Genomic DNA, 57,671 nt, shown 5'->3' on the forward strand with positions numbered 1-57,671 from the left:
AACGGCAATCAGGTTCCCGACGCGTGCGACCTCGCGGCCGGTGCACCGGACTGCAACGACAACCTCATACCGGATTCGTGCGAATCCTCAGAGGACTGTAACCGCAACGGCGTCCAGGACATCTGTGATCTCGCCTCCGGAGCGAGCCTTGACTGTAACGCGAACGGACGGCCCGACGAGTGCGACATCTTTGATTGCGGCAGCTCCTCCGGTGCCTGCCAGCCAACGGCCGGGGATTGCTGCGCCATTGAGGGGAATGGCTCTCCAGGATGCAACTGTGGGGCTTGCTGCCAGTCCATCTGCGCCGCCGATCCGTTCTGCTGCCAGGTCGAATGGGATTTCATTTGCGCCGACAGCGCAAGCCGCAGCCAATCCTGCCCCTGCGGTTCGGCTTTGCAGACAAGCTTCGACTGCAACCTCAACGGGATCCCCGACGAATGTGATTTGTCAGCCGGATCGAGCCTCGATTGCAACGATAACCAGATTCCGGATGAATGTGATCCGGTGTCTGATTGCAACGCCAATGGAGTGCAGGATATCTGCGATGTCGCTGCTGGAACCAGTGGAGACTGCAACGGTAACGAGGTCCCGGATGAATGCGAGGCCCAGGATGACTGCAACGGCAACGGAGTGCAGGACATCTGCGATCTCGCGGCCGGCAATGCAACCGACTGTAACCTGAACGAAGTGCTCGATGAATGCGATATCGCATCCGCCACCAGTGACGATTGCAACACCAATGGACTCCCTGACGAATGCGAATCTCAGGCGGACTGCAATAGCAACGGTATACAGGACATTTGCGACGTCGCCGCCGGAGCGAGCCCTGACTGCAACGGCAACAACGTACCCGACGAGTGTGATATCTACGATTGCGGCAGCTACGCGGGAGCGTGTCTACCCGACGCCGGGGATTGCTGCGCGGAGGAAGGCAATGGAACGCCGGGCTGCAATTGTCCGCTTTGCTGCCAGGCGGTCTGCGGAGTCTTTCCATCCTGCTGTACCGTGAGCTGGGATTCTTTTTGCGCGTTGATCGCCTCCGCCATTGGAGGAGAATGCGACTGCGGCGGTCTCGGCCAGAGTCACAGCAGAGATTGCAACGGGAATGTAATACCGGATGAGTGCGACATAGCCTCCGGGTTCAGTGTGGACTGCAACAACAACGGCGTACCTGACGACTGCGACCCCGACCTGGATTGCAATAGCAATGGCAGTCAGGATATCTGCGATGTCGCCCAAGGCACCAGTCTTGACTGTAATGGCGACGAGGTCCCGGACGAATGCCAGATTGACTGCAACGCAAACGGCGTGCCCGATGATTGCGACGTGCGCGACGAAACCAGCTTGGACTGCAATGGCAACGGCGTTCCCGACGAGTGTGATTCTCAGTTGGACTGCAATGACAACGGTATCCGGGACATCTGCGACGTTGCTACGGGAGCGAGCCTCGACTGCAACTCGAACGAGGTCCCCGACGAGTGCGACTCGGATTGCGACGATAATGGCATTCCGGATGAGTGCGAAATTGTCCTGGAAACCACGGTGGCCACGGACCTGTGCCGCGACGCACAGCTTGCGTGTCCCGGCTACCTTTATTCCGGCTCAACTTCCGTGGCCGGTCATGACGGGGAGGCCTCCTGCGGCTTTTCAGAATACGCGCCTGATGTCTGGTACCGTTATCAGCCAGCCGACTCCGGCTTCCTGAAAGCCTCCCTGTGCGGCTCCCGTTTCGATACGGTCGTTTCCGTCCACGATCGTTGCCCGGGAACGCTCTTGAGCGAAATAGGTTGCAACGACGACGCCTGTGGCTTGCAGTCCGAAGTGACGGTGCCCGTTACCGGCGGCAGGCCCTATTGGATCCGGATCTCCGGATATGGGTCCGAGCGAGGTCTCTTCGATATGCGATTGACCGGCCCCTCGTGCATTCTCTCGGCCCCCGACTGCAACGAGAACGGCTCCCCTGACGCCTGCGATCTTGATGCGGGCACGAGTTTTGACTGCAATGGGAACAACAGGCCCGATGAGTGCGATGGACTGACGTTCACCGTAAGCTCGGAGGCATTTGCGCCGTTTGGCGGCGGATACCCGGCCGAGTTCGTCGTTCCAGGCCCACCGCCCGCAAGCGATAATGTCATCGTCCAGATTGAGACTTCGGCCGACCTCGGTGAGACTCAGGAATACCTCGATGTCACCCTGAACGGAACAAATATTGGCCGCCTATTTCAAGCGACCGGCGCCAACTGCCCGCCAACACCCCGGACGGCGCAGATTCCTCTTGTTGCAACGCAGTTTAACAGCGTTCTCGCTGGTGAAAACTCTTTGGTGTTGCGCGCGGTGGCGAATTCACTCGTCAGTACCACAGAGTGCCCAAGCTCGTACCTTCGCTTCTATGTGACCATCCCGACGACCGGAGACTGTAACGGCAATGGTTATTACGATGATTGCGACGTAGCCGAAGGGAGAAGCAGCGACTGCAATGCCAATCGCATCCTTGACGAGTGTGAGATTGCCAGGGGAGCAGAACAAGACTGTTCGGCAAACGGGACGCCGGACAGTTGCGAGCCGGACTGCAACGCCAATGCCGTGGCGGATAGCTGTGACGTTCTGGCGGGGGTGAGCCAGGACTGCGACGGGAATATTGTCCCGGATGAATGCCAACCCGACGGGGACGGAGACGGCGTGATCGATGCCTGCGATCCCTGTCCGAACGACTACCTGGACGACCAGGACGATGATGGATTCTGCGATTCCGACGAAGAATGCCCGACGGATCCGACCAAGCACTCGGCCGGCGTCTGTGGATGTGGCGTACCGGATATCGATAGTGACGGAGATGACGTTGCAGACTGCATTGATCGTTGTCCGGGTGTCAACGATGCACGCTTGGGAGCTGATTGCTCCGGCGCCATCCCGGCCGTATCCATGTGGGGCATGGTCATCCTTCTGTTGACCATCATGGCCGGCAGCAAGATCGCCTTCAGGGGAGAGGAATCGCGCCCGGCGTGATGCCGCCTTAATTCAATTTGCGTCATCGGAGCCTCGTCGGTCAGACGATTCCGCTGTCGCATCTGAGCCTTGCGCCTGGGATGGATCGGGGGATTCATGAACTGCTCGTTCCAGAGCCAGGAGGCGCTCCCGCGCGCTGGTCACCCGCTGATGGTCTTCCCCCAAAGCGTCAACCAGAATGCGATATGAGTGGCGAAGCAGCGGTCTCGCTCTCTCGAATTGACCCATCTTTGCCAGGCAGGCGCCCCACCGACTCTCACAGTTGGCGGAGATCCAATGGTCTGATGAGTAGATGGATGTGAAGGCCTCGCAGGCCGAGCGAAATAGCGGCTCCGCGCTGGCAAGCTCGTCGATTTCCTCGAGGAGTACTGCGAGGTTCAACCGGTTGGCCGCAGTCTCCTGGTGCATCGTGCCGAACGACTCTTGGTTAATCGCCAGCGCCCGCTCGTAGTGGCTCCGGGCAATCTCGTAATCCCCAAGCTCGTGCAGCAAAGCGGCCAGGTTGTTGTGTGCCACCGCGGTGTCCGGATGGTCCTCCCCGTACCACTTGCGACGAAGTTCCAGGGCCTCTTCCAAAAGCGGCCTTGCCTCATCGAACCTCCCCTGCATGACGAGGACGGCACCAAGATCATTTATGGATTTGGCGGTCTCAGGATGGTCACGACCGTATCGCTGAGTCTGGAGCAACAGCCCCTCGCGCATGAGCGCTTCCGCTTCGGAGTGTCTCTCGAGATAGAACAGGAATCTCGCGTAATTTCCCACGGCCACGTTCAGACACGCGCCGTTCTCCGGTGGGCCGATCGTCCTGCACAACGCCAGGGCGCTGCGGAAGAGCCGCTCTGCAGCATCCAGCTCTCCTTGGTCCTGCCGGGCCATCGCCAGATAGACCTCGGCCAGCGACAACGATACTGGATCTTCGTTGGACGCCCTTTCCAGGAGCCCGACCGCCTCCTCCAGATCGCGAGCGGCTGCGTCGATGCTACCGGTTTCAAGGCGGTGCGTCCCGGAATATGTCAGCATCTCGGCCAGATCTCGTGGTCGCGGCTCGTCCAGTCCTCGAACCAACTCCACGGCTTTCTGCAAGTGAGCGATCCCTTTCTTGAATAACCCGAGCCCGTCGTACGTGTTGCCAATCGTCGCATGAATCGTGGCGGCAACGGCGGGCTCGTCACCGAGATCTCGATCAACCCTGTCGGCCGCTTCATCCAATAACTCGCGCATGGTCAGGTCCGGTCGCCGGGCTCGGATTGGATCGACTGATCCCAGCATGTCCCGGAGAAACTTCTGCACCTTCTCTGATCGCACGCGAGAAACACGCTCGGCGTCCCTTGCCTGTGACATTGCCAAGAGACGCCGTTCAGCAAGGTTGCGTTGTCGCATCGCGACGCTCGCTTGCCAGGATGTCGTCACGATGCCCACGATGAGGGCGAGAAAGGCACACACGACGCCCGTGACCAACGCCCGGTTTCGCACCGCAAACTTCTTCAGCAAGTAATACCGGCTTGGCCGCGCCGCCTGCACCGGTCGGTGCTCCAAGTAGCGCCGAATGTCCTTCCCCAACTCGCCGGCTGACGCGTACCGGAATTGACGTTCCTTGGCCAACGCTCTACCCACGATGTGTTCAATGTCACCACGGAGAGACCTACGTACGGATCCCAGCGGCGTGGGATCGTCCTCTCGAATGGCCCGGAGCGCATCCGGCACCATTCGTCCACGAACGGGCACCGGTAGCTCGTCTGTCAGCAATTCGTAGGCCAGGACGCCGAGCGAATAGACATCCGACCGCGAGTCAATCTCACCCGGTACTCCCATTGCCTGCTCGGGACTCATGTACGGAATTGTGCCAACGATCTGCCCGACGTCAGTTTGGAGGGTTGTAGCGTGAATATCCGAATCCGTTGATCGAGCGATACCGAAGTCCAGGATTTTGATCTGCCCTCGTTGATCCACGAGAATGTTCGCAGGCTTCAGATCGCGATGAACGATGCCGCTCGTGTGCGCGTGTTCCACGCCGTCACAGACCGTTGCAAGAAGTTCCAGACGTTTCCGATCACTCAGTGCTTCTTCATCGGCGTACACATCGATCGGACGTCCCAGAACATATTCCATGGCAAAGTAGGGCTGTCGCCCGAACCCAGCGTCAAACGTCCCGGCTTCGAAAACCTGCGCAATGGCCGGATGTTGCAGGCGCGCCAGCAAAGTGGCTTCCATATCGAATCGCCGCGCCCGGGCTGGGGAGAGAATTCCCGGTTGAAGCACCTTCACTGCTACGAGTCGTCTCGGCTCGTCCTGTTCGGCCTCAAAGATCAGACCCATTCCGCCTGAGCCCACGAGTCGACGAATCTTGTAGCGGCCGAGACGCTCCGGAACCCACGGCGGGCGCGCTGCGACGGAAGAATCACTCGGAGGAATTTCGTCGTGTGTCGCGAAGGGCCCCCCAGTGTCCGCGTCGTGCCGCAGTAGCGTCTCCACTTCGGTGCGCAGCAACTGGTTTCCGCCACAGACCTGGTCCAGATACAACGTGCGCTTGTCGGGCGGCAACTGGCAGGCGCCTTGGAAGATGCGGCAGACTTCGCGAAATTGACTCTGGCTCATGGCAAGGCCTACATACTTGCGGGCGGCACGGATTGCTTAAGCAGTGCAGAGGATCCAATCGATGCAACTACGCAGCGTCCATATCATCCAGTTGTCTCCGCAACCAAGCCCGGGCGAATCGCCAGTCGAGTTCGGCTGTTCGGCGGGACACGCCGAGCACTTCGGCCGCTTCCGCGCAAGACATTCCGCCGAAGAAGCGCAGCTCGACGAGCGCCCCTTGGCGGGCGTCCAGCGCAGTCAGGCGCTGAACGAGCTCATCCATGTCCAACAGATCGGCTTGCGACTCGATTGCAGGGTCCATCTGGGACGCGAGATGAACCCGCCGGGCATCGCCACCCCGTTTGGAGGCGCGGACCCGCCGGGCATGGTCAACGAGAATCTGGCGCATCACCTTGGCCGCCACCGCGCGGAAATGGGCTTCGTTCTTCCAATCTCCCGGTTTTGATTTCGCCAGGCGAACAAAGGCCTCATGAACCAGGGCAGTCGGCTGCAGCGTATGCCTCTTGTTAGTGCCTCGGAACAACTCTGCGGCCAGCGAGCGCAGCTCATCATAAACGATGGGCATCAGCGCGGTGACATGAGCAACGCAGTGCCGTTCGACACCAGGTGACGAAGTGCCCGCGCTGCGCGGTGATCCACCGTCGTGTTTTCCTGAAATTCCTGACATATTCGGCCCAATACCATCCTAACGAAATCTCGTCGCCACGGCAAAACGCGTATCACCCCGAGCAGAAACGGTTTAGGTCGCCCGGACAAGGCCCGGGTACCATCGGATTCCTGATAATCTCGACCGTTTTTTGCGCAATGGTCCCTCAAAATGCGTTTGGAAGGGTAGGCGCCGCCACGCCCCATGCGTCAGTGCTCGGGCTGATTGACTGCTTGTGGGCGAGAGAACCCCGGAAGGGCGGCGACCGGAACTGGACGACTCGGGCCAAATCAAGCGGAGGCTATCACCATGCGTCTGAAATCCGTACTCGGTCTGCACCCTTTATTCGTCATGATGGTCTCAATAGCTCCGCTGATGCTGCCCCATCCAGGACTCGCCGCGGCAGGCGCCGAGAAACCCCGGCCCACTGGGACGGAACGACCGGAGGCGACACCGGGTCCGTTGTCGGCCTCTCTAATCGACGAGAAGGCAAGGATGATCGTCGGCGCGGACACCGAACCACCTGATTCCAATGCGCTTGGACTGCCGAACGAATGCACGACCAGTCCCGACCGCACGACGTGCGTTGGGACATGCGAAGCGGCCGGCATCGACGAGTGTGCGCCGGTTGAGATTCTTGTCACGCCGGAGGGACAGTTCATCGAAATCACGTGCTGTGAGTGCGCGCCGCCTGCCTGCCGTCTCGAATACACGCAAGCGCTGGGTATGCGCTGCGTCGGGACCTGTCCGTCACCGCCCGGTGGCGAATGCAGTCTCGTTGGCGAGGGCAACCCCGACGGGACTATCAGCTACCATTGCGAATGCGCCGACCCCACGGCGCCCCATGCCTGCGAATTCGTGTCGCAGTGCAACCCGAGGTGTCCCGGACAATGCTACGAACGATGCACCGGCAACTGTCAGGCACCCGGAGAGGTGTGCCTGCCGCACATCGTGACTGAATCGGCCAACGGGATTGCAGATTTCCATGTGACCGAATGCGACTGCGCCCCAATTGGGGACGACCCCTGCCGGCCTATCATCGACGCGACGGGGCATGTGGCTTGCATCGGCTCAACTTGCGCCAAGCAAGGCGTCACCTGCGAGCTCATCCCCACCGTCAATCCGGACGGTACGGTCGACTACAGCTGCTGCCCGGGAGGCGACCCACGCGGTGCGTGCTGTGCCGACATCCCTGGTGTTGGGCTGACGTGCGTTGAGACGACGCAGTTCGACTGCCTGAACAATCTGGGCGGGACATATTTCGGTGACGGCTCGATGTGCGATGACGTTCAGTGCCCCGACCCCCCGCCAACAGGAGCCTGCTGCCACGAGGATGCCACGGGCAATCCCGTTTGCACTGTTACGACGGCCGACGATTGCGTGCATAATCTTGGAGGCACATACCAGGGCGATGGAACCCCCTGCACACCGGACCCCTGCGAACGCGGAGCGTGTTGCTATCGCGATCCGGTTGACCCGAGCACGACGCTTTGCCAGGTGATGACACTTGGCGATTGCGATGCCCTTGGCGGAATTTTCCACGGCGTTGGATCGAGCTGCACGCCGTGGCCCTGCCAGGTAGAAGGCGCCTGCTGTGTCCCTGATTGCCCCGCGCCAACCTGTGCGCTCACATCCGGGTTCACGGAATGCGTGCAGATTCTGGGCGGCATCTACCAGGGCGACAATACGTCGTGTACACCGAACCCCTGTAGCACACCCGAAGGCGCCTGTTGCCATGTTGACGCGCTGGGTGTACCCACATGCACCGTCACGAGCCAATTCTGTTGCACAACACAACTAATGGGAACATATCAGGGAGATGATTCTGCATGCGATGCCGACCTTTGCCCAAGCACAGGCGCATGCTGCACGCTCGTCGGCGGCGTCTATCAGTGCACAGAAATTCCATTCGAGGACTGCGTTCCTCCGTCGGTCTACCACGGACTCGGCACGACCTGCAATCCAGATGCATGCTGTGACAAGGACACGAAGATCTACGCCATCAAGAATGGTGGCGAACTCTATGAGATAGACCCGGATGCCGCTACGACTACAAATGTCGGCTCTGTTCCTGGCGGATACGCGATCGCTCCTGGCCCAACGCCCAATTCCCTTTATGTGACAACGGCTTCAGGTATCCTCACGATTTTCGACGTCGTATCAGGCCTCGGATCCTCCGTTGGCCCGGGCGCTCTGCCGCTGGGCATTTCCGAAGGACGCGACGGTTGGCTCTACAGCATCGACTTTGCCGACCTGTACCGCACCAACCCCGGAACCGGAGCCAGCACCTTCATTGGCAGCGGTGCAAACGTCTACGCGGGCGACATCGCGGCCAACGAATGCGGAGATTTGTTCGGCGTACCATGGGGAAACCTCGTTCGCGTCGACAAGATATCGGGAGCCCAGACGGTCGTTGGCTTCAACGGAATGGTCTTCTGGGGTCTCGCGTTTTCGCTGGACGGTAGGTTATGGGCGGCCGAACCATACGGACAGCTCTTTCAGCTCGATCCCGATACCGGCGCTGTCATTGACTCACCCATGAATCTGGGTTTCACGCCGCTGGACATGGCCTCGCAACCGTACAAACCGTGCCACGAATGCGCCCGGCCGCCGTTGAGTCTTCGGGAGTGGTGGGCTCTCGACGAAACAACCGTGCCTCCCTCGACAATTCCGGTTGCCGCCGGGAAAGATGGACTGAACGGCGTGCACGTAGGTGGACCCACACCCGTGGCGGGTGCCGTGAATGTCGCTCTCGAGTTCGACGGCGTGGACGACCATGTCCGAGTCCCGGACCACTTCAAGATTGACTTCGGCAAGGGGCCATTCTCGATCGATGCGTGGATCAAGACCGAGGCGGCCACGGGTATTCAACCTATTGTGGACAAGCGCGCTCTCGCCGGCGGCGTACCCCGTGGGTACTGGTTCTATTTGATCAATGGCGAGCTCGCATTCCAACTCGGCGACGGCGCCGGCGCAACGGACTATGTGCGTCCCGGACTGATCGCCGATGGCCAGTGGCACCACGTTGCCGTCACCGTGAAACGGACGAGTGCAACCGGACTCCGGTTGTACGTCGACGGTCTCGCGGTCGCCTTCGACCCGACACCGCACACGGGGAACATCTCCAATAACGCTGAACTCCTCATTGGTGCGAGTCATCCCATTCCGACAGCTTCCTTCTACGAAGGACGCATTGACGAAGTGCAGGTATTCCGCCGTGCGATTGACGCGGGCGAGGTCCAGGCCATCTACACCGCAGGCAGTGCGGGCAAGTGCCGGGAACACTGCATCGTCCCTTCCCCCGTGCTATTCTGCAAGAACCAGAATTCCCGCAACGCGAATATTCAAATTTGCAACTACTGCCCCACACCCAAAACCTTCAACTGGTCACTCAGCGGTCCGCTGAGCGGGTCAGGGTGCGATGCGCTTGGGACCATGACCTTTACGCCTTCGTCGGGATCGGTCACGGTCGCCGGTGGTTGCCAATCGATACCCATTACAGTTACGCGGCCGATCGGCATGGTGCCCGGCGATATCGGCTGCTACGAATTGAATGTTGTGAATGCCGCCAACGGCGCGACTTTCGGTTGTCAGGGTGAACTGAAGGCCACGAACAAGTGGTGTTTGGTCGTGCTGGAAGGTGTCCCGATCGACATCAAGAAGCTCCCCGTGGGCGTCAGCACACCGATTGGCTTCGAGTTCGCTAACGAAGAAGATGCGGATGGGCATCTTGACTACGAAATCCAGGCCGTCGTCGGAACCGTCAACCAACCACAGGTCGCTCAGGTCTCGCTGGATGGTCTGCCACCGGGGCAGCCGGTAACCGGAGCCGTGGACATACCACCTGGAAGTTCAATGGCAGATACTGTGGAAGTGACACTTCTGGAGCACGAGCCATTCAATTTCCATAGGCTACTTTTCCGATTCGACCTCGATAACGATGGGACGAATGACGATGCGCTCTCCATTCCGATGGAATCGGAAGAATCCGCACTCGCTCCGCCCCTTGCTGCTGCCGGTTACCCTCACGGCGCACCCAAGAATCGATATGTCTCGTTTGTTCCCAATCCCGCAAGTGGTGGCCTGCAGTATGCGTACGAAGTCAAACATGTTGACACGTCGCAATCGCATTACATCAGCACGCCGCGCTCTACCCCAACGACTGCGGCTGGGGAGGGACTCACGTTTCTCGTGGCCGACCAATCACCCGTGCTTTACGAGTGGACCCAGTTGGCGCAAATCCACGTCGGCGGCTGCCTGATCGCACCGGGAGAAAACTATGAGGTACGAGCCACACCAGATGGCATTTCGTACTCAACACCGTTAGCCGTCTCGACTACCGCAATTCCTTCGAACGGCCGCTGGTGGGCCGATGTCGTCGGCGTATTCTCCGCAGCAGGTGATGCGGGTACTTCACCGCCAACCCCACCCTCGGCGTGGACGCCACCGAACGGCGGCGTTACCGGATTCGACATCGCCGCTGCGTTGCAGGCTGCGGTCAGCGGCGCGACGGCACCGCATGTCACGTGGACGGACATCAATGGGCAGCAGCCCGATCGCGTCACAAATGGAAACGACGTACTGCGTGTCGTCAACGCGTTTTCCCTGGGATCGGGGCGCGAATTCTATCCTTTCGATGTTCCCAATGCGCCTGGTCCGCAGGGGCAAGACCCCTGCCCGGCACCGCCCCTCGAATCGGAATTGGCGCCATAGGCGGGGCCTCTTGTCCCAAGGACCCCGCCTTCAGCAAACGCAATTGATCACGAGCCAGGGACGGAGGCGTGATCCGGCGATTGAGCAGAGGCATCAATGAACCTGGCATGGAATCGGCCGTCGGGTGCAATTACTGTTGTTCGCCCGGCGGCCGCTCGGCCCTTCAGGCAGTCAGGTACCTGGTCGCTTTACGCACCCTTTGGCGGCGCAAGCCGTAGGGAAGGCCGAAATACGGACCAATCATAGCGGCGGCTGGACGAGGCCGATTTCGGCAGGGCCATCGTTCGGAAAGCTGGCAACTCAGACCTCTGAGCCCGTAGCGGAAGCGGGACACGGTCCCGCCTGCCATGGAACATCCGCACGTTAACGAGCGACGGCCCGCAAGGCACAGGACCGCCCGCGGGCCGCGCAGCGTTACCTGTTCGCCGTGCGTAACGCCAAGAGGCCGCTCACTCAGCGGTACGGGACGATGTCGGCAATCCAATCGGAATCGACCACGCGAGCGCAACTCCGTCTGAAGCAGGATGTTGCTGCGTCCGCTCTGCTGTGAAGCGAGACGGCCTCCAGGGCACGCTCACCTGCTCCTGGCACCCAACGCAGAGGGTCCCCGTCCGAGTTGGCATCGGCACGCCGGAGTCGTTACGATCCGCCTCATTGCTGCCCAGTTCGCCTGATCCCCGATACTGGCGGTTCGACCTGCGGAATGACGATCCCCGTGCCCACGAAACCGATTACACACGACGCTCTCACTCAACACCTGAGCCGACTTGCTCCTCAATTGCGAGCGTACGTTGAGCGCCGCATCCCTGCCGTTTTCCGGGCGCTGATTTCGCCGGATGACGTTCTTCAGGAAACTTGGACCGCCGCCTATCGCTCGGCCGGTAGATTTGAGCCGATTGCCGACGGCGCGATCGACCGCTGGATATATCGAATCGCCGAACAGCGGCTGCTTCTGGCACTGCGCCATCTTCGACGACAAAAGCGCGGGGGCAACGTCGGACATGTGAGCGGATACGTCCCGGACTCTTCATACCTGGATCTGTTCAGCCGGCTCAGTTCTCCCGGTCGGACTCCCAGCAGTGTGGCGGCGTCTCAAGAGGCTATTCGTACGATGCGCTCAGCCCTGGACTCCCTGGATGAGGACCAGCGCCGTGCGGTCAGCCTGCACCACCTGGAAGGGCTGACCCGCGCGGAGGTCGCCGAAGTCATGGACCGAACGAAGCCGGCGGTAAACGGCCTGATCTATCGCGCAATGGACGAATTGCGCAAGGTGCTGCGACGAACCCGGCCTCAAGACTGACAATTCCCCGAGATGTGAGACGGCAACATGGACCACCACCGGCCCACGACGACTGCCGACGAACGCTGCGAGCGGATCGAGCGGGTTCTGGCTGAGCTCACCGGCCAAGTAGGCCAGTGCGATGCGATCGACTTCCGGGGGGTGGAACGAGAGCATCCCGAACTAATGCCTGATTTGGGCGAGCGCCTTCGACTCCTGGAAGGTATTCACAAGGCGTCTCTCGCGGTTCGTCAACAAGAATTGGGATCTCCCGTGGACGATTCCACGGCCGACCTGGCGGATCTGGAAAAAGCGCTTCCCGGTTACGACATCCTGGAGCGCCTTCGGTACGGCGGACAGGGCGTTGTCTACCGCGCTTTTCAGCGCTCCACGGAGCGAATGGTGGCGATCAAGGTCCTGCTCGACGGGTTGCTGGTCTCGCCACGTCAACAGCGTCGATTTGTCCGCGAGGTCCGCTTGGCCTCGCGCCTGCACCACCCGAACATCGTCGGGATATACGAGGCTGGAATTGTCAGCCGGCGCCCCTACTACGTCATGGAGTTCGTCGACGGGGTGGCCCTGGACGATTACATCCTGTTGCACGGATTGGACGCCCGGCAAACGGTCGCCTTGATCGTCAAGGTCTGCCATGCTGTCCACTCTGCCCATCAACGTGGAATTATCCACCGCGACCTCAAACCATCCAACATTCTCGTGGATGACCAAGGGGAGCCGAGAGTACTGGATTTCGGCCTGGCCAAGCTCATAGCCGGCGACGGCGATTCCGACGAGGATCTGTCTCTTGCCGGCCGCGTAGTCGGCACGCTTCCTTATTTGAGTCCCGAACAGGCAACCTCCGATGACGGCCAAGTGGACATCCGCACCGATGTTTACGCACTGGGTGTCATCTTGTATCAGGCACTGACCGATCAGTTTCCATATCCCGTTAGCGGGCCGGCACACCGCGTCCTGGCCAATATCGCAGCGCGAGAGCCGGCGTCATTGCGCAAGCTCCTTCGGGGCCGAGTCGGGTCCGATCTGACCACGGCCCGTGGCGCAAACGACGATCTTGAAAGGGTCGTTCTGAAGGCGCTGGCCAAGAATCCAAACGGCCGATACCAATCGATGGAGAGCCTTGCGGTCGACTTGGAGCGATTTCTCCGGGGAGAGGCGGTGGCAGCCAAAGCACACCACCGTCTCTACCAGCTTCGCAAAGCAGCCCGACGTTTCCGATGGCCATTATTGGTCGCTTCCGCCTTCGTAATCGTGATTCTTCTGGCTCAATGGGCCGTGTTTCGTGCCGAACAACGTCGACGCGAGGACGCCCGCCTCGCCGCCCTCGGACTCGACCTTGGCGGCCTTGTTCGGTTGGGCGCCGACTACCAGAAAGAGGGTGATGCCGACAAGGCGCTTGCTCTGTTCCAGACTGCCCTGCAACTCAGCCCTGATGAACCTGAATTGGATGCAGCCGCTGCATTTCGGTTTGACGCGCTCTACAGGTCGGCTACTGCGCACTACGAGAACCGTAGACCGGAGGAAGCAAGACCGTACGCCGACCAAGCTGAAGTATTGGCTGAGCGCCTTATTGAACGCGATCCCAATAATCCGCAGTGGCGGCGGTTCCGCGCAATCGCAGCCACGCTCCGAGCGGAGGACGCTTTCGCATCCAAGAATTGGGTGGGCTGCGTCGAACATCTGAACGAGGCTGTCCACACAATGCATGTCTTGCGGAACTCATCGCCCGGCAATACGGCCCTGGACTTGGATCTCGTTCGGTTTCTCTGCCGCCGAGCCACATGCCTGATGAAAGAAAAAGAGCTTCCCAGGGCGTTCGCAGATGCCAGGTTGTCCCGGGAGATTCTACTCCCCCTTTACAATGAGGACGTGCAGGACCTGAACTACGCTATAGAACTGGCAGTTGCTGAAGCGTCTCTAGCCGTCCTGAACATGACCCTCCGTACTACCGAGGGAAATGCCCGCGCCTCCGAATGGCTTGATTCCGCCGAGTCTCGCATACGCGCGATCCAAGCTCTCCCGGATTCAGAGGGTCGCGCGTGGTCCATCTCAAGGCTCATGGATTCCATTCAGGCAAATCGTAAGATACTCGCTAAGCGGCTGGCTGCGTCTCAAGAAGGCCGCTAGGTTGGATTAGTGGACATCGGAGGTACTTCAACCGGCTCCTCGTCCCCTTCCTTGATCGGCTCCTCGTCTTCCGCGAGCCGGGCGCGATACGTCAAGCTCGCCGTGGTTGAATAGGGCTGTCCTCCCGGTGGCGGAAGATAGACCTCGCCGATCAACTCATAGCCGAGATCACCGTCCATCGGATCAGCGGCTTCGGCCACTCCGCCCACCTGCGGAGGCAATACGAATTCGCTCACCTCCGGTTGCTGCGGGTTAACGTGATCTACCCACCACAGTCCATCCTGCGAACCAATACTCGGCGCCAAATCAGTCCACGCCGATTCTTCACCGCGGTCCAGCCGGCGGATCGTCAGCGATTGAACCGCCCAGCCGACGCTGTCAACGACGACGTCGGCCGCTTTGAGTTCCAGGCTGAAAACCAGAACGACCGCACTCTCCGGGTCGTTCGGGTCTTCGTGGATGTCGAATTCCACGACTCGACCAGTGGGAAGCTGAGCGGATGCGACACCCGTGACAGTTAGCAGCGACCCCATGAGCCAAGACACTTTACGCAACATTGACATGACGAAGCCTCCCAGAATTGCGCAGAATCCGGGCACCACCGATCGACGGATCGGCGCTCGGACTCAGCCGGTCATTCCGCGTGTGAATGAATGGCGACGGTGCGGCGAGTCAGGGGATTCGACGGATTGCCGCCCTGTTGTCTGGGATACTAAATGCCAAGCAAGCGCAGCGCGCTCGCGCTTCACTGGATCATCGATTTGGCCCGCGTGTACGCACGTTATGGGACGTGGAGTCGTTCAACGGCAAGCTACGCGAGGAGTTGCGCAACGGGGGAATCTTCTACACGCTCACAGAGGCGAAAATCCTGATCGAGCGCTGGCGGGTGCACTACAACGGGCTTCTGCCACGCATCGCGCTGGACTACGGGCCCCAGCCTCGGAGGCCCTCGCCGCGCCGAACAGCAGCGGGCTGCGCTCCGTGGCGTGGGGACTAAATTCCACCCGCCGCTGGGCGGCAGACTACGGCCGGTGCAAGCTGGGAGCTGGCATCAAGACCGGGAAAAGTCAGTCGATCAAAACGCGGTCGACATTCACCGAACCGTTCTTACGGGGGAGTCTCAGGAAGGATGTTCTCGGCAAGGTAGCGGCCTGCGGTACGGCCTCGTCCACCATCCGTAACCGACAATCAGAATCAGCACGGGGGAAAGAGGACGGTGTGTCCGGGCTGCTCACAAGCCCGACCACAACGAATCAGCCCGTCTCACTCGACACCTCATCAAATATGGCAGCTAGAGAGACTTGTTTCGGTGTTGTGTTCGCAGAGGCCAGCACAACGCCGCAAGCTCACCAGGCTATGGGCGAGGTGAATCGAAGTCCTTGCCGAGAAACGGGAGAAACCGCTTTCTTGATACAGAAACAGCCGCTTTGCCAGAGCCTGCGAGAGAATCCGACCTGACCGCTCGCGACCCGTTCTGACCGTTTGAGGCTGTCGAAAGCTCGTTCTCGCGTGCTTCCATCTTGCATTTGCCTCGCGAAGCAATGCGACGGATCGGAATTGCTGCCCAATTGCTTCATTGTCACCCTGTCCAGCCGGTGCGGTTGTCCGTCAGTCTATGCTTTCCGGGAAACCGTCGACCAAACGACGTCTATTTGCTGTGCAACAACTCCGCCACGGTTGCCTGAACTGCGACCCGGCGTTTACGTTCATTCGTGGGCACCTGATCGAGGATCCGGGTGAGGGCGTCCTGGGGTGTACTGCAATGCGCAATCGCCTTGCGTATGAGCGGCGTCAACTCCAGGAGGGCCCTCTCGCGTTCCTGGCGAATCAGGGACCGCTCGCGGTAGCGCACAGTGTCCCAGACGCGGACCGTTCGATCTCCCGATCCAGAGATGAGCTGCGTTCCATCCGGGCTGAACGCCACTGACCAGACAAAGGAAGTGTGACCCTGAAGCTGGACGATCTCCTCGAACGTTTGCGCATCCCACAGACGGAGTGAATCTCGAGCTGCAGTTGCAATCCGGGTGAAGTCGGGAGAGTATGCAATGGCGTAAACGTTCTCGGCATGCCCTTGGAGCTGACCGATCTCCTGCCCGGCGGTGAGGTCCCATACCAATACGGTCGTACGGTCCCGGTCCAAACGTGCGGCCAGAATCACGTGACGCGCGGGCGTCAAGCCAAACGCGAATGCACCGGAAATGTCCGGTACATCGCAGCGCTTCCCAGTCGTCAAGTCGAACACGCCGATATCGACCCCGGAGTCGGATCGCGCCGTTCGTGGGTCCGACGACCCTGCCGGTGCATATCGAATGAGGAATTTGCCGTTCGGACCGAAGAGCGGGGAGTGACGATGAGATGGATCCTGCTCCTGCCGCTGCTCAATAGCGCCTGTATCCGTGTTCCAGACGAGCCAGCCCGCCGCCGTCGTCGACGGTAGAACGACATGTACTGAGTCCGCATCAAACGAGAGCGCGCGGGCGGCGAGCCTGCCACGCGGATCCAACACTTCGGCGTCAGGCAGTGGCAAGGTCGAGCCCGAGGTGAGGTCCCAAGCGACAAGCCCGTCATTGGTGACCGCGGCTAAACGTGCCATATTCGGGCTGAAGCAAAGCGCTGTAACAACATCTGCTTCGATCAGAATCGTGGCGAATACCGTGTGGGACTCCGAATCCGCGAGTCGGATCGAGTTGTCCCAGCCGGCGGAAGCAATCAGTGAGCCGTCCGGGCTGAACACGACCGGAAAAACGATGTTGTCGTGTCGAGCAAGGACGCCGACGGGTTCGCTCCGCTCGTTGTCCCATACTCGGATCGTGCGGTCCTCACCCGTTGTCGCAATTAACGAGCCATCCGGCGAGAAAGTCACGTGCCAGATTGCTCGGCCATGACCGTGCAGCACCTTCAGCGGGGCCAGTGTGTCGGCGGTCCAAATGCGCACCGTACGGTCCAGGCTGACGGACGCGATTCGCTCGCCGCCAGGGCCAAAGGCGACATCCGTAACTGCGTGGCGGTGTCCTCTGCCCGTCGCGGTGGGCAGCCTGCTCGTGACGTCCCACAGCATCACGGTGGCGTCCTGCATCCCGAGTACCAGATGGCGGCCGTCGGCTGAGAACGCGACGGAACGCACGAAGTCGGGTACATCGAGCAACGGGAGTATGGCGTCGGTTGACGCATCCCAAATGACCGGCAGACCCCTTAGTGCTGCTGCGATCGCGATCGTGCCGTCCTCAAAGAGGGCCATATTGGTGATACCGGTTTGACGACGATCCACGGCAAGCACGGCGGTGCTCTGCGCGACAAGATCGATGCGCCAAACGCGCTCAGGACCGGCTACTGCTACATAGCGGGCGTCGCCGCTGGTCAGAAGGTGGCCCGGCGCGCGCACGTCAGTTGCTCCGAGCCGGGTAAGGCTGTAGGTATTCTCGTGCCCTTCGAAGACGACTGTGAGCAAATCGCCCGCAAGTGAAGCCTCAGCAGCTCCATTTCGACTTCGGGCGTACAGCGGCGCTGATTTCTCGAGACGTGAGACGCGGGCGCCCGTGCGCGGATCCCAGACTGATACCAAATCGCCAAGTGGCACATGCAGCATGCAGTCGGCCCCGCTCGTAACAAAGTATGGCTTGCCCGGCGTGGCAGAGCCGGGCATCTCGATATCTGCGAGACTGTGGTCCAAGCGGGAATAAAGGTGCTTCCACTCCCAGCGCCTCAGCGATGGGGGGATCTCCTCGAGATCATGCCGGGCGAGTGCAATATTGTGTGTCGTAAGTTCGGAAGCGGCGGCAGTAATGCTCGCCCTGTATGCGAGCTGGCGGCTGCGGATTTCCTCCGCCTGAGCGCGATCGCGCGCCGCGGTGGCGACGACGGCCTCTTGGACTGCCACGATCAGGCCGATGAGGACGGCGATGGTGCCGACCAGGGTGCCAGCAACAAAGCCCTTGTGCCGTTTCGCGAACTTCTTGATCTGGTAGAGCGTGGTCGGGGGGCGTGCGGAGATCGGCTCGTCATCCAGGTAACGTCGGATGTCCGCGGCCATTTCCGCGGCGGATTGATAGCGGCGATCCTTCGATTTTTCCATCGCCTTGGCGATAATCGTCGACACGTCTCCACGAAGTGACGGGATGATGGCAGCGATAGAGGGCGGATCTGTTTCCTGAACGATGCGGGCCGCGTCGATGATAGAACGGTTCGCCAGATCGTGCGGCAATCGATCCGCCAGCAACTGATACCCGATGACCCCGAGCGCGTAGACATCGCTTCGCACATCCAGATTGTCCGGGTCGCCCTGGATCTGTTCCGGACTCATGTACGGGATCGTCCCGATAATCTGGCCGGGTCTGGTCACGAGCGTTGTCAATTGAAGATCCGAGTTGATGGCGCGGGCGACGCCGAAATCGAGAACTTTGGGGCGCCCGACATCATCTGCGCCGTGCCTTGGCGTCGCGTCGCCTTCACCGCGCCTTTTCGTGACAATGACGTTGGCGGGCTTCAGGTCCCGGTGCAGCACGCCCCTTTGATGCGCGTGATGTACCGCGTCACAGATCAGGGCCAAGATCTGGAGCCGAGCGGTCGTCGTTGGATCATGGTCCTGGACATACCTGTCTAGCGCCTTCCCTTCGACATACTCCATGGCGAAAAATGGGAGGGGGCCGCTGGGTGTCTGCTCCGTGCCGGCCTCATAGATCTGCGCGATCCCATCATGCTTCAGCTGTCCCAGTACATGGGCTTCATACTGAAACCGTGCGTACATCGACCCAGACATTGTCCCCGGGCGAATGACCTTGACGGCAACTTGTCGACGGGGGTGGTCCTGCTCAGCCAGGTACACAACACTCATACCACCTTCGCCCAATACGCGAACAATGTGGTATTGGCCGATCCTATCAGGTGGGAAACCCCCTGATCCCGTCGCCGCTGCGCCGGCGCCAAGGAATGACGGCAACGCGGGCATTTCCATGAACGAATCGGGCGTATCTTCTTCAGCCGCCAGCAGCGACTCGATTTCGGCGCGGGCGGCGGTATCATCGCCACAAGAGTCACGCAAGTACGCGGCTCGCGCGTCGTGTTCCAACTCGAGCGCAGCGGCGAACAAGCTCCTTATCCAGTCAGCGCGGTCACGCGACATTCGATCAGATTCCCTCGCCCGGATCTTCGTCGGTGCTCCGGAGCATTCGCGAGAGCCATGCCCTGGCGTATCGCCAGTCACGCACGACCGTGCTCTCCGAAACTCCAAGAATGGCGGCCGTCTCCACTTCCGTGAGCCCTCCGAAATAGCGAAGCACGACGACCTGCGCACTGCGGGCATCCACGCCCTCGAGTTCCTTGAGTGCGCCATCGATTGCCAGAATCTCCTCAGTATCCGGCTCAGCGGCCAGCGATGCCAAGTCGATGTCGGCGCGCTGTTTATCGCCGCCGTGTTTGAGCCGGGATTTCCGCCGGGCCTGTTCGACAAGGATATCGCGCATCGCCTGAGCTGCCGCACCAAAGAAATGATGTCGCCCGTCCCATCCGGGATCGTCGGCTCCAACAAGGCGCAAATAGGCCTCATGTACCAGTGCCGTGGGCTGCAAGGTGTTGCCGGGGGGCGTTTTGTCCATGCGCGCCTCGGCGAGCTTGCGTAGCTCCGAGTACACGAGCGGAAGTAGCTCCTCCGAGGCCCGGGCGTCGCCGGCAGCCACAGAGTTCAGTATTCTCGTAAGCTGTTCCAAGATTCCTCTCGTCACTCGACCCAGGGCAGTTCCGTACAGGCACCGTGTTCCGTCCCGTATCGGGCCCTTTTCGCCGTCCATTATACCGTTTTTGCCCCTCCAATGTCGTTTCAGAACCGGGCACCACTACCGGCCCCGCCTGGGTGCATGGGTCCAAGAATCGATCTCCAGGGGCAGATTCGAATTTCCCGCCGGTTTTCTGACTGCCTCAATCCGTGTCCATCGGATTGGGCACTGAGGAATGATCTTGCTGCCGGCGGAAAGAAGGGCCGCGTTGCCGCACAAGCAGCACGCGAACGGACGAGAGGAGAACAGATGTCAAGCTTCAATCGAATCACTAGCGGTACATTCCCGATGGCACTGGCGATGGTCTTGGCCGTCCAAGCCTTCGGGCCCGGACGGGCCCTGGCGCAGGCCCCGATTCACGAGTACCGCTTCGACGGGAGCGGGGCCGACTCCTCGGGGGTAGCTCACGGCGTTGTGGGCGCCGAAGTCGGATTTACCATACTTGGTGTTCCGGCCGGTCTTGGTCAGGCCGCGGTCTTTGGCACGGATTCTCCATACGACAGCAACGACGCCATAGAAGTGGACAACGCACTTTTCACCGGTTTCGGGACGGGCGATTTCACGATCGCGGCTTGGGTCCGGAGGACGGACACATCCGGTCGCGGTGACATCATCGACGCCAACGGGAATGCGAACGACGCAGAGGGGGAAGGTCCCGGGTTCCAGCTTCAAATTGCTTTCAACGACTCGATCCGGCTTCGGATCGACGACGACGTTACCAACGTCAAGCCGGACTTCGCGGCAAGAATCGACGACACGGCGTGGCACCATCTCGTCGTAACCGTCGATCGCGATGACAGCCAGGGGTTCAAGTACTACGTCGACGGCGTGTTCGACTCCGCCTTTGATCCGACAGCGGTTTCCGGCAACGTAACGCCGCACCAGGATCTCCGCTTCGGCAGCATCAACTCGGCCGGCTCGTTTGCCGGAGAATTGGCGATGTTTCAGGTTTTCGACGTTGCGCTTTCGGCGGATCAGGTTGCCGGCCTGTACTGCGGGGTTGGCGAAGATTGCGACGGTGATGGACTGTCCGACGTGTGCGAGTTGGGAGAAGTGGCCATCCGCTTTGACGATCAACCTGTTGGGGCGTTAGCCCCGTTTTCGCATCTCGGTTACGCACTCAGTCCTGTCACCAACACACCCGACCTTGTCAACTTCGGAGGTCCTGCGCCGGCGCTGGGTGATGCCGACCGGTTCGGGACCAGCGCGACGAGTATCGTTGCGACCGGCGGTGAGTTATTCCGGTTTGTGAGCGCGGACTACAACAACACCGGGCTCACCGTCCGGTTCGACGGCTACGTGGATGGAGTCCAGACGGAAACGCAGAGCGCTCCGAGCGTCGGCAGCGGTACCTTGGTATCCACGTTCGAATCACCTATTCACGAACTGCGCATTACCATTTGGACAGAGTTCCCTGCTGACGCCTGGGCCGACAACATCGTGCTGAAACGGGCGGACGACTGCGACAACAATGGTGTTCCCGACGCGTGCGACTCCGACTGCGATAACGACGGCGTACCAGATGCCTGCGAACCTGATGCCGATAACGACAATGTGCCCGACGACTGCGACGTATGCGCAGGCGGTGACGACAAACTGGATACCGACGCCGACGGGATTGCGAACGCGTGCGATACATGCGCCGGCGGACAGGGCACAGCTGATGCCGGTGCTGACGGTTTCATCGAATTGGATGATATGGCGGGTTTCGTCGGTTGCTTTGGCGGTCCCGGCGTCGGCACTCCGGGTGACGGTTGCGACTGCTTCGATACCGACAACGACGGTGACGTGGACATGGCGGACCTGGGCAGGATCACTGTACTCTTCAAGCCCGCGCAGTGCGAAATCGATGGTGTCACATACCGGCCCGGGGACCGAGACGCGTACCCCAACAACTGTCGAATTTGCGACCCGTGGCAAAGTGAAACGAGTTGGTCTCCGGCTCCGACCAGCATTCTTTGTCGCACCGGTTCCGGTGATCTTTGCGATTCTGCCGAGTTCTGTGACGGCGTTTCCGAGGTTTGCCCGTCGGACGTGGTTGCCCCGGGCGATGTGGTCTGTCGCCCGTCGGCTGGTGAATGCGACACCGCCGAATTCTGCCCTGGCACGGCCGGCGCGGCGTGTCCAGCGGACGACGTCCGAGCTAGCGGTGCGACCTGCCGCGTAGCCGCCGGTGTATGTGACGTGGCGGAGACGTGCGACGGCGTCAGCGCACATTGTCCGCCCGATGGGTTCGCCCCGAACACGACCATCTGCAAAGACAATACCGGCACGTGTAAAGAGGACAAAACGTGCGACGGTGCCAGCGCGGCTTGTCCCAACGGTTCCACATCGAAACCTGTCGGTTCGTTCTGCGACACGAACAACGCCTGCCCGGGCGCCGGAGTGTGTGGCGATCAATCCGGGAACATCAACTGCGTTTGCCCCGGCCTGACGCGTTGCTGGCCTACGCAGGGTGCTTGCGATCGGGACGATTTTTACGACGCGAACGGCGAATGCCTGCAAGACAGGGTCAGGGGAACCTCATACGTGTGTGATGATAACACCGGCACGTGCCAAAAAGACATCAAATGCGATGGCCTGAACAAGGCTTGTCCCTCGGTGGCCCAAAACAGGGTCCAGGGTGCTGCGTGCATCCAGGGTCGGTGTCCCGACGAGGGCGTCTGCAATTCAGGTGGTTCCTGTATCTGTCCCGGCGTGGATGTTTGCAGGCAAGCAGCCGGCGTATGCGATCGGCAGGAACTGTACAACGCCAACGGAGGATGCCCTGCCAATCAGCTCTACGGCCCGGACGTGGCCTGTCGGCGCGAAATCGATCTGTTCGGTGTGTCGGACGGTGCCTGTAACCCCCCCGAGTACTGCGACGGGCAGAGCGTCGATTGCCCGCCGGATGTGATCGCCAACATTGGAGATGTTTGCCGGTCGAGCGGAGAATGCGAAGCCCAGTATCTCTGCCATGGTCATTGCGCCGTCGACCCCGTAGGGGGTGGGGGCCCATTCGCACCGCGTTGCACCAGCGATAGCGAATGCGACCCCGGAGAGACCTGCATCGTGCCGCCACAGGTCAGTTTGGTTCCGCTGACCTGCGAGAAGAAGGGCACTACCCCGGCCAATGGTACGCCGTGCAACAACGGGACGGACGCCTGCCAGAACGGAGAGTGTGCCAGCCTGGCTGTCAGCGAAGGCGGCGCCTGCGACGGGGACGATTTCTACGTCATCGGCGATCTCAACGGGTTCCATTGCGATAACGACGCGCCCGACGACCTGTTCTGCTGTAAGGGCAGCCGGCTCGCGCGGGACGGCGAGACCGGAACGTGCAAGAAGTGCTGCGGCAACGTAAGCGAGGAGAACGGCGGCTGCCCGCAGAACAACGAGAGGTCGATCTACTGCTGCAGCGGCGAGTGCGTCGACATTGACAACGATCTGGAGCACTGCGGTTCCTGCGGTAACAGCTGCCAGGCGCTAGTCGATACCAGTCCATGCAAGATTAACCCGCAGTGCGGCGCAACAAATAATAATGTCTTCACGCCCGGGATCTGCTTTTACGACCAGCCGTGCGACAGCGACACGGAGTATTGCTACGACGATTGCAACGTTTGCTTCTTCTTTGGGAATTGCGACACCTGCACGGAAGGGGCCCAATGTCTCGAGTACGAGGGAATTGATATCGCGTCAAGCTGCGCTCAGTGCTCGAGTGACGGTGATTGCACCCTGAGCGGGGAGACGTGTTGGAGCGGTTGCGGCGGCGACGGGTCCGTCGGAGTCATGTTCTGTCTGGCACCCGGCTTTTGCGCCAAGGATCCGACGGATTGCGGGAGCTAGCCGCCATATTTCATGAGGTGTCGAGTGAGACGAGCTGATTCGTTGTGGCCGGGCCCGTGAGCGGGTTGGGACACACCGCCCCCTTCCCCCGGTGTTGATTTCGATTGTCGATTACGGATGGTGGACGAGGCCGTGCGGCGCGATCCTGTGCAGGTAAGGGCAGGCGTCTCGCGTCCATGGGGGAGTCCAAACGATCGCCCGTCTCGCGAGACCCGACGACGGCGGGGCCAGCGATACGATCGCCCGCACGGTCGACCATGTCGGCAGCGACGCCTTCAAGAAGTTACTCAATGCCCTCACCGGCCGCCCCTGCGGCTGCGACGCCAGATTGGAGCAATTGAATTCGGTCTGTTCTTACACGTGGACGCCCGCCCCGCCTGTTACTCCTACGCCTTCGACCACCTGCACGAAGCCGAGGACGGATCGCAGGAGTTCTCCGACATCCGCGCCACGATCCGCGCCGCCCTCAACGCGTGTCAGAACTGACGGTTCGATGCCGAATGGGGCGCTGCTCGAAATTCTGTTTGACGACGTGCGGCGAGCAGTACAAGCGGGCTCTGGCGAACTTCTACTTGGCCGCGCAGAGCGCCTTTTCCGCGTCGCAAAGATTGCTAACGAACTCTCCAGCCGAATCAGCAGCCCTCAACCTGTTAGGAAGCGCAGATTCAGACAACAGACGGCTCAGCCGTCCAAGGTACAAGAGGTGTTGACGATAGTTCACGCAGCAAAGAAGGAAGAACAAATCGGTGAGGTGTCCGGCCGGGTCTCCGAAAGGGATGCCGCGGTCAACCCGACCAGCCGCGATTACCGGCCACTCCTGCACGTGCTTTCCAACCTGCGAACAGTGCGGAATCGCAATGCCGCCGGGTAGTGCGGTTGATTGCAGTTTTTCGCGCTCGACGACGGCCATTAACAGTCCTCGCGCGTCATTGATTTGACCACTTCGATCGGCCAGCCCGACCAGTTCGCTCAAGACGGACCAACGTGTTGTCGCCGTCAGGGGAACGGCCACAGTCTCTTCATGCAACGCGAGATGTACGAGAAGGTCGGCACCGGGTGTTGGCCTCCTTCTGAGTTCTCCTCTCGGGAACGAACCCAGGTGTCGGCCGGCCCATTCGGCGACTTCGGCCGAGCGGAACCTCCAGGTGCCGTCGACCTTTCGCCCCGGCAGGTCACCAGCCTCCGCCAGTCGCTCCACTGCACGTAGATCGAGTCCAAGCGCCGAGGCGACATCAGCTATCGTGAGCACGGTTCGAGGCATTGTTTGAGCATCCGGTGGCCACAGAGGAAATACTCGCGTGATTTCAACCGCCCACTATGCGCACGCCGGAGCCCGTCGCTTGGTCTTTTCGCGCAGGACGGCAAGTGGCTGTCGCAGCCCGAGCTTCTCGCCCGCCGCCTCAGCCCGGTCGCAAACGAGACTCCGTACCAAGGTGAGAACCAACTGAGCCCGGCTCATTTCGCAACTCCGGACTCCGATGAAAGCGACAAATCGAGCGTACCCACGCGTTTCCGTACGTCAACGCATAAGTCTTTGTGCCATTGTGAGTACGGATTCTTCGGACGGCCAGGGGGTGGACGGGAATCCCTTGACCCAGGGCTTGAATCTGCGCGGTACCACCCGGTTCGGCGATAATAACCCGGGTGGTCCGCATTTAATGCAGCACTTTTCACTTGACGACCACGACATGTACGCCTGGGTTCCCTCGTTTTAACTCGAGGAATCGCAAGGGTTTACAGATGCGACCAGACCGGGCCGAACGGCCAGAGAGCGTGGTTTCTCGTGTCCTGGCCGGTTTGCGCGGGGTCGTCTTGGCCCCGTGCTCTCCGTTTATCTCGTTAACAGCCGACCCGGCAGTTAACAGCACCGGTTGAAATGCCTGCTCCGGGGTGATCACACACGGCGCAGGTGTCATTTGGACACGGTGACCCGTCACGTGCAAGATCATGATCAACCGTCGAAGCCAAACTGAAACATCGCGAATTCCATAAGGCCATTGGACCTGCCCGCGTCGCCGTCCATGCAATCCCAGGATGGCCTACTTCCCGGGGCCTGCGAGGCCGGCGTGGAGGATCGCGTAGTCGCGCTGAGAAAGGGGTGCGCTGGAAATCTCGGCGCTGAACGCCGACTCGTCCGATGACACGACGACGTGGCCAATCGCGCCGACGACGACGACATCACCGCCAACCGAGGCGACGATGTTGCTGAACTGGCCAGTTTATTGAAAAGCGGTCGAAAAGCAGGATGGCGAACGATCGTCCAGTCGCTATAATTAGCTGACGGACGAGTCCGTCGAATAATCCGAGGCACTCATGGTAGTTGGCAAGACCAAGGGCCGCGGCAGGCCGGTTGATCCGGATCTAGCCGCCCGCCGCGGCAGCCAGATTCTGGATACCGCGGCAAAGATCTTCGCCCAACGAGGTTACGCCGGCACGGACATTCAGGTCGTCGCCGACGCGGTCGGCGTGGGAAAAGGGACGATCTACCGCTACTTCCCAAGCAAGGAAAAGCTGTTCCTTGCAGCGGCGGACCGGGGCATGCGTTGCATTCGCGAGTCCGTGGATGCCGCGATTGCCCCTGTTGAAGACCCGTTGGCGCGAATCGCAGCGGCGATCTCCGCATATCTGCAGTTCTTTGACGAACGTCCCGAGTTCGCCGAACTGGTCATCCAAGAGCGGGCGGTTTTCAAGGGAAGGAGGAAGCCCACCTACTTTGAACACCGTGAAGCCAATCTGGCCCGGTGGCGGCAACTCTACGTGGACCTGATCGCCGACGGAAGGGTCCGGGATCTGCCGGTGGAAGCGATTACGAGCGCGATCAGCAATCTCGCGTATGGAACCATGTTCACGAATTTCTTCGCGGGGCGAGTGAAACCGCCGGCCGAGCAGGCCAACGAAATCGTGGACATCGTTCTCAATGGCTTACTCTCTGACAAAGAGCGGCGGCGGCGCGCGACAGCGCCGGAGGCGGAATCACCATGAATCGACACGTACGGTCATCGTTCGTCTTTCGATGCCTTGTCGTGGCCAGCGCAATCGCGTTTGGCGGCTGTTGGTGCGCGGGATGCAACGACACGGCATTATCCGCAGCAGCGACGTCGGGCAACAACACCAGTGACGAGTCGGCCGTACCGGTGTCGCTGGCGAAAGCCGTTCGCGAGGATGTTCCCATCCAGGTCAAGGCGATCGGCTGGGCGGAGTCAATGGCGTCGGTCACGATCCGGTCGCAGGTCGAGGGTCAGCTTGTCGGGGTTCACTTCGATGAAGGACAGCAGGTCAAAGCGGGTGATCTGCTGTTCAGCATCGACCGGCGGCCGTTTGCAGCGGCGTTGCGGCTTGCGGAGGCAACGCTGCTGAAGGATCAGGCGCTGGCACTGAACGCCGAGCAGGAATACGCGCGGATTGAAGGTCTGTTCGAGCGGAACATGGCGGCGGACCGGGAGCGCGATCAGGCCAAGGCAAACGCGGATTCGACGCGGGCGCAGGTCGAGGCGGATCGGGCGGCAGTGGACGATGCGCGACTCCGCCTGGAATACTGCGAGATCCGCTCGCCGATCGACGGATGTGCGGGAAATCTGCTGGTGGACCCCGGGAACATCGTCAAAGAAAACGAGACCGCGCTCGTCACGATCAATCAGCTCAGTCCAATCTACGTGAACTTCTCCGTGGCCGAGCGGCACCTGCCCGCAGTCCGGAAGCAGTTGGCGTCGGGCCCGCTGGCCGTCGAGGCGGCGTTTCCCAACGACGCGCGTACCCGGGCGGAAGGCAAGCTCACGTTCATCGACAACGAGGTGAACACGGACAGCGGGATGGTGCTGATGAAGGCGGTCTTCCAGAACGATGACCTCAAGTTCTGGCCGGGACGGTTCGTCAATGTGGCAGTAACCCTCTCGATGCTGCGTCAGGCCGTTGTTGTGCCCTCCCCTGCTATTCAAACCGGGCAGAAGGGGAGCTTCGTCTTTGTGGCGGGGAAAGACAACACGGTGGAGATGCGGTCGGTGACGGTTGGCCCGAATGTGGCCGACCAGACGGTGATCGAAGCCGGCGTCGAGGTCGGGGACGCAGTGGTGACCGATGGGCAGTTGCGGTTGCTTCCCGGCTCGAAGGTGCGCGCGGTTGAACATTCCGAATTGCCGTCGGTAACCGCCGAAGGGGTACCCGGGTGAACATCGTAGAGCCGTTCATTCGCCGTCCGGTGATGACCAGCCTGGTCATGCTGGGGATCATGGTCTTCGGGATCATGAGCTACCGGGTGCTGCCGGTCAGCGACCTGCCCAACGTGGATTTTCCGACGATCCAAGTGACCGCCAATCTTCCAGGGGCGAGTCCGGAGACGATGGCGTCGTCGGTCGCGACGCCGCTGGAGCGGGAGTTTTCGACGATCGCGGGGTTGGATTCGATGACGTCAACCAGCTTTCTGGGCTCGTCGCAGATCACGGTTCAGTTCGCACTCGATCGAAATATCGACGCCGCGGCGCAGGATATTCAGGCGGCCATCGCCAGGGCGCAGGCCAAGCTCCCGCCGGACATGCCCACGCCCCCCTCCTACAAGAAGGTGAACCCGGCCGATGCGCCGGTGCTCTACCTCGCGGTTACTTCAGAAACGCTTCCTTTGTACACGATCGACGAGTATGCCGAGACGAACCTATCTCAGCGCATCTCGACGGTCTCGGGCGTCGCGCAGGTCGCGGTCTACGGGGCACAGAAATACGCGGTGCGCATCCGGGTCAACCCAGACGCGCTCGCGGCCAAGCGAATTGGCATCGATGAGGTCGTCGCGGCCGTACGATCAGCGAACGTGAATCTACCCACGGGCGTGCTTGACGGAACACACCAGGCGTTCACGGTGGAAGCCAACGGTCAACTCAAGGATGCGGCGGCGTACGCTCCGCTGGTGGTTGCCAATCGGGACGGCAATCCGGTGCGACTCGATGAAGTAGCCACAATCGAGAACAGTGTTGAAAACGACAAGACAGCCGCCTGGTACGGTGACGTCCGCGGCATCGTCCTGGCCGTACAGCGTCAACCGGGGACGAACACCGTTGAAGTGGTGAATCGCGTTCGAGCGCTGCTACCCGGCTTTCGGGCGCAATTGCCGGCGTCGGTCTCAATTGACGTGCTCTACGATCGGTCCGAATCGATTCGCGCGTCTGTCCGGGACGTGAAGTTCACGCTGATGCTCACGCTGGGCCTGGTGGTGATGGTGATCTTCCTGTTCCTGCGGAACATCTCGGCGACGCTCATACCCAGCGTGGCCATGCCCATGTCGCTGATCGGCACGTTCGCCGTCATGTATCTGCTGGGCTACAGCGTGGACAACCTCTCGTTGATGGCGCTGACGCTGTCGGTCGGGTTCGTGGTGGATGATGCCATTGTCGTGCTGGAAAACATCGTCCGGCACCTCGAGCAAGGCAAGCAAGTGATGCGCGCGGCGCTGGACGGCTCGCGCGAGATCGCCTTCACCGTACTTTCCATGACCCTATCGCTGGCCGCGGTGTTCATTCCGGTCATTTTCCTGGGGGGAATCCTGGGACGCCTGCTCAGTGAATTCGCGGTGACCATCGGCGTGGCGATTCTCGTTTCCGGGTTCGTCTCCCTCACGCTGACGCCGATGCTTTGCAGCCGATTTCTGCGAGCGAGAACGGAAACGCGGCACGGGTTGCTCTATCGCGCGACGGAGCGGGTCTTCGACACGGCGCTTTCTGTGTACGAATCTTCACTGCGGTGGGTGCTTCGCCACCACATTATCACGATGACCATTTCCGCGGCAATTCTCGCCGCCACGATCCACCTCTATCGAATTATTCCTAAAGGTTTTCTGCCCAGCGAAGACACCGGGCGAATCTTCATCCAGACCGAAGCGTCCGAGGGAATTTCATTTGACTCCATGGTCCGCCATCAGCAGGCGCTGGCGGATATTCTCCAGAAGGATCCGCGAATCAAGAGCTTCTTCTCCAGCATTGGATTTCGGGGAGGTAGCGCCTCCAGTGTGAACACGGGTGTGCTGTTCCTTCGCCTCCAACCGCGATCCGAGCGAAAGGAGTCCGTCGACGAGATCATCCAGGATCTGCGCGTGAAACTGGCCGTCGTTCCGGGGATTCGAGCGTTCCTGCAAAATCTCCCGCCGATTCGACTGGGCGGACATCTCACAAAGAGCCAATACCAGTACACCCTGCAGGGACCCGATGTCGGGGAATTGTACAGGCGGGTGCCCGACCTCGCCGACCGAATGCAGCAGTTACCCGGATTCCAGGACGTTACTACCGATCTGCAGTTGCGTTCGCCACAGGTGCACGTGGATATTGATCGCGACAAGATTGCCATGCTGGGCATCACGCCGGAGCAGATCGAGCTGGCACTGGGAAGCGCCTACGGATCAAAGCAAATCTCCACGATCTACGGGTCGAACAATCAGTATCAGGTTATCATCAGCGTCCAGTCGCAATACCAGTCTCAGCCGCAGAATATCCCCCAATTGCACATCCGGGCCGCGAACGGGACGCTCGTACCCCTGGATGCAATTGCGAAGATCACGCGCACGGTCGGCCCGTTGGCCATCAATCACCAGGGCCAACTACCCGCGGCGACTGTTTCTTTTAATCTCAAACCAGGATATTCGCTGGGCCCGGCCGTGGACGAGGTCGAGAACCTCGCCCGGACCATGCTGCCGGCCACGGTCATCGGGAGTTTCCAGGGTACCGCGCAGGTCTACCAGTCCTCATTGAAGGGGCTCGAAGCGCTGCTCATCATTTCCATTCTCGTGATCTACCTCGTACTGGGGATTCTGTACGAGAGCTACCTGCACCCCATAACCATCCTCACGGCCCTTCCGTTCGCGGGCTTCGGGGCACTGCTGACGCTCATGGTCTTCGATGTCGACCTGAATCTCTACGCCTTTGTCGGCGTCATCATGCTTATTGGCCTGGTCAAGAAGAACGGCATCATGATGGTGGATTTCGCCGTGGAAGCACAGCGGGATCGGAGCCTGCCTCCTCGCGACGCCATATTCGAGGCTTGCGTGGTGCGATTTCGCCCGATCATGATGACGACGATGGCGGCACTCATGGGGACGATTCCGATTGCGCTGGGACTGGGCGCGGGCGCGGAATCGCGCCAGCCTTTGGGACTGGCGGTCGTGGGTGGATTATTATTCTCTCAGTCGCTCACCCTCTTTGTAACGCCCGTGTTTTACGTGTACATGGAGTGGTTTCAGACGTGGTTGTTGCGCCGCGGAACACGTTCAGCGTTGCTGCACACCGCTTTCTCGGCGACTTGAGCGACAGAATTTCCGTGCTGTGGCGCTGCCAGTAGGGCTGTCTCGCCTAATTGCCGTACCGTCGAATGAGGAATCACCTGTGCAGATGCCGTCATCGAGCGGATGCTGCCAGCGCACGAAGCATCCGGAGGGAATCTCCGAATGGCTGAATGACCGGCTCTGCGAAGCTCAGGATTCTGCACGCCGTCGAGGCCATCCCATCCCTGCCCGACTGCCCCCGTCCGCCCCCCTATTCCACATTCCGTCCGGCCTGACACGGATCTTCGACCGCGATCTCGCCGTCGCCGGAATCCCCAAGCGCGACGAGCGCAATCGCTTCGTCGATATACACGCGTTGCGCGTAACGTTCGGCACCCACCTCTGCGCGGCCGGCGTTCCGCTTCGCACGGCTCAGGCAGCGATGCGTCACTCCAAGCCCGAGCTCACCGCCAACATCTACACCGACCCCAAACTGCTCGACGTCGCCGGCGCTATCAACGCCCTGCCGGCGCTGCCTGCCACCCCTGACCAACCCGCGCTCCGTCAAGCCATGTCATAATCACAATGGACCGAACGTCGCGCGTTTGCACAACCTCAGCAGTCGCCAGATAGGAGCCAAACGGCGGCAACTTCGCGCTTGTGACTTGTGGTACGCGCGCAACGCCTTCCGGTGACGCCGGAGTTCACCTTGCACTAAACCTTGCACGTACGCGCGTCCACGGCCGTCAATCCGAGGCCACCGGTGGCAAAACGGGGAGTTTTCCGAGGGCTTGTGGGAAGGTCGACGGGCTCGCCGTAAACGGCGCACCCGTCAAGAGTTGGACGCCGTTGTCGCTCGTGGACAACGGCCTTCAAAAACAGCGGGTGAAGGGACTTGAACCCTCGACATTCACGTTGGCAACGTGACGCTCTACCACTGAGCTACACCCGCAGCCAATTCGACAAAAGCGTACGAGGCCGGCCGGGGCATGTCAATCCCGCCTCCCCATGGAACAACCCCGAATTCGGCAGCGATCCAAACCAACGTCGCCCACGGCGTGCCTCGAGTGCAAGATTCCGGCGCCGAACGGGCCGATTATCGAACCTCGCCCTCCATCCCACCGCACACTCCGCGGCAACGGACCCGCCGTCCGCCTAGTTCGAGACCAGCTCCACAATCGACGTCATGCTCCCGCAGCACCGCGGAATGCGCCAGTCCCGCCCGAAGGCATGGATCTGGTCGCGCTTGAACTCTGCCCGCTCCAGCGGCGCCGTCTCCACAACCACGCGACCGGTTGTATCGACGGAGCATGCCAGTTGATAAGCCTGCTCGGCCGAATACCCGAACAACTTCTCCAGCATGCCGATCACGTAGTCGTAGGTATGGTCGTTGTCATCGAGAAGGATGACATTGTAGAGCTTGGGTCGTTGCGGCGGTTTCTCTTTCTTTGGCGCCGGCAAGGTCGGCCGAGGCGCCGGACTGACCGTTGTCGAGTTCATAGTTCTCAGTCTACCCCACCTGAGATTTCGCGCCAACGTCCATCAAACACGTCGTCGAACGAAGTCCCCTGTTACATCACGCTCGAAGAACAGGCAACGCGCCCCCTGCGCGTCCCTGAGAAAACGGATCAGAATTCGCCGCGGAATCGCGCCCTTCCGATCCGCCGATCTCAACGTCTCCATGGTCAATCAGCCTGCCGTGTAACGTCAATGCGGTCGCCGCGACGATCCGCACGGACGCGACCCGCCCGATGTGCTGCGCTTCACCGGGAAACACCACAATGTGATCCGCGCGCGTCCGGCCGACCAGTTGATCGCTCCGCTTCCAACCCACTTCTTCGCCACGCGTTTGCTCTGCCTCCTGTGCCCGAAGCGCCGCTTTACTGAAACCTTCGACAAGCACTTCAACGGCCCTGCCCAGCCAACACTGGTTCGCTTGAATCGAAATCGACTCCTGCAGCTTGAGCATCTCGACGTTGCGCCGCCGCTTGATCTCATCAGGCACGTCATCCGCTTGCCGCTTGTCGGCCACGGTCCCTGGCCGGGGCGAATACTTGAACACGAAGATATTTTTGAACCGGCATCGTTCCACCAGCGATTGCGACGCCTCGTGCTCCTCCTCCGTCTCGCCGCAGAATCCGACGATGAAATCGCTCGCAATGGTCAGTCCCGGAACGGTCTCCCGCGCCCGATCCACAAGCTCCACGTACTGCTCGACGGTGTACTGTCGGCGCATGCGCTGGAGCACGGCGTTGCTTCCGCTTTGCACGGGCAGGTGCAGATACTCGCAGACCTGAGGGACGTCGCGCATCACTTCCAGAATATCGTGCGTGAAATCCCCGGGATAGCTCGTTACGAAGCGCACACGCTCCAGCCCGGAAACGCCCGCTACGCGCTCCAGCAGCTCCGCGAATCGTACCTCGCGCCCATCTTCTGGATGAACATAGCTATTCACGGTCTGCCCGAGCAGCGTGACTTCCTTGGCCCCGCGATCGACGAGCATGCGCGCCTCGTCCACGATTTGCCCCGGTGGTCGGCTCCGCTCCGGGCCGCGCGTAAACGGAACAACGCAGAAGGTACAGAACTTGTCACACCCGCGCTGCACCCGGATATACGATTGCAACACGGACGCACCCGACTCCGGGTCGCGCGACAGGTCAAGCGCCTCCATCGAGTCGAACTCCAGCGCTCGATTCAGCGGCGTGTTCTTCCGCGACTGCGACTGCGCCAGCGCCACTGCCCGGGTCCGCGACGCCGTCACCTCCTCGATCAGCGCCGGGACCTTGTTCAACTCCCCGGGTCCACACACCAGATCGACGTGCGGCATCCGCTGCAATATGCCGTCCGGATCGCGCTCCGCCATGCAGCCCAGAATCCCGATCACCATGTCCGGGTTGCGCTCTTTTGGTCGACGAAGCGCCCCAAGTCGGGACAACGCCTTCTGCTCCGCATGATCGCGCACGCTGCATGTGTTGATCAGCACGACGTCGGCATTCGCCATGTCCGAGGTTGACTCGAATCCGAGCGCGCGAAGGCGCCCCATGACGAGCTCGCTGTCGAGCGCATTCATTTGGCAGCCCATAGTTTCCAGATAGAGCCGGCGCGGGCGCTCACTCATAATGCCTCCCCGGGGCGCGCGCCCCGCGCGTTATATACTAATGGAGGGACGCTCCTGATGCCATTTACGAAGGAGTCGGTTCCGCACCCTCCCGCGAGGACCCCTGCGAGGACTTCATTTCCGGCATGGCATGCTTGGCCGTCTGGTAGATCAGGGAATCCGCAAACCGGTGGGAGAACCGCCTAATGAACACGATCAGCTTACCGGCCGGCGTCAGCGTCACCTCTCGCCGACGCCGCCGTGACGACGTGACAATGGCCCGCGCCACGCGCTCCGGGGAATACTGCGCCTGCCCGAGCCGCACCGCCCGAACATCCACGCTCCCGGCAACCTCGAAAAACGGCGTGTTCGTCGAACCCGGCGCGACCAGGAGCACGTCCACCCCCGTGCCCCGCAATTCGAGGCGCAACGCCGTGGACAACGCATTCAGCGCCGCCTTCGTGGCACTATACGACGCCATACGCGGCATGGGCTGGTGCCCCACCACCGATGAAATATTGATGATCTGCCCCGAACCTCGATCGATCATCTCCGGCAGCACGGCCTGGATCAACGCAATCGGCGCCGCGAAATTAAGCGCCAGCATGCGATCCAGATGCTCCTCGGGCATACGCAGGACCGACGCGAAGCTCCCCCAACCGGCGTTGTTCACCAGGACGTCCACTCCGCCCCATCGCTCGCGGATCTGCGCCAATCCGCGCCCCCGATCCGACGCGTCCGTCACATCCATGGAAACCGGAAGAACGCGATCCCCGCCAAGCGATTGGGCCAGTGCCTTGAGTTTCTCAAGCGAGCGCGCCGCCGCGACGACCCTCGCGCCCGCCCCATGAAAGGCGCGCGCGGCCGCCTCCCCGATGCCGCTCGACGCCCCGGTGACGAGCACCACGCGATTCCGCAAATCATAGCCCATGCCGGAACTCCCCATGAACCGAACGGCACAAACAACAGGACTATACCAAAGAAAAGCGGCACGGACAGGATGGACCCGCCCGCACCGCTCGTTGTGCGTGCCCTCAGTTGGGGTGCCCCGCCGCCTAATCCGTCACCACATTGGCCTTCATGCGAATCGCATTGGCCATGTTGAAATAGTTCGGCGAAGTCGCCTCCACCCAACGGTGGACGGCCGCATACTGCTCGGGCGTCCCATTGCCCTTGATCCGCACCGTGTACTCGATTTCGTCGTAACCCGGCTTGATCTTCTTGTCCAACCCGAGGAAGCCGCGCAGGTCCAGCTCCCCGCACGAATCGATCTCCAGGCTCTCCAGCTCGATGCCCTGCATCGAGCACGCCGCGACCCATGTGGCCATGATGCACGCATTCATCGCGGCCATAAGGTACTCCTGGGGGTTGGCTGCCGTGTTTGTCCCCAGAAGCTCCGGCGGCTCGTCAATCCTGATCGTGAAGTTCTTGGGGAGAACCTGACCGCCCAGGCCCCAGTTCTCCACGCGAGTCTCGCTCCGCGTACCGCCCATCCACGCCGTGGTCACGTTGAACCGTGCCATCCCCTTGGCGTGGTCCTGCCGGATCGCCTCCATCGTCGCCTTCAGGGCATCCGTGTCGATTCCGTTGATCTTGCTCGTCATCGTCGCCTGCATGATTCATCTCCTCTTGGTCCTGTGCCGGCCCGGCACGTCTGTCCGCGAGCGAGCTTCGTTGCTCCGTCATCCTCGCGGCACGCCTATAAGATGCACCAAAACAGGCTCAAAGGGAGTGTACTGAAGGTCCAAATTACCTTGACTTCGAGTCAACCTTGCGGTACTCCCCTGTTATCTCGGGCACCGGAAGGCGGCAGAAAACCAGATCGGACCATCCCCAAGGGGCATTTCCATGGCGCAGGACACGCGTCAGCGATTGATCCGTACGGCCCACGACTTGTTCTACGAGCAGGGCTTCCACGCCGTGGGGCTGGATGCCATTCTCTCGACTGTCGGTGTCACCAAGACGACCTTTTACAATCACTTCGAGAGCAAGGATGACCTCGTCAGTGAAGTGCTTCGCTGGCATGACCGGTGGTGGCGAGACACGTTCTGCGCCATGCTCCGGAAGACCGGTGGTGATACGCCCCGCGGGCAGCTTGAGGCTATGTTCGACGTCGTCGAGGAGTTCCTTGTTCAGGACGAATACAATGGCTGCTTCTTCGTCAACGTTGCCGTGCAGTTCCCGCGGCGCCATGATCCCGCGCATATCGCCGCCGCCGAACACAAGAAGGCTATGGAGGACATCATCCGCGAACTTGCTGGATACGCCGGCGCGGCCGACCCCAAGGCCTTTGCCCAGGAGATGTCACTCGTCCTCGAGGGAGCCTATGTAACACGACAGATTACGGGCAATCCGGACACGTCGGCCATTGCCAAGCGGATCGCCCGAATGCTGATGGAAAAGTACCTGCCCGCGGCAAGCCCCGCCGGACAATGAATGTTACGCATGCTCAATTGACGAGGCTCGGTAGCCAGGATAGAGACCATGTTGCGTCAGCCTGTTCCATCCCGGAGGAGAGAAATGAATCCCAGACACGTGGCCTTGCTGCTCTGTATTTCACTCACTTTCTTTGCGGGCTGCCAGGGCAAGAAGGAATCCGCCGGCTATTCCGCGTCGGCACAACGCTCTCTCTCCTCGCCGCCCCCACTATTCGAAGGCATGGGCCCGCACAAACGCGCGGTCACTACGAATTCACCCGAGGCACAGAGGTACTTCGATCAAGGGCTCACGTGGGCATTCGCCTTCAACCACGACGAGGCCATTCGCTCCTTCGAGTACGCCGCCAAGCTCGACCCGGATTGCGCCATGTGCTGGTGGGGCGTGGCCTTGTGCAACGGACCGCACATCAACTTCCCCATGGTTCCGCCGGATCGCGCAAAGGCGGCTTGGTACGCACTTCAGAAGGCTCAGGCAACTGCCGGAAACGCAACGCCCGTCGAACAGGCCCTGATCAACGCCCTCGCCGCGCGATACGCCGACCCCCAGCCGGAAGATCGGTCCTCTCTCGACCAGGCCTACGCAAAAGCCATGGCTGAAGTTTGGGAGAAATATCCCGACGACTCCGATGTCGGAACGCTGTATGCCGAGTCGATGATGGACCTTCGCCCGTGGGATCTCTGGACGAAGGACGGCAGGCCGCAGCCGGGCACGGAAACCATCATCCAGGTTTTGAATCGGGTTCTGGTGATGGATCCTGAGAATCCCGGCGCGAACCACTTGTACATCCACACCATCGAGCCGTCGCTGCATCCGGAGCTGGCCAACGACGCCGCCAATCGTCTCCGTGACATGGTCCCCGCCTCGAGCCATCTCCTGCACATGCCCTCACATATCGACGTGCTGACCGGCCGGTGGGCAATGGCGTCGATCCAGAATGAAAAAGCCATCAAGGCCGACAATGCCTATCGCCGCCTGTCGCCCAAGCAGGGGATTTACAGCGTCTACATGGCCCACAACGCGCATATGCTCTGCTTTGCCTCCACGATGGAAGGCCGGGCCGAGGTGGCCCTTCGTGCCGCCGAGCAGGTCGTGGATACCGTCCCCAAGGACTTTGCCCGCGAACAGGCGGCCTTCGTAGACCCCTACATGGGCGCGAAGTACGACGCGTTAAAGCGTTTCGGCCGCTGGGACGACATCCTCAAGGAGCCGGCACCGCCCAAATACTGGCCAATCACCACGGCCATGTGGCGCATGAATCGAGCGGTCGCCTATGCCGCCAAAGGCAAAATCAAGGAAGCGGAAAAGGAGCAGGCCGCTTACCGCGAGGCCGTCGGGAAGATCCCTCCGGACGCGGTCATGGCCATCAGTCCCGCGCACGACGTCCTCGACATCGGGGAGCATTTCATCAACGGCGAACTGGCCTATCGCAAGGGTGACATTGACAAGGCGGTCAGCGAGTTGCGCGAAGCGATCAAGCTGGAGGACCAGCTCCGCTACATGGAACCTCCGGAGTGGATGCAGCCCGTGCGGCACACGCTCGGTGCCGTCCTGCTTGACGCAGGCCGCTATTCCGAAGCGGAGCAGGTTTATCGGGAAGATCTGGAGAACTGGCCCGAAAACGGCTGGTCGCTCTACGGCCTGAGCCGCTGCCTCCGCGCCCGCGGCGCCAATGCGGAAGCCGCCCGTGTCGAACAGCGCTTTCGCAAGGTCTGGTCCCGCGCCGACACGCCCATCGGATCAAGCTGCAAGTGCGTGCCGACAACGTAGGCCGGAGCGCTACGCGATTCTCAGCCTGACTTTCGCAGTGCCCGGCGGCGCTCGACCTCCGAGAGCAGCCGCTTTCGCATGCGGATTCCGTCCGGGGTGACCTCTACGAGCTCATCGTCCTCGATGAACTCCAGTGCCGACTCGAGCGACAGTACGCGCGGCGGCTTGAGCACCACGGTTTTGTCGGCGGAAGCGGCCCGGATGTTGGTCATCTTTTTCGCCCGGCAGCAATTGACCTCCAGATCGTTGTCTCGGCAGTGCTCCCCGACGATCTGCCCGGCATAGACCTGGGCCCCGGGCGCCACGAACCACTCCCCCCGATCGGCCAGACCGTCGAGGGCGTAGGCGGTGACCTGCCCGGGCTCATTGGCGATGAGCACGCCATTCTTGCGGCGGGGAATGTCACCACGGAAGTACTCGTACTCGAAGAAGTTGTGATGCATGTTGGCCGCGCCGCTCGTTGCGTTGAGCATGCGATTGCGCAATCCGATCAATCCCCGCGCGGGTATGGTGAACTCCAACAGCGACGATTCCCCCCGCGTCTCCATGTTGCGGCAGACGCCCCGCCGCCCGCCCATGAGCTCCATCACTGCGCCCACATACTGCGTTGGAACGTCAATGACACACAGTTCGATCGGCTCGGTCTTCTTCCCGCCGAGCTCGCGGAAGATGACCTTGGGCTTTCCCACGGCCAGTTCGAACCCCTCTCGCCGCATGTTCTCGATCAGCACGGAAAGATGCAGCATGCCCCGTCCCGAGACATGAAATTCCTCCGGCGTGTACCCCGGCTCGACGCGCAGGGCCACATTGCTGCGCAGCTCCTTCTCCAATCGATCGCGAATATGACGGGACGTAAGATACTTCCCCGATCGCCCGGCAAACGGCGAATCATTCACCCGGAACGTCATGTGCAGCGTGGGCTCATCGATGCGAATAATAGGAAGCGGCTGCGGATTCTCGACCGAGGCAATCGTGTTGCCGATGTCCACCGTCTGCATGCCGACGACCGCGCAGATGTCCCCGGCCAGAACCTCCGGGACTTTCAGCCGCCCCAGCCCGTCGAACATGTGCAGCTCGCCCACGCGCTGGTTTTCCTGCGTGCCGTCGCGGTGAATCAATACCACATTCTCCCCGGCGCGGATCGTTCCTGCGAACACCCGTCCGATGCCGATTCGCCCGACGTAGTCGCTGTAGTCCAGCGTGGTGATGAGCATTTGCAGCGGCGCGGCCGGGTCCACGTCCGGGGCCGGAACGTGCGACAAGATCGTGTCGAACAGCGGAAAGATGTCGGTCCGTCGCTCCTGGGGATCGAGCGTCGCGTACCCCTGCGTCGCCGAACTGTACACGACGGGGAATTCCAGCGCTTCGTCATCGGCGCCGAGCTCGATGAACAGGTCGAGCACTTCCTCGAGCACGCCGTCGGGACGGGCGTCCGGCCGGTCGATCTTGTTAATCACCACCACCGGTCGCAGGCGATTCTCGAAGGCCTTGCGGAGCACGAAACGCGTCTGCGGCATGGGCCCCTCGAAGGCGTCCACCAGCAGCAGACACCCGTCGGCCATCTTCAGCACGCGCTCGACCTCGCCGCCGAAGTCGGCGTGCCCCGGCGTGTCGATCAGGTTGATCTTCGTCCCGTGGTACTGAATGGCGATGTTCTTGGCGAGGATCGTAATACCGCGCTCACGCTCCAGGTCGTTGGAGTCGAGAATACGCTCGCCCGCGACCTGCGCCTCGCGAAACTGTCCGCACTGGCGCAGCATCTGGTCCACGAGCGTGGTCTTGCCGTGATCGACGTGGGCGATAATGGCGATGTTGCGAATCGTGGTAATCTTCAATCAAATGCTCCAAAGGGAAGAAGCCTTCTGATGCGTACACTGCGCCCGGCAGGATTCGAACCTGCGACCCCCGGTTTAGGAAACCGGTGCTCTATCCTACTGAGCTACGAGCGCCTGCGGTTGGGAAAATCCGGGCGATACAGCGAACGGCAGCCCGGCGAGCGCATCACCGGACATGGTATCCGCTCCCCTTCGCCCGGCCAAGTTCTCGCGGAAATCGCCGCCTCCGGACCGAACCCCATGCCCCGTGCGGCGTCCGTCGCTGGACAGTCCCCCGCTGCGTTTTGATAATGGCCCGTTCTACGCTCCCCCTGTAAGGAGCGTGCTAACCTCCATTTGAACACCACGACCCATGAGTACCGAACCCCGAGCCTCGCTCAACTTCATCGAGCAGATCATCGAACGCGATCTCCAGACCGGTAAGTGGGGCGGACGCGTCCACACCCGCTTCCCCCCGGAGCCCAACGGCTACCTGCACATCGGCCACGCCAAGAGCATCTGTCTCAACTTCGGCCTGGCCGAAAAGTACGGCGGGCTGTGCAACCTCCGCTTCGATGACACCAACCCGGAAAAGGAGGAGCAGGAATACGTCGACTCCATCATTGCCGACGTGAAGTGGCTCGGCGACGGCTGGGGCGATCGGATTCTATTCGCCTCCGACTATTTCCAGCAGATGCACGACTGGGCCGTGGAACTCATCCGCAAGGGCAAGGCCTACGTCTGCGATCTGACCCCGGACGAAGTCAGCCGCACACGGGGCACGCTCACCCGGCCGGGCACGCCCAGCCCCAACCGCGATCGCGGCATCGAGGAGAATCTCGACCTGTTCGCCCGCATGCGCGCCGGCGAGTTCCCCAACGGCTCGCGCTCGCTCCGCGCCCGCATCGACATGGCCTCGCCCAACATGAACCTGCGCGACCCGGTCATGTACCGCATTCTCCACGCCCACCACCATCGCACCGGCGACAAATGGTGCATCTATCCCATGTACGACTGGGCCCACGGGCTGGAGGACTCTGTCGAAGGCATCACCCACTCCATCTGCACGCTGGAGTTCGAGGACCACCGTCCGCTCTACGACTGGTTCATCGACGCCATCAATGAAGGCCGAGGTCCGGACAGTCCCTGGGGACCGCCCATCCACCATCCCCAGCAGATCGAGTTCGCCCGCTTCGAGCTCGAATACACGTTGATGAGCAAGCGGAAGCTGCTCGAACTTGTGAAGGAGAAACGCGTTCGCGGGTGGGACGACCCCCGCATGCCCACGCTCTCGGCCATGCGCCGCCGGGGATTCACGCCCGAGGCCATTCGTGAACTTTGCCTGCGTATCGGCGTGGCCAAATTCAAGGGCATCATTGAATACGGCCTGCTCGAACACTGCGTCCGCGACGACCTCAACCGCCGCGCCCCGCGGGTCATGGCAGTTCTTCGGCCGCTCAAGGTTGTCATCGAGAACTTCCCCGAGGGCCAAATCGACGAACTCGACGCGATAAATAACCCCGAAGACGAATCAGCCGGCACGCGCAAGGTGCCCTTCACCCGCGAACTCTACATCGAGCAGGACGACTTCCGCGAGGAGCCGCCGCCGAAATACTTCCGCCTTTCGCCGGGACGCGAAGTCCGCCTGCGTTGGGCCTACTTCGTCACCTGCCGCGAGGTCATCAAGAACGACGCGGGCGAGATCGTGGAGCTTCGTTGCACCTACGACCCGGCCACGCGCGGCGGCGACGCCCCCGACGGCCGGAAGGTCAAGGCCACCATCCACTGGGTCTCAGCCAGCCAAGGCATCCCCGCCGAGGTGCGCCTCTACGAACAGCTATTCACCAAAGCAGATCCCGACGAGGTCGAGGAGGGCAATGACTACCGCGCCAATATCAACCCGAATTCGCTCGAGGTGCTGACTGACGCCGTTGTGGAGCCGTCTCTCCGCGGCGCCCCGGCCGGTTCGCGCTACCAGTTCGAGCGCATCGGCTACTTCACCGTCGACCCCGACTCGATCCCCGACCACCCGGTCTTCAACCGGACAGTTACGCTCAAGGACACGTGGTCGAAAATTGCGAAGAAGGGTTAAGCGATGCCGTCGTAACAAATCTGGTGCCCGGCGATGGCAACTCCAAAATTCACTCGGCTGCTGGCTGCGGAACTCGCGGCGCTGATCGCGATTCTGCTTCACGCTCTGTTATCCCATGATTGGTGTTGCGGCAGCCTGGGGGCAGGCCTCCTCGCCGGTGTAGCTGCTTACGTCCTCGACTGGCTGTTTGAGGCCTTGGTGGAACCCAAGCATCCGATGCCAACGCGAGCGACGATAATGATCATCACCGGCCTGCTCGGTGGCCTGCTGTTCCATCTCACGCCCAACGAGGCATTCCAAATGGCTTTCCGTACACCGGCCCCCCAAGGGATCACTGGCTTGACGTACAGGCTGCACTACGCAGGTGGTCCGGGTGATGCCGCGATGTGGATGCAGTTTTCCGCAGACCATAGCACGGTGGAGAAACTGATTGCACAAGGCGGATTTACGGAAGACCCCGATCAACTCCAGATGTGCCTCGATACGTTACCCGATCGCGACTTCAAGGCCTGCATTTTCGGTGGGATCAACAGCAAGGAGCGCGACGAAGCGGTGATTGTTCCGTCGTTCAATCTAAGGCAGTTTGAGTATGGGACTAATATTGAGCACGTCGTGGTGTTGTGGGACACGGGTACGAATGAGGTCTGGGTACTCTATACGTACGGATAGAACGATGATTGCAGCGTTGGTACAGCCGGCAACAATTCGGAGTCGCCGCTCAAATCGATGAACAGAAGGAGACGAATCATGTGGCGCAGAGTCTTTGGCACAATTACGGCTGTCGTTTCCGTCTTCGCCGTCACCCTCGCCCTCGCCGCGGGCGAGTCGAAACCCTCCGTCAAGACCATGCCTCCCGTGGTGGTCAAGACGGTCCCCGAGTCCGGGCAAACCGATGTCGACGCCACCAAGGTCAAGGAGATTCGCGTCACCTTCAGCAAGGCCATGAAGGACAAAAGCTGGTCTTGGTCGCAGATCTCCGACGAAACCATGCCCAAGATCACGGGCGACATCCACTACGACGCCGACGGCCGCACCTGCATCGCGCCCGTGTCACTGGAGCCCGGAAAGACGTACGTCATTTGGCTTAACAGCGCCAAGTTCGGCAATTTCAAGGACAAGGATGGACGCTCAGCCGTGCCCTATCTGCTCGTATTTGAGACCAGGCCGTGACACGGACGGCGCATCGCTGATTTGAAAACTGACGCAGTCACGCCAGGATCCAACGCCACCCTCCAACTTGCGCAAGGACGCTTCGATTGGGCGAATTATTCTCATACGTCTGGCTCATCCCCCTCGGCTACCTGGTCGGAGCCTACGGCACGCTGATCGGAGCCGGTGGCGGATTCATCCTCGTTCCCATTCTGCTGCTCCTCTATCCGCAGGAGAGCCCGTCGATCGTTGCCTGCATTTCGCTGGCCGTCGTCTTCTTCAATGCGGCCTCGGGTTCAGTGGCCTACGCCCGCCAGGGACGGATCGACTACCGTGCCGCCATCATCTTTTCCCTCGCCGCGATTCCCGGCTCCGCCGCCGGTGCCATGACCACCGGCCTCGTCCCCCGCCGCCTGTTTGACGCCCTCCTCGGCACCCTCATGCTCGCCCTCGCCGCTTACCTGACCCTCAATCCACGCAGCGAAACTTCGACACCGGATTCGCCGGGCCGGAACCACGCAGAACAGCCGGATACTGATGTCCCGCCTTTACCCCAGGACCACCGCCGCACCTATTCACTCGGCGCATTCCTGAGTCTCTGCGTCGGTTACGTGGCCGCGCTTCTGGGCATCGGCGGCGGGATCATCCATGTGCCGATCCTGGCTCGCGTGCTCAAGTATCCCGTGCACACGGCCACCGCGACATCGCACCTGATCCTGGCGATGATGGCCCTGGCGGGAACGGTGGTGCACATCAGCAACGGGAGCTTCCAGCACGGCTGGCGGCGAACGGTCGCCCTGTCGATCGGCGTGGTCCTGGGCGCACAAGCGGGCGCCTGGCTGTCCACGCGGATTCACGGCCGGTGGATTCTGCGCGGGCTGGCGATCGGCCTTCTCGCCCTGGGCGTTCGGCTCTTGAGCCTCAGCTTGGGATCCTGATCCCGTCAGAAGAGCCAAGTCCGACGCCACAAATCACCCGCGCGATTCACTTGACGAAACCCACTCGCGCACACGATAAATTCCCCGGCGTTCGGTTTTCGTTCGCATCGCGAATCCGCCGCCGCGACACCGGAGCGAATCCCATGCCCGAATCCGACCTCCACCTATCATTGAAGCGAGTCGCCTGTCGCTGGCTTTGGCGAGCCGGCTACGCCGCCATCGCCGAGGAAGTCGTCGTCCCCGGGCTGGGTATCATCGATGTCGCCGCGGCCGGCATCTGGCGCCGCCCCAATCCCCGCCGCGTCGTATTCGAGCGCGAGCCGCGCGTCGACCGCTTCCACGTCGTCTTCATCGAGTGCAAAGCCACCCGCGCGGATTTCCTCCGTGACCAGGGCCGACAGCAGCAGTTCGAATTCGCCCTTCGCGAGCGATCGGCCACGCGCCGCGTCTCGCGTCCGCGCAGGCACCGTCACGCCAGCCCGGCCTTGGGCAAGTTTGACTCCTGCCTCCTTCGCCCCCACGCCAACCAGCACTACCTGCTCGCTCCGCCCGGCGTCGTCCGCATCGGTGATATTCCCCGCCGTTGGGGCCTGCTCGTCTGGGAACAAGGCCACGTTCGCGTCCTCCGCCGACCCGCCTGGCAGGAAGTGGCCGAGGTCGCCGCCGTCGAAGGCGCAATCGCTCGCGCCCTCACGGCCCAGCGCATGCGGCGAGGGATGCGGCGGATGACGATCGAACCGGTGCGTCAATCGAGCCCACCGGCTGAAGTGGCGTGAGTTCAAGCTGCGAACGCCGCGCGGTCCACCTTCTGGCGGATCCGGACGTGATGCAACTACTTCCACGCCGGCAGCCGCAGCGTCGCGCCGGGGTTCAACTCGACGCGCTCCACATGCGCCGTCACCGTCTTCCCGTCCGCGTCAAAGATGGCATGCGCGTGAATCGCCGTCCCGGGATGCGTCAGGTTCCCGACCGAGTCCGCCGCGTAGAACCCGACCAACGTGACCTTGACCGGCGAGGAGGATTGAAACCGCCAGGGTTGATGATCGGCCGTCAGTCGCACGCCTGGCCGCATGGGGCACTCCCCGTTGATGACGTGCGTCTGCAAGTCAGTGGCTTCCCCCTCGATCACAAACGGGAGCGGCCCTTTCTCACCCAGACCCTCGCTTCGAGCCGCCTTCGCAATGAACTTCTCCAGCGTCTCGCCCCCCAGCCCCTCATCAATTCGAACATCCGTCCACGCCGGAACGCGCGCAACCGTCAGAAGCGCGGCCTTTTCCGTGGAACTCGTCTCCGGTCCGTCGACGCGCAGACCGCCCGCCGTTGGCCGAGCGATCCAGGCCTTGCCATCCACGATCGTGATCTCGCCGTCCAGACCCGCGAGCGCCCCAACACCACAGGCGTCCGCCTCGCCAAGCTCGTCCGCCAAAGCGACCCGCGCCGTCGCGCCCGCCGCCCCCTTGCTTAACACGTCGTGCATCCGGCCGTATTGTCGAACCTGCGGCGCATGCGACGCGCAACCAGTCGTCGCCCAGACTCCCATAGCCGAAATAAGTAGTCCCGCCAGGCGCATGTTGACCCACATGCTTGCGCCGATGCGATTCATATAATTTCTCCTGGTAGGGCGGGCTGTGCCCGCCGACGACCGACTGCCACCCATCAGACTACTCAAAGCCCTCGACGCTCAAGCAGCCGGCCTTTGCCGACCTCGACACCCGGAATTACTATGTCGCCAGCAAGATGGCCGTTCTCTCCGACATCATCATCGCTCGACCCGACGAAGCCGGTTCCATCAATGCAGCGGAAGGCAAACACTTGCAACGCTGGCCCAGTCTGGAGTCAAAGGGCATTGACACGGTCAAGCTTGGAACACTTTCGAAGATTCTGATGGACCGTCCAGTCAATGATGTCGATGCCGTTGCCTCGTTCATGCTCGACGCGATTCTCGACGAAGCGTCGGAAGACGGCCCCTGGGTTTTCCAAGTACCGGATGAACTTGTGGCCGCAGTCGCAGCGCTGGACAGTCCGACCATCGACCGGGTCGCCCAAGCGTGGGCGGCCACGGAGGAATTTCAACTCTCCCGTTGGTCGGAACGCGATGTGCGCGAATACATGCGAGACCTCGTCACAATTTCCGCACGCGCCCGCGCCGAGGGCAAAACGCTTCTGCTTTGGATGTCACTGTAAAGCAGATATTCTGCGCGGCGCCACTTCCCGTAATTCCACGTAGGGCCCCCGTGCGAACCATCATTCGAGCCGAGGGGTCCATGGCGTGGGAACCGGGTGCGTCGGCCCATTGCAAGGCGGCGAGCGCGACCTGCGAGCCGTACCCCATCACTCCTCGCGTACAAGCGGACTCAACGTCGACACCTTCCATCCAACGGCGGGCCTCTCCGGCTGATTCTCGTCCCACGCATACTGGCTGAGGATTGCCTCCGACGACTGCTCTTCTGTGGAAGTCACAGTGACCGTAAAGAGCATCCTTCCGGGTTCGCGATCGACCGTGTAAAACTCCATTCCGACCAAGACACCGTCTCGCTTCCCCACACTTAACCTGACGTGCGTCTTCTCTTGACGTAGTTTTCTCGCCCCTCCTTCCACGTCCGTTGGCCCCACGGCCGTTATCTCTGCTACAATGGGATCATCCAAAAGGTAAAGTTGGTACTCCTTCGGAAGGACCGGCGACCCGATTACCTGTTTCTCCCAGTCTCCTTGCCTCAAGAAATAGTGTCCTTGCGCTCGTTTCCGGGGCTCCTTCTTGGAATTGACCTCATTGCAGAATCCAATCACCCTGTTCACAGGCACAAGGTAATGACGACCGCCCCACGCAACGGGCAGCAGTTCGTCTGGCGCACCTCGAAACCCGCGCCGGTCGTTCTTCAACGAAAACAGCAGCCTGAGCGAGCCACGATCCGTACCCTCGATTTCTCCCCAGTTTCGATCATATACGCCCAGACAGCCCGCCCAGGCAAAAACGAAGCCACTCTTTGGCGCCAATGTCAGTCTCAGGTTGGCCCCCAACCCATCACCTTGATAGTAGCTCCCCGCCCAAGGATGTTGCGGCGTTTCTTTGATTTCCTCCTCAATCGCAGCGAGGCGCTTATTGAACTCGGACTCAGCCGCTGCGCCAAACTTCTCTGGCTGAGCCGCCTTCTCTTCCTCGGTCGGTTGGGCAACGACAACCAAAGGAAACATCCCAGAGAATGCAAGTGCAAATAAGAATAGCCTCTGTCTCATATCAGAACCTCGACGGGCGGTCCTACTGAGCCATTGATTGATTAGCCCTTTCTTTATTTGTGACTTAACACTACCCCACCACCTTCTTCACCTCCCCCGCCAGCTTCTTCGCCGACGCCGCGTCCAGTTCATACGTCACCCGCATCGACGGCTTGTTAATCTTCAGCATGCCCGCCAGATCGATCGGCGTGCCCACCAGCACCAAATCGCAGTCGGCCGCGTTGATCGTCTTCTCCAGCTCCCGCTGCTGCTTCGAGCCGTACCCCATCGCCGGGAGAATCTCCGTCATGTGCGAATACTTCGCGTACGTCGCCTTGATCGACCCCACCGCGTAGGGCCGGGGATCGACGATCGCCGCCGCGCCGAAGCGCCGCGCGGCAACGTGACCGGCGCCGTAGGTCATCTCCCCGTGGGTCAGCGTCGGGCCGTCCTCCACCACCAGCACGCGCTTCCCCTGCACCGCCGCCGGATCGGGCACCGTCACGGGTGAATCCGCGCGGATGATCTTCGCCTTGGGATTAACCGCCTTGATGTTCCGCTCGACCGTGGCGATCGAATCCGCGTCGGCCGTGTCCGACTTGTTGATCACCACCACGTCCGCCATGCGCGCGTTCGTTTCACCGGGGTAGTAGCTCACTTCGTGTCCGGGTCGATGCGGATCGGCCACGACGATGTGCAGGTCGGGCTCGTAGAACGGCAGATCGTTGTTGCCGCCGTCCCAGAGGATCACGTCCGCTTCTTTCTCGGCCGCGCGGAGAATCTTCTCGTAGTCGACGCCCGCGTAGATCACGTTGCCCGCGCGAATGTGCGGCTCGTACTCTTCACGCTCTTCGATCGTGCAATCGTGCAGGTCGAGGTCCTCCAGCGCCGCGAATCGCTGCACGATCTGCTTGCTCAGGTCGCCGTACGGCATGGGGTGGCGGATCGCCGCGACGCGCTTGCCCATCGCCTTCAGTGCCGCGGTAATGGCACGCGACGTCTGGCTCTTGCCGCAGCCGGTTCGCACCGCGCACACCGCAATCACCGGCTTCTTGGACTTGATGGTCGTATTCCGCCAGCCCATGATCCGAAAGTCCGCCCCTGCGGCGTTGACGATCGCCGCCTTGTGCATCACCTCCGCGTGCGGCAGGTCGGAGTAAGCCATGGTCACCTGCTCCACGTTGTGCTTCTTGATGAGCTCGGGCAGCTTGGCTTCCGGCTCGATGGGAATGCCCTTGGGGTAACGGTCGCCGGAGAGCACGCGGGGATAGACCCGCCCGTCAATGTCGGGAATCTGCGCCGCGGTGAACGCCACGACGTTATAACGCGGATCGTTCTTCCAGAAGACGTTGAAGTCGTGAAAATCCCGCCCGGCGGCGCCGACGATGATGACGTTGATCTTCTTGCTGGAGCGGGACACTTTCTTCACGGCCTTGGACCGCTTGGGCGCGGCCGGACGCTTCTTCGACGACCGAGGCATAAATTACTCCTGATTGGGAACGCGGGATCACAACCCGTACGCCGGCCGGCACCGACGCCGAGCGACGAGACACCGACCGGGCTAGCAAGTGTCGTGCCGATATCGCCGAAACGCCAGAGGGACGATCTCAGCGAACCGCAGGCCGCAACTTGCGCGGTGGGTGGCACGGCCAAGCGAGCCGTGCGAGCGCCGCCATGCCGCCGAATCAGCGACTAATCCCGCGGCATTTCCCCCCGCTCGTAGCCCGCCCGTTGAGTTTCGAGCCGGCGCTTCCAGAATGGCGATTGCCATTTGGCGCTTTCCGTGAGGAAATCTGAGACCGATGCAGCGGCTTCCCCGAATCGCCCCGTCGCCGCCAACGCCGCAGCGTAGGCTTCCTGAACCATGGGATTGAGGCGTTGTGTTCGCATGGCAACCTGGGCCAATTGGAGTGCGCGTTCGTATTCGCGCGCCGATTCCCCCAGGGTCGCCAGGATCCACGCCAGCCGGGCGCAAAGCCGCGGTTCATTCGGTGCTTGGTCGATGCCCTTTTCCAGCACGCCGATCGCCGCATCTCGCCTCCCTTGGGCCAGATAAACGTTGGCCAGGGCCAGACTCGTTTCCGGCCGGTCGGGATCTAGCGAAAGCGATTGGACGAAAGCCTCTTCGGCTGCGCCGTATTCTCCCGCGGAAGCCCGCACCCGCCCGAGGAGGTCCGGCCAGATCGGGTTCCCTGGGTCAAGCTCGATCAGTCGGTTGCAAAGCTGGGCCGCTTCGTCGAACTTGCCCAGATTCATTTTTGTGGCCACCAGCCCGGCGAGCGTCCCGCGATCGTCGGGCCAGCGCTTCAGCGCCTCCTCGTAGTGCAACTCCGACTCACGGAACCACCTCTCGGCCGTCGCCCGATCTCCTTTCGCGCGGGCCTTCTCGCCGAACGCCCCCGCCGCTCGACCGGCGGCAACATGCGCCACAACGTTGCCCGGCAGGATTTCCAGCGCCTTGCGCGCGGTTTCGTAGGCTTCTTCGTATTCGCCCCGGCCGTTCAGGTCTGCCGCGAGGTTGGCATAGGCTGTACCGGTATCAGGCGCCCGCTGAATCACCGTCCGCCACAGCGTGTCCGAATCCGACCAGATCGCGACCTGCGCTTGGGTCTTGTAGGACAGAAGGACGATCGCCACGACCGGTAGTGCGACAACTGCGGCGCGCCACGCGATCGGCCGGTCATGGGAACGGCCCCATACGAGCACGAACGCTCCGCCGGCAATAACCGCCCAGGAGAGGCACGAGAGATAGGTGTAGCGATCCGCGACGACCTGCGGCCCGCTCTGCGCCAGTCCGAGCACCGGCGAAAGTACCACAAGATAGGAAAACCACGCCACCAGCAGAGCGGGCAGCCTGCGTCGAAGCGACCATACCAGTGCTGTTATCGCGATGGCGAACACCAGCGCAAGGATTGTCGCCAAATTCCACGGCGAAACATCGAACCGCTGCTCGTAGAGTGGCAACAGGTTGTGCGGCCAGACGGACTTCCAGACATAGAAACCGATGCCATACAAGGCTTGCGCGAGGCGGACATCGAAGGAATGCTCCTGCGCGGTTCGCAGCGCCCCGGACTGTGCCTGCGCCCAAAGGGCCAATCCGGCCGACCCCAATGCCGGCACGAGGAAAAGTACCTTCTCCAGAAGGACGGCCTTCCACGGCGACTTCGGCGTCGCGCCCGATTCCGCACGAACCCGGTCGAAGCGCCGCAGCGGATAGAAGTCAATCAGCAGCAGCACGACGGGCAGGGTCATGGCTGCCGCCTTGGAAAGGAGCGAGAGCAAATAAAGGAAGACAGCCCCAGCGATGGCAAGCCGGTAGGCACGGAGGTCTCGCGTTGTGGCGGCTCGAAGATAAAGCAGCAGCGCAGGCATGAGAAACGCCGCGCTGAGCACGTCACGCCGCTCCGTGACCCACGCCACGGACTCCACACGAAGGGGATGGATCGCAAAAAGCAATGCCGCAAGCGTCGCCGCCGTCGCCAGCACGCCCGACCCGATCTCGCTAGATGCAACACGAAGGAGCTTTCTTGCGACGAAATAGAATCCGACGGCCGTGGCGACATGGAGCAGCAGATTGGTGACGTGGTATCCGCCGGGGTCGAGCCCGCCCCAGATCCGATAATCGAGTGCATAGGACAGCCAAGTGAGCGGCTGATAATGCCCGGCGAATCCCGTGGTGAACATCCAGCGAAGGTTTTCCCATCCGAAGCCGCGAAAGCGGTCGTTAAGCACAAGGGCGTAATCGTCGTCCCAGTTGACGAAGCCGAAGCGCGCCACGGAGGCGAACGTCAGGCCCGTCAGTCCGATGACCACGACCAACGCGGCCAAGGTCGGGAATCGGAATTCGTGCGAACCAGCGTCCTCTGCCGCGGCGCGCTCTACCGTTACTTCTCGCGGTTTCGTGCGGGTAGAATGGCGTTTGGTTCGACGGGGCATGTTCGCAAGCGTATCGGCGGCAGGCGCCGGAGAAAAGGCACGTGGATTGCTGGGTTTTCCTCGGGCACGGACCAGACGAGTTGATTTTGCGCTCAGGGGCTGGGATCGGCGATCGACCGATGCGGACGCTTCCGTGCGTCGGTTGCGAGCCTGTGATGTCCTGAAACGACCGGATTCCGGCGATGAGTCTTCGCGTTGAGGACAGTCAGGCTGTGAAGGCGGGACCTGCCTCGGTGACCGCCAAGAATCTCCGTCCGCGCCGCAACTACGCTCGCTGGCGAGCGCTCACCCTGTCGCTCGTCTACGTGGTCTTCGGCGCCCACATCATCCACTGGAAGATGACCGGCAAGACGCTGGCCCCGCTCGAACTGAACGAGGTCATGTACACGCTCGAGCTGGGCATCATCACGGCCGGCTTCCTCTTCATGTGTGCGCTCGTGCTCGGCACGCTCATATTCGGCCGATTTTTCTGCTCCTGGGCCTGCCACATCATGGTGCTGCAGGATCTCTGCGCGTGGGTGCTGCGCAAGCTGCACATCCGACCGGTCCAGATCCGATCTCGACTGCTCCTGTGGGTCCCGGCGCTCACCGCGCTTTACATGTTCGTCTGGCCGCAGGTCGTGCGGACCTGGCACGATCGGGCCCTCCCGACGTTTCACTTCGCCACCGACCGGCAGGGCTGGGCTTCATTCGTCACGGAGAATTTCTGGCGGAACCTCCCCTCCGCCCCGATCATCATCCTCACGTTCATCGTATGCGGCTTTGTCATTGTCTACCTGCTCGGTTCGCGATCTTTCTGCACCTACGTCTGCCCCTACGGGGCCATATTCGCCCTGGCCGACCGCTTCTCTCCGGGGCGGATCAAGCTGACCGGTGAGTGCCAACAATGCGGCACCTGCACCGCTGCCTGCACGAGCGGCGTGCGCGTACACGAGGAAATCCGCCTCCATGGGCGCGTGGTCAATCCCGCGTGCCTGAAGGATCTCGACTGCGTGAGCGCATGTCCGCAGCAGGCCATCCAATACGGCATGGGGCGACCTGCGGCGTGGCGATCGGACACGACCGTTGGCCGGTTCGGGATCCCTTACAGCTTCACCCTATATGAAGAATTATTGATGGCCGTCGTGTTCCTGGTGACGGCCCTGTCGCTTCGCGGGCTCTACAGTCGAATCCCGTTTCTGCTTTCTCTTGCGAGCGGCGCCATTGTCGCCTACCTCTGCGTCATGGCCATCCGCCTCTTCCGCAAGTCATCCGTCCGGATCGCGACCCTGCAACTGAAGACCGCCGGAAACTGGACGCATTGGGGCGTGGCCTATGCCGCGGGATTCGCGTTGCTGGTGGTTTTCCTGGGCCATTGCGCACTTGTCCGCTATCACGAGTACCTCGGATTGCGCATGGTCCGCGGAATCACTACCGAAGCGGTGGAATCCGACGCATCGAACCTCGCTCCCCGGACCGTCGATCACCTGCTCGCAGCCGACCGCTGGGGGCTGATTCATAACGAGCGCGTCGAACGGGGCCTCGTAACCGCCGGATTTGCCTCGGGGCGATGGGACGTCGTCGATCAATTCTCGCATCGCGTGCTCGATCGCTACCCGTATGACGCAACCACTCGCGTGCAACTTGCCCGATCGCTGCTCGAACGGGACCGAACGGATGACGCCGAACGCGAGCTGCGTACCGCCATCACGCAATGGCAGGTCGACCCGGAGCGCGCTCCGCCCGCCGTTGCGACCGCTTACCACATCCTGGGCGGCCTGCTGGCGCGCCGTGGGGATTTCACCGGCGCGGCCGCGCAGTACGCGTCCGCCCTGAGCCTGGAGCCCGAGGCGGCCCGCATACACGCCGACTTGGGCGGCGTGCTTGCCGAATTGGGTCGGTTTGACGGGGCGATCGACCAGTTTCGCGAGGCACTCCGCCTGGACAACTCCCTGGGCGACGCCGCCTACAACCTGGGCACAATTCTCTCCCACATCGGCCGCTCGGCCGAGGCCATTGATGCATTCGCCAGGGCGGAGTCCCAAATGGGCGACGATCCGGACATGCAGAATAACTACGGCCTCGTCCTGTTGCAGGCCGGTCGTCCTTCTGAAGCCCGAACTCACCTGGAGAAAGCGCTGGCTCTGGATCCCGATCACGCCGGAGCGCACTTCAACCTGGGTCGAGTCCTGCTCGAACTCGGCGAGATCAACGCCGCGGCCGTCCAACTCGAGCGGGCGGCCGACCTCGATCCACGGTATGCTGCACTCCTGAGGCCGGACGGCGGACGGTAGTCCAGGCCGACCAACGGAAGACGCGCATGATGACCGCCTTTCGCGACGCACTACTTCGGGCGACCACGCTGACTTTCGACTGCTATGGCACGTTGATCGACTGGGACAGGGGCCTTCGAAACGCATTCGTCGACGCCTTCGGGCCGGCGATCCGAGGACGACTCGACGAGTTGTACGACGTTTACAATCGAATCGAGGCGGAGGTCGAATCCGGGCCGTATCGACCCTACCGCGAAATCATTCGCGAGACGCTGCTTCGGGTCGGTGCTCATTTTGGAATGGGCTCGGGTGAGGTGCATGAAAACGCACTGGTCGACGGTCTGCCGTCGTGGGAGCCGTTTCCGGACACCAATGACGCGCTGGTTCTGCTGAAGCAACGCTACCGGCTGGGTGTGCTGTCAAACATCGACCGCGACCTGTTCAAGGAGACCGCCAGGCACTTTTCCGTGGCATTCGATTTCGTCATTACGGCGGAGGATGTCCGCGGATACAAGCCGGGGACTGGTCATTTCCAGCGTGTGATCGCCGAGCACGGGCCGGCAAGCAACATCGTTCACGTGGCGCAAAGTCTGTTCCACGATGGGGTACCCGCTCGGGAACAAGGTCTTGCCTTCGTGTGGATCAATCGCTACAAGCACGGCCGAAGCGGATCGTCGACACCCTTGGCCGAGTTTCGCGACCTGAAGTCGCTGGCGAAAGCCGTGTCGGAGCTATAGCGGTGCCGCGCACGTTGATCCGCGTCAGTCCAAAGACAGATGGCTCGACTCCGTGGTGCGACTGAAAGAGGATGCCCTATGCTCGAGATGAAGTATCCGCCCGGTTCAAACATCCGCATTACGCAATACCTCGAACTGCGCGGCAGCGTAATTGAGAAGCAGACCGAAGGCACGGTGGAGTCGTGGGAGGATCTGCCCACGGGTAGCTGGTTTGCCCATGGCAAGAACGATCGCTATTGGCTCAAGCGCCTTCGAATCCGCAAGCCCGACGGAGAAATCGCCCTTATCGTGATCGATGCGACCACGCACATCACCAACTCTCCGGGCACGCCCACGGCGGCATCATGACGTGCGGACTGCGGATTGTGGTGCCGTGTATCCGGCAAGTCTGCGAATATGGATAACCCCGCCGCTTTGGGCGAGAGAATGTCAAGTTCTCTGTTTCAACATTTTGTCGGATTATCCAACATTAAGCGTTATGTAAACTCCGATTGATGGACTGCCATCTGCCCGCCATGTTACACTCCGTGCTGTAGGTTTCGAACAAGCCAAAATCGCGGCCTGATACGTTTCCGTCGGCGCGGGCGGACGAAGGCCAAATCGTTCTTGAAGATCGGGAGGTGCGCAATGAGCGTTCGACGTATTTCTGGATTGATGTTGGCTTTTGGCACCATGGTCGTGCTCACGGGCTGCATGCCCAAGGTCACGATGGAAGAGCTGAAGCAGATGCGGCCGCAGCGGCCGGTGGAGCTTGATCATCTCGGGGCTTTCGTGGGCACATGGGAGTCCGAGGCAACCATGACGTTCGCGGGAATGGATGAGCCTATTACGGGTAAGGGTCATGAGACCATGGAGTGGGCCTGCGACGGCTGGTGCCTGCTGGGCAAGGGCGAGTACGAGATGGGTGACATCGGAAAGATGCATACCGTTTCGATCTGGTCCTATGACGCCAAGGCGGACAAGTATCGGATGTACATGGCGAATGATTATGGCGAAACGGAATCGGGCATGGCTACCTATGATCCCGCCGAAAAGGAGTGGGATATGTGGTCGAAGGCTCGCACGCCGCACGGCCATATGGCTAACTCAGGTGAGATTACGATGGTCGCCGACGGCAAGATGCAATGGGAATTCACGGCACGGGACGCCTTCTGGCGCTTCAAGATCATGGAAGGAAGCGGCATCAGCACAAAGAAATAACGCCGCCGGCGGCGTATCGGACGGAAGCAAGACCACGGCCGCGGTAACTCCGCCGCCGTGGTCTTTTCTTGTCCACGGCCCGCTGTACACGTACGAACCTCGTACAATTCGATCATGGAATCACATGGTCCCATCGTCGATCAGCCTGTCCCATGCCCGTACTGTGGGTACGATCTTCGCGCTCATCCGGAGGGGGCGACCTGCCCGGAGTGCGGGCAATGGGTGCTTGCCGGGCAATGGCGCTGGGAAATGTCGCGATGGTTCGACGGGCGCGTGCTCGATCTCTGGTGCGTCTCCGTCATCCAGATTACGGCGATCGCGATGGTGCTTTTCAGCGTCGTGACCTTTGCTTTCGGGCAGGTGTGGACGGCGGGTCTGGGTGCGGCCGGTTTGGCCTACGCACTGACCGCGCTGGTCTGGTACGTAATCATCCTGGCATCATTCGTGAAGAATGTGCGGCGACCGGGATTCTGGAACTACCCGAAGCGCCACCGCAAGCGCCTGTTCGCCTGGCTGCTGGCGGACGCATTGTTGTTCCTGACCCCGGTGGCAATCGGCGGCTTGTTGTGGATCATCATCTGACAGGTCAAGTATCGGCCCCGTGCAACGAGGCGCGGGCTTTGGCCTGCGCGGAGGCACCACCTGTCACTTCGGCGCAAGCCGGGATCCAGAACCGCGGCGAGTAGCGGGTCATCCCCTGTGGATCGACTGAATCCACGCCTCGGACAGGCGTTCGAGTAGCGCCGGGTTGAATTGTTCGCGGGTGATGCGCTCCACGTCGGCTTGCGATTTCGCCGCCGCGAGTTTTCGAAGGTACTCGCGGAGGTGCTCCCGGCCGGCGTCGTTATTCAACATGAAGCGAACCAGCGTGTACGCCTGGGCATAGTACAGGAGTTTGCGCGAGAACGTCTGCCCTTCCACCGGTTTCGGATCGTAGAAACCGGACTTGTCCACCAACATCATTTCATCCAGCGGAATGAGCTGGCGCGCATCGAGAGCATCGCGGACAATCGCGTACTGCCATCGACCCGGATCGAATTCCAGCCTCTTCGGCGTGACCCGCGCCGTGCCGAAGTACGTTGCCAGTCCCTCGTTGACCCAGATGGGCGCCCGCGGAACGTAGCGATGAAGGAATTGGTGAAATGCCTCGTGGAACAGAATGCGGTAGGTTTCTTCCGGATTGGGTTCGTCGCGGATGACGAGCACGTCAATCCCTGGAATGTACAGGCCGCGTGTGTGTTCGCACTCCCCGGTAAAGTACGCGTTGATGAATTCGTGGTATTGGCCAGCATCGGCCAAGATCATGACGCGGAATCGCTTCTTCTCAGCGGCGTCCGCTTCACGTTCGTTGTTTCCGCTCCCGCGGGCAGTCGCCCGCCGTGTTTCGGGGGGCGCCGGCAGGTTGTCCGAGCCCCCCTTGGCCAGCAGTTCCTCGAATCCGCGGCGGTACTCCGCGTAGATATACTCCAGCGCCCGGCCGTATTCCTCATATTTCTCCGGCGAGACCGTTCCGCCGAGGACGTAATGCTCCGTCTGGTGACGGACGGCGAACTGCGCAAGGTCGTCGCGAAGATTGCGCTGCGGCCCGGCAGCGATCGCCGCCGCCGGGAACAATGCGAGCGTGCTGACGATGACCGGAAACGAGCATCGTCCACGTGATGAGCTGATTTGCCCCATCGTTGCCATGTCACGACCGTCGGCCTGTGTTCGCTCGAACTCCGTCCTGCTTCTCACGATGAAGCGGCACCGCAGTTCCCCCGCACCGCCCAAGGAGTGTAGTCCGCAACGAGCGGGCGCGACAATCTCCGTATAAGCTCGCCCTCGGCTTGTTT

General features: G+C 61.4%; 39 protein-coding genes, 2 tRNA genes and 1 pseudogene (1 of these 42 only partly in view). 23 read left to right on the top strand and 19 right to left on the bottom strand.

The genetic code is table 11. The annotated features are described in order from the left end of the window. Window positions 1–3,006 carry the 3' portion of a hypothetical protein gene (locus J5J06_06470; GenBank protein MCO6436715.1) on the top strand. 2,265 nt of this gene lie to the left of the window's left edge, so only the last 3,006 of its 5,271 coding nucleotides appear in the window; its start codon lies off the left edge, out of view; the stop codon is at window positions 3,004–3,006. 12 nt (window positions 3,007–3,018) lie between these two features. Here the strand turns inward: J5J06_06470 and J5J06_06475 are convergent, their stop codons facing one another. Together J5J06_06475 and J5J06_06480 are read right to left on the bottom strand one after the other, a co-directional pair. Next, window positions 3,019–5,601: a tetratricopeptide repeat protein gene (locus J5J06_06475; GenBank protein MCO6436716.1), complete on the bottom strand. Its 2,583-nt coding sequence runs from the start codon at window positions 5,599–5,601 to the stop codon at window positions 3,019–3,021. A gap of 67 nt (window positions 5,602–5,668) precedes the next feature. Then, on the bottom strand, window positions 5,669–6,268 hold the full coding sequence (locus J5J06_06480; protein MCO6436717.1) for a sigma-70 family RNA polymerase sigma factor: 600 nt from the start codon (window positions 6,266–6,268) through the stop codon (window positions 5,669–5,671). Between the two features lie 288 nt (window positions 6,269–6,556). Between J5J06_06480 and J5J06_06485 the strand changes: the two genes are divergently transcribed. The 3 genes from J5J06_06485 (at window position 6,557) to J5J06_06495 (ending at window position 14,381) form a co-directional block, all read left to right on the top strand. Beyond that, window positions 6,557–10,960, top strand: a complete 4,404-nt coding sequence (locus J5J06_06485) for a hypothetical protein (GenBank protein MCO6436718.1) — start codon at window positions 6,557–6,559, stop codon at window positions 10,958–10,960. A 715-nt stretch (window positions 10,961–11,675) separates the two neighbouring features. Further along, entirely contained in the window at window positions 11,676–12,260 is a 585-nt protein-coding gene (locus J5J06_06490) for a sigma-70 family RNA polymerase sigma factor (protein ID MCO6436719.1), read from the top strand. 27 nt (window positions 12,261–12,287) lie between these two features. Continuing rightward, a complete protein-coding gene (locus J5J06_06495; GenBank protein ID MCO6436720.1) occupies window positions 12,288–14,381 on the top strand; it encodes a protein kinase in 2,094 nt (697 codons plus the stop codon). Here J5J06_06495 and J5J06_06500 read toward each other — a convergent pair. After that, complete coding sequence (locus J5J06_06500; protein MCO6436721.1) at window positions 14,378–14,944, bottom strand: hypothetical protein; 567 nt, start codon at window positions 14,942–14,944, stop codon at window positions 14,378–14,380. The two genes, J5J06_06495 and J5J06_06500, sit on opposite strands and share 4 nt — an antisense overlap. Window positions 14,945–15,174: 230 nt before the next feature. On the opposite strand from J5J06_06500, the pseudogene J5J06_06505 reads away from it, so the two are divergent. Further along, a pseudogene (locus tag J5J06_06505) lies at window positions 15,175–15,279 on the top strand (integrase core domain-containing protein). 750 nt (window positions 15,280–16,029) lie between these two features. Here the strand turns inward: J5J06_06505 and J5J06_06510 are convergent. Beyond that, window positions 16,030–19,500 (bottom strand): protein kinase, encoded by a 3,471-nt coding sequence (locus J5J06_06510; protein ID MCO6436722.1) that lies wholly within the window; start codon window positions 19,498–19,500, stop codon window positions 16,030–16,032. 4 nt (window positions 19,501–19,504) lie between these two features. Further along, window positions 19,505–20,086 (bottom strand): sigma-70 family RNA polymerase sigma factor, encoded by a 582-nt coding sequence (locus J5J06_06515; protein ID MCO6436723.1) that lies wholly within the window; start codon window positions 20,084–20,086, stop codon window positions 19,505–19,507. Window positions 20,087–20,398: 312 nt separating this feature from the next. Here J5J06_06515 and J5J06_06520 point away from each other — a divergent pair, with 312 nt between their 5' ends. Further along, on the top strand, window positions 20,399–23,971 hold the full coding sequence (locus J5J06_06520) for a hypothetical protein (GenBank protein ID MCO6436724.1): 3,573 nt from the start codon (window positions 20,399–20,401) through the stop codon (window positions 23,969–23,971). Between the two features lie 568 nt (window positions 23,972–24,539). On the opposite strand, the gene J5J06_06525 is transcribed toward J5J06_06520, so the two are convergent. Both J5J06_06525 and J5J06_06530 read right to left on the bottom strand, forming a co-directional pair. Beyond that, window positions 24,540–25,232, bottom strand: a complete 693-nt coding sequence (locus J5J06_06525; protein MCO6436725.1) for a PTS sugar transporter subunit IIA — start codon at window positions 25,230–25,232, stop codon at window positions 24,540–24,542. A gap of 54 nt (window positions 25,233–25,286) precedes the next feature. Then, window positions 25,287–25,430, bottom strand: a complete 144-nt coding sequence (locus J5J06_06530; protein ID MCO6436726.1) for a hypothetical protein — start codon at window positions 25,428–25,430, stop codon at window positions 25,287–25,289. Between the two features lie 854 nt (window positions 25,431–26,284). On the opposite strand from J5J06_06530, the gene J5J06_06535 reads away from it, so the two are divergent. The 4 genes from J5J06_06535 (at window position 26,285) to J5J06_06550 (ending at window position 31,785) form a co-directional block, all read left to right on the top strand. Next, on the top strand, window positions 26,285–26,953 hold the full coding sequence (locus tag J5J06_06535) for a TetR/AcrR family transcriptional regulator (GenBank protein ID MCO6436727.1): 669 nt from the start codon (window positions 26,285–26,287) through the stop codon (window positions 26,951–26,953). Continuing rightward, window positions 26,950–28,137, top strand: a complete 1,188-nt coding sequence (locus J5J06_06540) for an efflux RND transporter periplasmic adaptor subunit (protein MCO6436728.1) — start codon at window positions 26,950–26,952, stop codon at window positions 28,135–28,137. The genes J5J06_06535 and J5J06_06540 overlap by 4 nt, the downstream gene beginning before the upstream one ends. Further along, window positions 28,134–31,247 (top strand): efflux RND transporter permease subunit, encoded by a 3,114-nt coding sequence (locus tag J5J06_06545; GenBank protein ID MCO6436729.1) that lies wholly within the window; start codon window positions 28,134–28,136, stop codon window positions 31,245–31,247. The genes J5J06_06540 and J5J06_06545 overlap by 4 nt, the downstream gene beginning before the upstream one ends. Window positions 31,248–31,332: 85 nt before the next feature. Further along, a complete protein-coding gene (locus tag J5J06_06550) occupies window positions 31,333–31,785 on the top strand; it encodes a tyrosine-type recombinase/integrase (GenBank protein ID MCO6436730.1) in 453 nt (150 codons plus the stop codon). A gap of 300 nt (window positions 31,786–32,085) precedes the next feature. Here J5J06_06550 and J5J06_06555 read toward each other — a convergent pair. The 5 genes from J5J06_06555 to J5J06_06575 all read right to left on the bottom strand — a co-directional run bounded on the left by J5J06_06555 (window position 32,086) and on the right by J5J06_06575 (window position 35,906). Then, window positions 32,086–32,157, bottom strand: a tRNA-Gly gene (locus tag J5J06_06555). Window positions 32,158–32,360: 203 nt separating this feature from the next. Next, window positions 32,361–32,705 carry an ATP-dependent Clp protease adaptor ClpS gene (locus J5J06_06560; protein ID MCO6436731.1) on the bottom strand — a complete coding sequence of 115 codons (345 nt, stop codon included), beginning with the start codon at window positions 32,703–32,705 and terminating at the stop codon, window positions 32,361–32,363. A 76-nt stretch (window positions 32,706–32,781) separates the two neighbouring features. Beyond that, entirely contained in the window at window positions 32,782–34,323 is a 1,542-nt protein-coding gene (miaB, locus tag J5J06_06565; GenBank protein MCO6436732.1) for a tRNA (N6-isopentenyl adenosine(37)-C2)-methylthiotransferase MiaB, read from the bottom strand. Between the two features lie 64 nt (window positions 34,324–34,387). After that, window positions 34,388–35,233, bottom strand: coding sequence for an SDR family NAD(P)-dependent oxidoreductase (locus J5J06_06570; protein ID MCO6436733.1), 846 nt, complete (start codon window positions 35,231–35,233; stop codon window positions 34,388–34,390). A gap of 124 nt (window positions 35,234–35,357) precedes the next feature. Continuing rightward, entirely contained in the window at window positions 35,358–35,906 is a 549-nt protein-coding gene (locus tag J5J06_06575; protein MCO6436734.1) for an OsmC family protein, read from the bottom strand. A 244-nt stretch (window positions 35,907–36,150) separates the two neighbouring features. Between J5J06_06575 and J5J06_06580 the strand changes: the two genes are divergently transcribed. Both J5J06_06580 and J5J06_06585 read left to right on the top strand, forming a co-directional pair. Beyond that, window positions 36,151–36,738: a TetR/AcrR family transcriptional regulator gene (locus J5J06_06580; GenBank protein ID MCO6436735.1), complete on the top strand. Its 588-nt coding sequence runs from the start codon at window positions 36,151–36,153 to the stop codon at window positions 36,736–36,738. 84 nt (window positions 36,739–36,822) lie between these two features. Next, a complete protein-coding gene (locus tag J5J06_06585; protein ID MCO6436736.1) occupies window positions 36,823–38,508 on the top strand; it encodes a tetratricopeptide repeat protein in 1,686 nt (561 codons plus the stop codon). A 20-nt stretch (window positions 38,509–38,528) separates the two neighbouring features. Here the strand turns inward: J5J06_06585 and typA are convergent, their stop codons facing one another. After that, window positions 38,529–40,337 (bottom strand): translational GTPase TypA, encoded by a 1,809-nt coding sequence (gene typA, locus J5J06_06590; GenBank protein MCO6436737.1) that lies wholly within the window; start codon window positions 40,335–40,337, stop codon window positions 38,529–38,531. Window positions 40,338–40,383: 46 nt separating this feature from the next. After that, a tRNA-Arg gene (locus J5J06_06595) sits at window positions 40,384–40,457 on the bottom strand. A 238-nt stretch (window positions 40,458–40,695) separates the two neighbouring features. On the opposite strand from J5J06_06595, the gene J5J06_06600 reads away from it, so the two are divergent. The 5 genes from J5J06_06600 to J5J06_06620 all read left to right on the top strand — a co-directional run bounded on the left by J5J06_06600 (window position 40,696) and on the right by J5J06_06620 (window position 45,277). Continuing rightward, window positions 40,696–42,414 (top strand): glutamine--tRNA ligase/YqeY domain fusion protein, encoded by a 1,719-nt coding sequence (locus J5J06_06600; protein MCO6436738.1) that lies wholly within the window; start codon window positions 40,696–40,698, stop codon window positions 42,412–42,414. Window positions 42,415–42,447: 33 nt separating this feature from the next. Continuing rightward, window positions 42,448–43,083 (top strand): hypothetical protein, encoded by a 636-nt coding sequence (locus J5J06_06605; GenBank protein ID MCO6436739.1) that lies wholly within the window; start codon window positions 42,448–42,450, stop codon window positions 43,081–43,083. 78 nt (window positions 43,084–43,161) lie between these two features. Further along, window positions 43,162–43,584: an Ig-like domain-containing protein gene (locus tag J5J06_06610; protein MCO6436740.1), complete on the top strand. Its 423-nt coding sequence runs from the start codon at window positions 43,162–43,164 to the stop codon at window positions 43,582–43,584. Between the two features lie 86 nt (window positions 43,585–43,670). After that, window positions 43,671–44,501, top strand: coding sequence for a sulfite exporter TauE/SafE family protein (locus J5J06_06615; protein MCO6436741.1), 831 nt, complete (start codon window positions 43,671–43,673; stop codon window positions 44,499–44,501). Between the two features lie 143 nt (window positions 44,502–44,644). After that, a complete protein-coding gene (locus J5J06_06620) occupies window positions 44,645–45,277 on the top strand; it encodes a hypothetical protein (protein ID MCO6436742.1) in 633 nt (210 codons plus the stop codon). Window positions 45,278–45,333: 56 nt separating this feature from the next. On the opposite strand, the gene J5J06_06625 is transcribed toward J5J06_06620, so the two are convergent. Then, entirely contained in the window at window positions 45,334–46,104 is a 771-nt protein-coding gene (locus J5J06_06625) for an acetolactate decarboxylase (protein MCO6436743.1), read from the bottom strand. A gap of 134 nt (window positions 46,105–46,238) precedes the next feature. On the opposite strand from J5J06_06625, the gene J5J06_06630 reads away from it, so the two are divergent. Continuing rightward, window positions 46,239–46,685, top strand: coding sequence for a hypothetical protein (locus tag J5J06_06630; GenBank protein ID MCO6436744.1), 447 nt, complete (start codon window positions 46,239–46,241; stop codon window positions 46,683–46,685). A 147-nt stretch (window positions 46,686–46,832) separates the two neighbouring features. Here the strand turns inward: J5J06_06630 and J5J06_06635 are convergent, their stop codons facing one another. The 3 genes from J5J06_06635 to J5J06_06645 form a co-directional block, all read right to left on the bottom strand. Next, complete coding sequence (locus J5J06_06635) at window positions 46,833–47,735, bottom strand: hypothetical protein (GenBank protein MCO6436745.1); 903 nt, start codon at window positions 47,733–47,735, stop codon at window positions 46,833–46,835. A gap of 70 nt (window positions 47,736–47,805) precedes the next feature. Beyond that, complete coding sequence (locus J5J06_06640) at window positions 47,806–49,134, bottom strand: GTPase (protein MCO6436746.1); 1,329 nt, start codon at window positions 49,132–49,134, stop codon at window positions 47,806–47,808. Window positions 49,135–49,406: 272 nt separating this feature from the next. Beyond that, on the bottom strand, window positions 49,407–51,542 hold the full coding sequence (locus J5J06_06645) for a tetratricopeptide repeat protein (protein MCO6436747.1): 2,136 nt from the start codon (window positions 51,540–51,542) through the stop codon (window positions 49,407–49,409). Between the two features lie 290 nt (window positions 51,543–51,832). On the opposite strand from J5J06_06645, the gene J5J06_06650 reads away from it, so the two are divergent. The 5 genes from J5J06_06650 to J5J06_06670 all read left to right on the top strand — a co-directional run bounded on the left by J5J06_06650 (window position 51,833) and on the right by J5J06_06670 (window position 56,421). Then, window positions 51,833–53,923, top strand: a complete 2,091-nt coding sequence (locus J5J06_06650; GenBank protein MCO6436748.1) for a tetratricopeptide repeat protein — start codon at window positions 51,833–51,835, stop codon at window positions 53,921–53,923. A 26-nt stretch (window positions 53,924–53,949) separates the two neighbouring features. Further along, window positions 53,950–54,639, top strand: a complete 690-nt coding sequence (locus J5J06_06655) for an HAD-IA family hydrolase (protein ID MCO6436749.1) — start codon at window positions 53,950–53,952, stop codon at window positions 54,637–54,639. Window positions 54,640–54,717: 78 nt separating this feature from the next. Further along, window positions 54,718–54,987 carry a hypothetical protein gene (locus tag J5J06_06660; GenBank protein ID MCO6436750.1) on the top strand — a complete coding sequence of 90 codons (270 nt, stop codon included), beginning with the start codon at window positions 54,718–54,720 and terminating at the stop codon, window positions 54,985–54,987. A 279-nt stretch (window positions 54,988–55,266) separates the two neighbouring features. Then, window positions 55,267–55,839: a DUF1579 family protein gene (locus J5J06_06665; GenBank protein ID MCO6436751.1), complete on the top strand. Its 573-nt coding sequence runs from the start codon at window positions 55,267–55,269 to the stop codon at window positions 55,837–55,839. 114 nt (window positions 55,840–55,953) lie between these two features. After that, on the top strand, window positions 55,954–56,421 hold the full coding sequence (locus tag J5J06_06670; protein MCO6436752.1) for a hypothetical protein: 468 nt from the start codon (window positions 55,954–55,956) through the stop codon (window positions 56,419–56,421). 108 nt (window positions 56,422–56,529) lie between these two features. On the opposite strand, the gene J5J06_06675 is transcribed toward J5J06_06670, so the two are convergent. Continuing rightward, window positions 56,530–57,573 (bottom strand): DUF1570 domain-containing protein, encoded by a 1,044-nt coding sequence (locus J5J06_06675; protein ID MCO6436753.1) that lies wholly within the window; start codon window positions 57,571–57,573, stop codon window positions 56,530–56,532. Between the last annotated feature and the right edge of the window lie 98 nt (window positions 57,574–57,671).

The sequence above is a fragment of the Phycisphaerae bacterium genome (assembly GCA_024102815.1).
Classification (GTDB): domain Bacteria; phylum Planctomycetota; class Phycisphaerae; order UBA1845; family UBA1845; genus JAGFJJ01.

What these genes read in the sequence shown, in the direction of transcription:
- J5J06_06475 (MCO6436716.1), bottom strand. Translation starts at nt 5,601, where the DNA reads ATGAGCCAGAGTCAATTTCGCGAAGTCTGCCGCATCTTCCAAGGCGCC.
- J5J06_06480 (MCO6436717.1), bottom strand. Translation starts at nt 6,268, where the DNA reads ATGTCAGGAATTTCAGGAAAACACGACGGTGGATCACCGCGCAGCGCG.
- J5J06_06485 (MCO6436718.1), top strand. Translation starts at nt 6,557, where the DNA reads ATGCGTCTGAAATCCGTACTCGGTCTGCACCCTTTATTCGTCATGATG.
- J5J06_06495 (MCO6436720.1), top strand. Translation starts at nt 12,288, where the DNA reads ATGGACCACCACCGGCCCACGACGACTGCCGACGAACGCTGCGAGCGG.
- J5J06_06500 (MCO6436721.1), bottom strand. Translation starts at nt 14,944, where the DNA reads ATGTCAATGTTGCGTAAAGTGTCTTGGCTCATGGGGTCGCTGCTAACT.
- J5J06_06510 (MCO6436722.1), bottom strand. Translation starts at nt 19,500, where the DNA reads ATGTCGCGTGACCGCGCTGACTGGATAAGGAGCTTGTTCGCCGCTGCG.
- J5J06_06520 (MCO6436724.1), top strand. Translation starts at nt 20,399, where the DNA reads ATGTCAAGCTTCAATCGAATCACTAGCGGTACATTCCCGATGGCACTG.
- J5J06_06525 (MCO6436725.1), bottom strand. Translation starts at nt 25,232, where the DNA reads ATGCCTCGAACCGTGCTCACGATAGCTGATGTCGCCTCGGCGCTTGGA.
- J5J06_06530 (MCO6436726.1), bottom strand. Translation starts at nt 25,430, where the DNA reads ATGAGCCGGGCTCAGTTGGTTCTCACCTTGGTACGGAGTCTCGTTTGC.
- J5J06_06535 (MCO6436727.1), top strand. Translation starts at nt 26,285, where the DNA reads ATGGTAGTTGGCAAGACCAAGGGCCGCGGCAGGCCGGTTGATCCGGAT.
- J5J06_06540 (MCO6436728.1), top strand. Translation starts at nt 26,950, where the DNA reads ATGAATCGACACGTACGGTCATCGTTCGTCTTTCGATGCCTTGTCGTG.
- J5J06_06550 (MCO6436730.1), top strand. Translation starts at nt 31,333, where the DNA reads ATGCCGTCATCGAGCGGATGCTGCCAGCGCACGAAGCATCCGGAGGGA.
- J5J06_06560 (MCO6436731.1), bottom strand. Translation starts at nt 32,705, where the DNA reads ATGAACTCGACAACGGTCAGTCCGGCGCCTCGGCCGACCTTGCCGGCG.
- miaB (MCO6436732.1), bottom strand. Translation starts at nt 34,323, where the DNA reads ATGAGTGAGCGCCCGCGCCGGCTCTATCTGGAAACTATGGGCTGCCAA.
- J5J06_06570 (MCO6436733.1), bottom strand. Translation starts at nt 35,233, where the DNA reads ATGGGCTATGATTTGCGGAATCGCGTGGTGCTCGTCACCGGGGCGTCG.
- J5J06_06575 (MCO6436734.1), bottom strand. Translation starts at nt 35,906, where the DNA reads ATGACGAGCAAGATCAACGGAATCGACACGGATGCCCTGAAGGCGACG.
- J5J06_06580 (MCO6436735.1), top strand. Translation starts at nt 36,151, where the DNA reads ATGGCGCAGGACACGCGTCAGCGATTGATCCGTACGGCCCACGACTTG.
- J5J06_06585 (MCO6436736.1), top strand. Translation starts at nt 36,823, where the DNA reads ATGAATCCCAGACACGTGGCCTTGCTGCTCTGTATTTCACTCACTTTC.
- J5J06_06600 (MCO6436738.1), top strand. Translation starts at nt 40,696, where the DNA reads ATGAGTACCGAACCCCGAGCCTCGCTCAACTTCATCGAGCAGATCATC.
- J5J06_06605 (MCO6436739.1), top strand. Translation starts at nt 42,448, where the DNA reads ATGGCAACTCCAAAATTCACTCGGCTGCTGGCTGCGGAACTCGCGGCG.
- J5J06_06610 (MCO6436740.1), top strand. Translation starts at nt 43,162, where the DNA reads ATGTGGCGCAGAGTCTTTGGCACAATTACGGCTGTCGTTTCCGTCTTC.
- J5J06_06620 (MCO6436742.1), top strand. Translation starts at nt 44,645, where the DNA reads ATGCCCGAATCCGACCTCCACCTATCATTGAAGCGAGTCGCCTGTCGC.
- J5J06_06625 (MCO6436743.1), bottom strand. Translation starts at nt 46,104, where the DNA reads ATGAATCGCATCGGCGCAAGCATGTGGGTCAACATGCGCCTGGCGGGA.
- J5J06_06630 (MCO6436744.1), top strand. Translation starts at nt 46,239, where the DNA reads ATGGCCGTTCTCTCCGACATCATCATCGCTCGACCCGACGAAGCCGGT.
- J5J06_06635 (MCO6436745.1), bottom strand. Translation starts at nt 47,735, where the DNA reads ATGAGACAGAGGCTATTCTTATTTGCACTTGCATTCTCTGGGATGTTT.
- J5J06_06650 (MCO6436748.1), top strand. Translation starts at nt 51,833, where the DNA reads ATGAGTCTTCGCGTTGAGGACAGTCAGGCTGTGAAGGCGGGACCTGCC.
- J5J06_06655 (MCO6436749.1), top strand. Translation starts at nt 53,950, where the DNA reads ATGATGACCGCCTTTCGCGACGCACTACTTCGGGCGACCACGCTGACT.
- J5J06_06660 (MCO6436750.1), top strand. Translation starts at nt 54,718, where the DNA reads ATGCTCGAGATGAAGTATCCGCCCGGTTCAAACATCCGCATTACGCAA.
- J5J06_06665 (MCO6436751.1), top strand. Translation starts at nt 55,267, where the DNA reads ATGAGCGTTCGACGTATTTCTGGATTGATGTTGGCTTTTGGCACCATG.
- J5J06_06670 (MCO6436752.1), top strand. Translation starts at nt 55,954, where the DNA reads ATGGAATCACATGGTCCCATCGTCGATCAGCCTGTCCCATGCCCGTAC.